57 protein-coding genes (2 of these 57 running past the window's edge) are annotated in these 54,171 nt (G+C 66.2%); 34 read left to right on the top strand and 23 right to left on the bottom strand.

Annotated features, from left to right (window positions below; genetic code table 11):
* On the top strand, positions 1-190 hold the 3' portion of the coding sequence (locus tag O0880_RS22305; RefSeq protein WP_071324241.1) for a flagellar basal body protein. The gene continues 182 nt to the left of window position 1, outside the view; only the last 190 of its 372 coding nucleotides appear in the window; its start codon lies beyond the left edge, outside the window; it ends in the stop codon at positions 188-190.
* Here O0880_RS22305 and O0880_RS22310 read toward each other — a convergent pair.
* Positions 180-815 carry a TetR/AcrR family transcriptional regulator gene (locus O0880_RS22310; protein WP_289888836.1) on the bottom strand — a complete coding sequence of 212 codons (636 nt, stop codon included), beginning with the start codon at positions 813-815 and terminating at the stop codon, positions 180-182. The two genes, O0880_RS22305 and O0880_RS22310, sit on opposite strands and share 11 nt — an antisense overlap.
* A 140-nt stretch (positions 816-955) precedes the next feature.
* Between O0880_RS22310 and O0880_RS22315 the strand changes: the two genes are divergently transcribed.
* Genes O0880_RS22315 through O0880_RS22325 form a run of 3 tightly spaced genes read left to right on the top strand, consistent with a single transcriptional unit; the run spans position 956 to position 3,837 of the window.
* Entirely contained in the window at positions 956-2,017 is a 1,062-nt protein-coding gene (locus O0880_RS22315; protein WP_071324243.1) for a sugar phosphate isomerase/epimerase, read from the top strand.
* Positions 2,018-2,044: 27 nt separating this feature from the next.
* Entirely contained in the window at positions 2,045-2,911 is an 867-nt protein-coding gene (locus O0880_RS22320) for an alpha/beta hydrolase (protein WP_071324244.1), read from the top strand.
* Positions 2,908-3,837, top strand: a complete 930-nt coding sequence (locus O0880_RS22325; RefSeq protein ID WP_289888837.1) for an alpha/beta hydrolase — start codon at positions 2,908-2,910, stop codon at positions 3,835-3,837. Before O0880_RS22320 ends, O0880_RS22325 begins: the two co-directional genes overlap by 4 nt.
* A 52-nt stretch (positions 3,838-3,889) precedes the next feature.
* Here the strand turns inward: O0880_RS22325 and O0880_RS22330 are convergent, their stop codons facing one another.
* Positions 3,890-4,426: a molybdopterin-dependent oxidoreductase gene (locus tag O0880_RS22330; RefSeq protein WP_289888838.1), complete on the bottom strand. Its 537-nt coding sequence runs from the start codon at positions 4,424-4,426 to the stop codon at positions 3,890-3,892.
* Positions 4,427-4,456: 30 nt separating this feature from the next.
* Positions 4,457-6,442 (bottom strand): TonB-dependent receptor, encoded by a 1,986-nt coding sequence (locus O0880_RS22335; RefSeq protein WP_289888839.1) that lies wholly within the window; start codon positions 6,440-6,442, stop codon positions 4,457-4,459.
* A gap of 277 nt (positions 6,443-6,719) precedes the next feature.
* Here O0880_RS22335 and O0880_RS22340 point away from each other — a divergent pair, with 277 nt between their 5' ends.
* The 8 genes from O0880_RS22340 (at position 6,720) to O0880_RS22375 (ending at position 14,945) form a co-directional block, all read left to right on the top strand.
* On the top strand, positions 6,720-7,544 hold the full coding sequence (locus O0880_RS22340) for an IclR family transcriptional regulator (RefSeq protein ID WP_289888840.1): 825 nt from the start codon (positions 6,720-6,722) through the stop codon (positions 7,542-7,544).
* 50 nt (positions 7,545-7,594) lie between these two features.
* Positions 7,595-8,749, top strand: a complete 1,155-nt coding sequence (locus tag O0880_RS22345; protein ID WP_071324247.1) for an acyl-CoA dehydrogenase family protein — start codon at positions 7,595-7,597, stop codon at positions 8,747-8,749.
* An 11-nt stretch (positions 8,750-8,760) separates the two neighbouring features.
* Entirely contained in the window at positions 8,761-10,299 is a 1,539-nt protein-coding gene (locus O0880_RS22350; RefSeq protein WP_289888841.1) for an AMP-binding protein, read from the top strand.
* A 105-nt stretch (positions 10,300-10,404) separates the two neighbouring features.
* A complete protein-coding gene (locus tag O0880_RS22355; protein ID WP_071324249.1) occupies positions 10,405-11,571 on the top strand; it encodes an ABC transporter substrate-binding protein in 1,167 nt (388 codons plus the stop codon).
* A gap of 118 nt (positions 11,572-11,689) precedes the next feature.
* Positions 11,690-12,562 (top strand): branched-chain amino acid ABC transporter permease, encoded by an 873-nt coding sequence (locus O0880_RS22360; protein ID WP_071324250.1) that lies wholly within the window; start codon positions 11,690-11,692, stop codon positions 12,560-12,562.
* Complete coding sequence (locus O0880_RS22365) at positions 12,559-13,533, top strand: branched-chain amino acid ABC transporter permease (RefSeq protein WP_289888842.1); 975 nt, start codon at positions 12,559-12,561, stop codon at positions 13,531-13,533. The genes O0880_RS22360 and O0880_RS22365 overlap by 4 nt, the downstream gene beginning before the upstream one ends.
* Entirely contained in the window at positions 13,526-14,239 is a 714-nt protein-coding gene (locus tag O0880_RS22370) for an ABC transporter ATP-binding protein (protein ID WP_071324252.1), read from the top strand. Before O0880_RS22365 ends, O0880_RS22370 begins: the two co-directional genes overlap by 8 nt.
* On the top strand, positions 14,232-14,945 hold the full coding sequence (locus O0880_RS22375) for an ABC transporter ATP-binding protein (RefSeq protein WP_289888844.1): 714 nt from the start codon (positions 14,232-14,234) through the stop codon (positions 14,943-14,945). The genes O0880_RS22370 and O0880_RS22375 overlap by 8 nt, the downstream gene beginning before the upstream one ends.
* On the opposite strand, the gene O0880_RS22380 is transcribed toward O0880_RS22375, so the two are convergent.
* Positions 14,942-16,210: an alpha/beta hydrolase gene (locus O0880_RS22380; protein ID WP_289888846.1), complete on the bottom strand. Its 1,269-nt coding sequence runs from the start codon at positions 16,208-16,210 to the stop codon at positions 14,942-14,944. The genes O0880_RS22375 and O0880_RS22380 overlap by 4 nt on opposite strands.
* Before the next feature lie 265 nt (positions 16,211-16,475).
* Positions 16,476-17,369: an HDOD domain-containing protein gene (locus tag O0880_RS22385; RefSeq protein ID WP_198043718.1), complete on the bottom strand. Its 894-nt coding sequence runs from the start codon at positions 17,367-17,369 to the stop codon at positions 16,476-16,478.
* Between the two features lie 231 nt (positions 17,370-17,600).
* Here O0880_RS22385 and O0880_RS22390 point away from each other — a divergent pair, with 231 nt between their 5' ends.
* Positions 17,601-18,185, top strand: a complete 585-nt coding sequence (locus O0880_RS22390; RefSeq protein WP_289888847.1) for a DinB family protein — start codon at positions 17,601-17,603, stop codon at positions 18,183-18,185.
* Position 18,186: 1 nt separating this feature from the next.
* On the opposite strand, the gene O0880_RS22395 is transcribed toward O0880_RS22390, so the two are convergent.
* Complete coding sequence (locus O0880_RS22395) at positions 18,187-18,579, bottom strand: VOC family protein (RefSeq protein ID WP_289888848.1); 393 nt, start codon at positions 18,577-18,579, stop codon at positions 18,187-18,189.
* Positions 18,580-18,662: 83 nt separating this feature from the next.
* On the opposite strand from O0880_RS22395, the gene O0880_RS22400 reads away from it, so the two are divergent.
* From O0880_RS22400 to fghA, 4 genes are all read left to right on the top strand, one after another.
* Positions 18,663-19,202 (top strand): GNAT family protein, encoded by a 540-nt coding sequence (locus O0880_RS22400; protein WP_289888849.1) that lies wholly within the window; start codon positions 18,663-18,665, stop codon positions 19,200-19,202.
* A 267-nt stretch (positions 19,203-19,469) separates the two neighbouring features.
* On the top strand, positions 19,470-20,141 hold the full coding sequence (gene lepB / locus O0880_RS22405) for a signal peptidase I (RefSeq protein ID WP_289888850.1): 672 nt from the start codon (positions 19,470-19,472) through the stop codon (positions 20,139-20,141).
* Positions 20,142-20,237: 96 nt separating this feature from the next.
* Positions 20,238-21,101 carry an NAD-dependent protein deacetylase gene (locus O0880_RS22410; RefSeq protein WP_289888851.1) on the top strand — a complete coding sequence of 288 codons (864 nt, stop codon included), beginning with the start codon at positions 20,238-20,240 and terminating at the stop codon, positions 21,099-21,101.
* A gap of 56 nt (positions 21,102-21,157) precedes the next feature.
* A complete protein-coding gene (fghA, locus tag O0880_RS22415) occupies positions 21,158-22,027 on the top strand; it encodes an S-formylglutathione hydrolase (protein WP_289888852.1) in 870 nt (289 codons plus the stop codon).
* A 7-nt stretch (positions 22,028-22,034) separates the two neighbouring features.
* Here fghA and O0880_RS22420 read toward each other — a convergent pair whose 3' ends face one another.
* The 4 genes from O0880_RS22420 to O0880_RS22435 form a co-directional block, all read right to left on the bottom strand.
* Positions 22,035-22,700: a hypothetical protein gene (locus O0880_RS22420; RefSeq protein ID WP_071324262.1), complete on the bottom strand. Its 666-nt coding sequence runs from the start codon at positions 22,698-22,700 to the stop codon at positions 22,035-22,037.
* 171 nt (positions 22,701-22,871) lie between these two features.
* Positions 22,872-25,205 carry a molybdopterin cofactor-binding domain-containing protein gene (locus tag O0880_RS22425; protein WP_289888853.1) on the bottom strand — a complete coding sequence of 778 codons (2,334 nt, stop codon included), beginning with the start codon at positions 25,203-25,205 and terminating at the stop codon, positions 22,872-22,874.
* Entirely contained in the window at positions 25,198-25,668 is a 471-nt protein-coding gene (locus tag O0880_RS22430) for a (2Fe-2S)-binding protein (RefSeq protein ID WP_071324264.1), read from the bottom strand. Before O0880_RS22430 ends, O0880_RS22425 begins: the two co-directional genes overlap by 8 nt.
* 39 nt (positions 25,669-25,707) lie before the next feature.
* Complete coding sequence (locus O0880_RS22435; protein WP_289888854.1) at positions 25,708-27,006, bottom strand: cytochrome c; 1,299 nt, start codon at positions 27,004-27,006, stop codon at positions 25,708-25,710.
* A gap of 217 nt (positions 27,007-27,223) precedes the next feature.
* Between O0880_RS22435 and O0880_RS22440 the strand changes: the two genes are divergently transcribed.
* From O0880_RS22440 to O0880_RS22470, 7 genes are all read left to right on the top strand, one after another.
* Complete coding sequence (locus O0880_RS22440; RefSeq protein ID WP_071324266.1) at positions 27,224-28,876, top strand: Na+/H+ antiporter; 1,653 nt, start codon at positions 27,224-27,226, stop codon at positions 28,874-28,876.
* A 194-nt stretch (positions 28,877-29,070) separates the two neighbouring features.
* Positions 29,071-29,652: a YfiR family protein gene (locus O0880_RS22445; protein ID WP_289888855.1), complete on the top strand. Its 582-nt coding sequence runs from the start codon at positions 29,071-29,073 to the stop codon at positions 29,650-29,652.
* On the top strand, positions 29,649-30,920 hold the full coding sequence (locus O0880_RS22450; protein WP_071324267.1) for a diguanylate cyclase: 1,272 nt from the start codon (positions 29,649-29,651) through the stop codon (positions 30,918-30,920). The genes O0880_RS22445 and O0880_RS22450 overlap by 4 nt, the downstream gene beginning before the upstream one ends.
* A 17-nt stretch (positions 30,921-30,937) precedes the next feature.
* Positions 30,938-31,447, top strand: coding sequence for an OmpA family protein (locus O0880_RS22455; RefSeq protein WP_071324268.1), 510 nt, complete (start codon positions 30,938-30,940; stop codon positions 31,445-31,447).
* Between the two features lie 8 nt (positions 31,448-31,455).
* Positions 31,456-31,950 carry a gluconokinase gene (locus O0880_RS22460; protein ID WP_289888856.1) on the top strand — a complete coding sequence of 165 codons (495 nt, stop codon included), beginning with the start codon at positions 31,456-31,458 and terminating at the stop codon, positions 31,948-31,950.
* A gap of 69 nt (positions 31,951-32,019) precedes the next feature.
* Positions 32,020-32,337, top strand: coding sequence for a DUF3144 domain-containing protein (locus O0880_RS22465; protein ID WP_071324269.1), 318 nt, complete (start codon positions 32,020-32,022; stop codon positions 32,335-32,337).
* Positions 32,337-33,257 (top strand): acyl-CoA desaturase, encoded by a 921-nt coding sequence (locus tag O0880_RS22470; protein ID WP_289888857.1) that lies wholly within the window; start codon positions 32,337-32,339, stop codon positions 33,255-33,257. The genes O0880_RS22465 and O0880_RS22470 overlap by 1 nt, the downstream gene beginning before the upstream one ends.
* A gap of 1 nt (position 33,258) precedes the next feature.
* Here O0880_RS22470 and O0880_RS22475 read toward each other — a convergent pair whose 3' ends face one another.
* The 5 genes from O0880_RS22475 to O0880_RS22495 form a co-directional block, all read right to left on the bottom strand.
* The gene (locus tag O0880_RS22475; protein WP_289888859.1) at positions 33,259-33,801 is read right to left on the bottom strand and encodes a gamma carbonic anhydrase family protein; all 543 of its coding nucleotides are present in this window, start codon (positions 33,799-33,801) and stop codon (positions 33,259-33,261) included.
* Between the two features lie 47 nt (positions 33,802-33,848).
* Positions 33,849-34,580 carry a CPBP family intramembrane glutamic endopeptidase gene (locus O0880_RS22480; protein WP_289888861.1) on the bottom strand — a complete coding sequence of 244 codons (732 nt, stop codon included), beginning with the start codon at positions 34,578-34,580 and terminating at the stop codon, positions 33,849-33,851.
* Positions 34,581-34,679: 99 nt separating this feature from the next.
* On the bottom strand, positions 34,680-35,900 hold the full coding sequence (locus tag O0880_RS22485; RefSeq protein ID WP_289888862.1) for a benzoate/H(+) symporter BenE family transporter: 1,221 nt from the start codon (positions 35,898-35,900) through the stop codon (positions 34,680-34,682).
* 99 nt (positions 35,901-35,999) lie between these two features.
* The gene (locus tag O0880_RS22490; RefSeq protein WP_289888863.1) at positions 36,000-37,487 is read right to left on the bottom strand and encodes a PLP-dependent aminotransferase family protein; all 1,488 of its coding nucleotides are present in this window, start codon (positions 37,485-37,487) and stop codon (positions 36,000-36,002) included.
* Positions 37,484-38,425, bottom strand: a complete 942-nt coding sequence (locus tag O0880_RS22495; protein WP_289888865.1) for a hypothetical protein — start codon at positions 38,423-38,425, stop codon at positions 37,484-37,486. The genes O0880_RS22490 and O0880_RS22495 overlap by 4 nt, the downstream gene beginning before the upstream one ends.
* Before the next feature lie 174 nt (positions 38,426-38,599).
* Here O0880_RS22495 and O0880_RS22500 point away from each other — a divergent pair, with 174 nt between their 5' ends.
* Positions 38,600-39,067 carry an META domain-containing protein gene (locus tag O0880_RS22500; RefSeq protein ID WP_289888866.1) on the top strand — a complete coding sequence of 156 codons (468 nt, stop codon included), beginning with the start codon at positions 38,600-38,602 and terminating at the stop codon, positions 39,065-39,067.
* Between the two features lie 55 nt (positions 39,068-39,122).
* Positions 39,123-39,833, top strand: a complete 711-nt coding sequence (locus O0880_RS22505; RefSeq protein ID WP_289888867.1) for an HAD-IA family hydrolase — start codon at positions 39,123-39,125, stop codon at positions 39,831-39,833.
* Here O0880_RS22505 and O0880_RS22510 read toward each other — a convergent pair.
* From O0880_RS22510 to ssuE, 5 genes are all read right to left on the bottom strand, one after another.
* Positions 39,790-40,620 (bottom strand): ATP-binding cassette domain-containing protein, encoded by an 831-nt coding sequence (locus O0880_RS22510; RefSeq protein WP_289888868.1) that lies wholly within the window; start codon positions 40,618-40,620, stop codon positions 39,790-39,792. The two genes, O0880_RS22505 and O0880_RS22510, sit on opposite strands and share 44 nt — an antisense overlap.
* A 17-nt stretch (positions 40,621-40,637) precedes the next feature.
* On the bottom strand, positions 40,638-41,429 hold the full coding sequence (ssuC, locus tag O0880_RS22515; protein WP_289888869.1) for an aliphatic sulfonate ABC transporter permease SsuC: 792 nt from the start codon (positions 41,427-41,429) through the stop codon (positions 40,638-40,640).
* A gap of 1 nt (position 41,430) precedes the next feature.
* A complete protein-coding gene (gene ssuD, locus O0880_RS22520) occupies positions 41,431-42,591 on the bottom strand; it encodes an FMNH2-dependent alkanesulfonate monooxygenase (protein ID WP_071324279.1) in 1,161 nt (386 codons plus the stop codon).
* Between the two features lie 33 nt (positions 42,592-42,624).
* Positions 42,625-43,554 carry a sulfonate ABC transporter substrate-binding protein gene (locus O0880_RS22525; protein ID WP_289889131.1) on the bottom strand — a complete coding sequence of 310 codons (930 nt, stop codon included), beginning with the start codon at positions 43,552-43,554 and terminating at the stop codon, positions 42,625-42,627.
* A 99-nt stretch (positions 43,555-43,653) separates the two neighbouring features.
* Positions 43,654-44,274 carry an NADPH-dependent FMN reductase gene (ssuE, locus tag O0880_RS22530; protein WP_289888871.1) on the bottom strand — a complete coding sequence of 207 codons (621 nt, stop codon included), beginning with the start codon at positions 44,272-44,274 and terminating at the stop codon, positions 43,654-43,656.
* Between the two features lie 262 nt (positions 44,275-44,536).
* On the opposite strand from ssuE, the gene O0880_RS22535 reads away from it, so the two are divergent.
* From O0880_RS22535 to O0880_RS22560, 6 genes are all read left to right on the top strand, one after another.
* Positions 44,537-45,751: an acyl-CoA dehydrogenase family protein gene (locus tag O0880_RS22535; RefSeq protein WP_289888872.1), complete on the top strand. Its 1,215-nt coding sequence runs from the start codon at positions 44,537-44,539 to the stop codon at positions 45,749-45,751.
* A gap of 21 nt (positions 45,752-45,772) precedes the next feature.
* Positions 45,773-46,600: a MetQ/NlpA family ABC transporter substrate-binding protein gene (locus tag O0880_RS22540; RefSeq protein WP_289888873.1), complete on the top strand. Its 828-nt coding sequence runs from the start codon at positions 45,773-45,775 to the stop codon at positions 46,598-46,600.
* A gap of 3 nt (positions 46,601-46,603) precedes the next feature.
* Positions 46,604-47,995, top strand: coding sequence for an LLM class flavin-dependent oxidoreductase (locus O0880_RS22545; protein WP_289888874.1), 1,392 nt, complete (start codon positions 46,604-46,606; stop codon positions 47,993-47,995).
* 129 nt (positions 47,996-48,124) lie between these two features.
* Complete coding sequence (locus O0880_RS22550) at positions 48,125-48,874, top strand: hypothetical protein (RefSeq protein ID WP_289888875.1); 750 nt, start codon at positions 48,125-48,127, stop codon at positions 48,872-48,874.
* 65 nt (positions 48,875-48,939) lie between these two features.
* On the top strand, positions 48,940-49,866 hold the full coding sequence (gene bla, locus O0880_RS22555) for a subclass B3 metallo-beta-lactamase (RefSeq protein ID WP_289888877.1): 927 nt from the start codon (positions 48,940-48,942) through the stop codon (positions 49,864-49,866).
* Between the two features lie 83 nt (positions 49,867-49,949).
* Positions 49,950-50,429 (top strand): META domain-containing protein, encoded by a 480-nt coding sequence (locus tag O0880_RS22560; RefSeq protein ID WP_289888878.1) that lies wholly within the window; start codon positions 49,950-49,952, stop codon positions 50,427-50,429.
* Positions 50,430-50,552: 123 nt separating this feature from the next.
* Here O0880_RS22560 and epsC read toward each other — a convergent pair whose 3' ends face one another.
* Positions 50,553-51,506, bottom strand: coding sequence for a serine O-acetyltransferase EpsC (epsC, locus tag O0880_RS22565; RefSeq protein WP_289888880.1), 954 nt, complete (start codon positions 51,504-51,506; stop codon positions 50,553-50,555).
* A 190-nt stretch (positions 51,507-51,696) separates the two neighbouring features.
* Here epsC and O0880_RS22570 point away from each other — a divergent pair, with 190 nt between their 5' ends.
* Positions 51,697-52,872, top strand: a complete 1,176-nt coding sequence (locus O0880_RS22570) for a multidrug effflux MFS transporter (RefSeq protein ID WP_071324288.1) — start codon at positions 51,697-51,699, stop codon at positions 52,870-52,872.
* A 104-nt stretch (positions 52,873-52,976) separates the two neighbouring features.
* On the opposite strand, the gene O0880_RS22575 is transcribed toward O0880_RS22570, so the two are convergent.
* Together O0880_RS22575 and O0880_RS22580 are read right to left on the bottom strand one after the other, a co-directional pair.
* The gene (locus tag O0880_RS22575) at positions 52,977-53,291 is read right to left on the bottom strand and encodes a hypothetical protein (RefSeq protein WP_289888881.1); all 315 of its coding nucleotides are present in this window, start codon (positions 53,289-53,291) and stop codon (positions 52,977-52,979) included.
* 86 nt (positions 53,292-53,377) lie between these two features.
* Positions 53,378-53,818 carry a carboxymuconolactone decarboxylase family protein gene (locus O0880_RS22580; RefSeq protein WP_071324290.1) on the bottom strand — a complete coding sequence of 147 codons (441 nt, stop codon included), beginning with the start codon at positions 53,816-53,818 and terminating at the stop codon, positions 53,378-53,380.
* Positions 53,819-53,922: 104 nt separating this feature from the next.
* On the opposite strand from O0880_RS22580, the gene O0880_RS22585 reads away from it, so the two are divergent.
* Positions 53,923-54,171: the beginning of a PLP-dependent aminotransferase family protein gene (locus O0880_RS22585; RefSeq protein WP_289888885.1), read on the top strand. Its footprint extends 1,218 nt past the window's final position; only the first 249 of its 1,467 coding nucleotides appear in the window; its start codon is at positions 53,923-53,925; the stop codon falls past the right edge of the window.

Consider the following 54,171-nt stretch of genomic DNA (forward strand, 5'->3'; position numbering starts at 1 on the left):
GGCCGCCGGCGAAAGCGTCAGCGGCGCCAATGCCAACGCGGCCAAGGCTGCGGAAAGCCGGCCGAACGGCGTCGGCCTGGCGTCCGAACTGACGGATAACCTCGTCTACAAGGCCGGTTTCAATCTATCGGCGAATGTCGTCAAGGCGGCCGACCAGGCGCTGGGCAGCCTGATCGACGTCAAGACGTAGATACTGCGACTATCGGCAAGATAGTCTGGTTTTTCATTTCCAGCGCCAGCGGCGCCATGGCCGGCGCAATCAGCGCCAGCAGGCGCTCGGCGGGAATGCCGTCGCGCGCCTGCACCGACAAGCCATGCAGCAGCGCCGCGTAATAATCGCCCAGCGCCTGCACGTCCGCCTCCTCTTTCAATTCCCCCGCCAGCTGCGCCGCGCGCAAGCGCTCGATGACGGCTTGCGTGCGCGCGCGGCGGTGCTGCGCCAGCCAGTCGGCGATGCCGGCGTTGTCCGCGCTGGTGTTGGTGGCGGCCGTCACCACCATGCAGCCTTGCGGCTGGCCGCTGCGCGTATATAGCAGCACCGCTTCTTCCAGCATGCGCGCCACCGCGTCGCGCACGTTCAGGCTGGCGGCCAGCGCATGCACGGCAAACGCGCCCTCGCCTGTTTCATACAGCTCCACGGCTTCGCGGAACAGCTGCTCCTTCGAGCCGAACGCCGCATAGATGCGCGCCGAGGCGATGCCCAGCGCCGCCACCAGGTCGGCCATCGACACGCCCTCGTAACCGCGCGTCCAGAACGCGTCGCGCGCTTTTTCCAGCGCCAGCGCGCGGTCAAATTCCCTCGGTCTTCCTGCCATCTTGATCCTCTGCTTGCGAAGTGGCGGCCAGTATAACGCCTGGGGCGCGTACCGCGTTCCCGATTTATTTTGCATCACGGCCTTGACCGCGCGGAAAATTTCGCCTATTCTTTGTCGATCGACAAACAATAGGAGCCGATATGAAAACCATCCAAGGACCAAGCCTGCACCTGGCACAATTCGCCGCCGATACGGCGCCTTTCAACACCCTGCCCGCCATCGCCGAGTGGGCGGCCGGCATGGGCTTCAAGGCCCTGCAGATTCCCGCCTGGGATGCGCGCCTGTTCGACGTGGCGCAAGCCGCCCACAGCCAGCAATACTGCGACGACCTCGTTGCCATGCTGGCCAGCCATGGCCTCGTCATCAGCGAACTGACCACGCACATCCTCGGCCAGCTGGTGGCCGTGCACCCGGCCTACGACGCGCTGTGCGACAGCTTTGCGCCGGCACACCTGCACGGCAAGCCGGCAGCGCGCACCGAGTGGGCCATCGAACAGGTCAAGCTGGCGGCCATGGCCTCGAAGCGCCTGGGCCTGACGGACATGGGCACGTTTTCCGGCTCGTTCGCCTGGCCCTACCTGTTCCCGTTCCCGCAGCGCCCGCCCGGCCTGATCGAGGCGGCCTTCGACGAGCTGGCGCGCCGCTGGCTGCCCATCCTCGACGTGTGCGAGGAACAGGGCATCAACCTGTGCTACGAAATCCACCCGAGCGAAGACCTGCATGACGGCATCAGCTTCGAGATGTTTTACGAACGCGTGGGCCGCCACCCGCGCTGCAAGATGCTGTTCGACCCGAGCCACTTCGTGCTGCAGCAGCTGAACTACCTGGAATTCATCGACATCTACAAGGACCACATCCGCATGTTCCATGTGAAGGATGCGGAATTCAATCCGACAGGACGGCAAGGCATCTACGGCGGCTACCAGTCGTGGGAAAACCGCGCCGGGCGCTTCCGTTCGCTGGGCGACGGCCAGGTCGACTTCAAGGCCATTTTCTCGAAGATGGCGCAGAACGACTACGCGGGCTGGGCCACGCTGGAATGGGAATGCTGCCTGAAGGACCAGGAAGTGGGCGCGCGTGAAGGCGTGGCCTTCATCAATGCCCACATCATTCCCGTGACCGACAAGATCTTCGACGACTTCGCCGGCGCCCCCGTCAGCGCGCAACAGATCAATACCCTGCTGGGCATCCAGCACAACTAATCAACTGAATAAATACAAGGACTTGCCATGCATCAGAATGACAACAGCTACACCCACGACTACGTGCGCATCGACGGCCAGCGCCTGCATTGCGTCATCGCCGGCGAAGGAAAACCCGTGCTGCTGATCCCCGGCTGGCCGCAGACCTGGTACGCCTGGCGCCACGTGATGGCGGCCCTGGCGGCCCAGGGCTACCAGGCGATCGCCATCGACCCGCCAGGCAGCGGCCACTCCGACCGCCCGGCCGGCGGCTACGACACGGGCGCCGTGGCGGCCACCCTGCACCGCGCCATGCTGGCCCTGGGCCATGCCCAGTACGACGTGGTCGGCCACGACATCGGCATGTGGGTCGGCTATGCGCTGGCCAGCGACTTCCCGCAGGCCGTGACGAAACTGGCGCTGACGGAAGCCGTGATTCCCGGCCTGGCGCCGGCGCCGCCCATCTTCGTGGCGCCGTCCGACAACATCTTCCTGTGGCACTTCATGTTCAACCAGGTGCTGGACTTGCCGGAGATGCTCACGGCCGGCAAGGAGCGCGAATACATCCGCTTCATCCTGGACCGCTGGTCATACCGCCGCGACAAGGTGGCCGTCGACGTGTATGCGGACGCCTACGCCACGCCAGGCGCGCTGCGCTCCGGCTTCGCCTACTACCGGGCGATCCCGGAAACCATCCGGCAAAACCTGGTCCGGGCGAAAACGAGCCTGTCCATGCCCGTGCTGGCCATCGGCGCCGACCACGCCACCAACGACGCGCCGCTGCTGACCATGCAGGGCAAGGCAAAAATTCTGCAAGGCGCCATCGTCGCCGAGTGCGGCCACTTCATCATGGAAGAACAGCCGGAAGCGTTCATCGCCCACCTGCTGCCCTTCCTGGCCGGAGAGCCTGCATGAGCCTCGATCCACGCATAGCGGCGTTCCTGGCGCAGGCGAACGGTGCGCCGCAGCCCGCCTCGCTGGCGGACCTGCGGGCGGCCACGGAAACGGGCTTGCGCCAGCTGCACGGACCGCTGGAAGAGGTGGCGTCCGTCAAGGACTACATCGTGCCCGGCGAACACGCACTGGCCGTGCGCGCCTACGTGCCTGCCGGCGCGGACACAGGCAAGCCCCTGCCGGCCATCGTCTTCGCGCATGGCGGCGGCTGGTGTCTGTGCTCGCTGGAGCTGTACGACAATCCGTGCCGCGCGCTGGCCAATGCCACCGGCTGCGTGATCTTTTCCGTCGATTACCGGCTGGCGCCCGAGCACAAGTTCCCCGTGCCGCTCGATGACTTTTACCGTGCCCTGTGCTGGGTGGCGGACAAGGCGCAGGCGCTGGGCATCGACGCGAAGCGGCTGGCCGTGGGCGGCGACAGCGCGGGCGGCAATCTGGCGGCGGCCGCCGCCCTGATGGCGCGCGACCAGGCCGGACCTGCCCTGGCGCACCAGCTGCTGCTGTACCCGGCGCTCGACTTCGCCTTCGACACGGCCTCGTACCAGCGCTATGCGGAAGGCCATTCGCTGACGCGGGACGCCATGCGCTTCTGCTGGTCGGCCTACCTGAACGACCCGGCCGATGGTGCCAACCCGTATGCGGCGCCGCTGCGGGCTGGCTCGCTGAAGGACTTGCCGCCGGCGACCGTGCTGGTATGCGAATACGATCCGCTGCATGACGAGGGCGTGGCGTATGCGCGGCGCTTGCGCGATGACGGCGTGGCAGCCGCATGCGTGCAGCTCGACGGCATGATCCATGCGTCCATCCACATGCTGGGCTTGACGCCGGCGGCGCGGGGATTGTTCGATGTAGCGGGCCCGGCCATGCGAACGGCGCTGGCGGCATAAAAAACGCGCCGTGGACAGCTCCACGGCGCGTTTTTTCTCCACCAGGTGGACATCACTCCACCAGCTTGCGCACCTCGATGCCGTTCAGCCATTTCACGTGGCGGGGCCCCGTGCGGATGTCTTGCGCCGAAATCAGGGCGATCTCGCCATCGTTGTCGTCGAGGGCCTTGCCGTTTTTCTCGTAATAGACGATGACGCCCTCGCCGGCCGGCGCGTTATACAGCTCGCCCCACGAGAACACCACCGCGTAGCCATCGGTGGCCGTGGCGATGATGGCAAGCTTCTTGACGTCGTTGTGGCCGGGCGCATCGAGCACGGCCTTGTCGAGGATATCGCGCAGGCGCACGCCACGATAGCCGGTGATGGTTTCGGCCTTCTCGCCATTGTGGCGCGTGACGGCGATTTCACCGCCATTGGCCGGCGGCAGCTGGCGCAGGTCCCCCACCTTCAGGTTCAATGGCGTTTCCACCATGCCCGTCACGGCCAGCGCGTGGCTCATATTGTCGCGCGCTGGCGCCGGGTCCGCCCACGCGGGCGCCGCCGCCAGCAGCGCCGCCGAAGTGCAGGCAGCGAGTATTTTCTTCAACATGCCGTATCCTTTCATGGAACATTCAAAACATCAGAACTGGACCTGCGCATTGGCCAGCCACGTGCGTCCCGCGCTGGGAAAACCGTCGGACAGCGCGTAATTGCGGTCGCCCAGGTTCGCCACGCCCGCTTCCAGGCTCAAGGCCGGCATGGGGCGGTACACGGCCTTCAGGTTGACGGTGGTAAAACCGCCGAGTTCGAGGGTGTTCGAGACCCAGCGGCCGCTGTTCGTCTCGGCGATCGCCACCACGTCGACCTGGCGCGCCGCGTGCAGCACGGCGTGCGCCGTCAGCTTGTGGCGCGGCACGTCCGTCAGGCGGATGGTGCGATCGCTGACGTTCTTCATGTCCGTGTACGTGTAGTTGCCGCCAAAGTCCAGCCAGGCGCCGGCGCGGCCGCGCAAGCCCAGTTCCACGCCGCTGATATGCGCCCTGCCCGCGTTCTGCATCTGCGCGCGCACGCCCGCCACATTCGCCACGCTCTGGATCTTGTCCTTCACGTCGCTGTAGAACAGGGCGGCGTCAAACGCCAACCCGCGCACGCTTGCCTGGTAGCCCAGCTCATAGTTCAGCGCTTCTTCCGCGCGCAAGGCCGGGTTTTCGATATACGTGCCCAGGCGTTGCGAGTAGCGGTCCTTCAGGGTCGGCAGGCGCGACTTGCGCGCCACCGTGGCGTACACCTTCGCCTCGGGACTCATGTTGTGGAACAGGCCCGCCTGCAGGTCGGTCGCCGCCTGATTGCCCGGCAAGGTGTAGGCATTGCCGGCGCTGTAGACCGTATCGGGGCGCAGCTCGTTGCGCGACACGCCCAGCGACAGTGACGTCGCCGCATTCAGGGCGATGCTGTCTTCCGCACCCAGGGTCCACAGGGCATCCTTGTACCAGGTGGTGCGCACGCCCTTGCCATCGCGTTCCTGGTGCTCGTCCGCCTTGTAGCTGGCGACAAAGCGCAGGCTGTGCGCGGCCAGGCGGAACGATTCGAGTTCCACCGCGCCGCCATTCGTGCGGTCGTTGTAGATGCTGCGCCCGCCGCTGACGCTGCCCTGGCCGCTGGTCTTCAGCGTCGTGTAGCTGCCGTTCGTGTACGAGGTGATCTCATTGTCGTAGCTGTCGTGGTAGAGGCGCAATTTGAGGCGTTCGGCGTCGCCCAGGCGCGTCTGCGACACGAAATACACGCTTTCCTTGTTCCAGTACGGCCATTGCCAGTAGCGCGCGCCGACGGGGTTGGTCGATGGCGGCTGGCCCTTTTCGCCATGCTGCTTGTAGTAGCTGAGCGCATATTCGTCGCCCGCCTGCGCGCCGCCCGGCGTCAGCCCCACCTTGAACGACAGTTTATGATCCTTGCGGTAGGAATTGTTGCGCGTGCCGCCGTCTTCCGTGGCCGTGGGACGGAAATCGGACGACATGGGAAAGCCGTCGCTGTCGATATACGACACGCCGGCCTGCAGATACCACAGCCCCTGGTTGGTGCCGACGTTGGCCGACATCTGGCGCTCGCTGCCCGAGCCAAAACCGATGGAGGCATCGCCCTCCATCCGGGCCGTGGGCTTGCGCGACACCAGGTTGATGGCGCCGCCCAGGGTGTTGGCGCCATACGCCACGGAGCTGTAACCCTTGGCCACCTGGATGGCGGCCAGGTCGCTGGTCGTGAAGCGGTTGAAATCGACATAGCCGTCGTACGGCACGTAGACGGGAATGCCGTCGATGTACAGCGGCACCTGGCGCGCGTCGAAACCGCGGATGGCGACGGTTTTCTCATTGCGCGAATTGGTCGACAGCGACACGCCCGACAGCAGGTTCAAGGCGTCGCCCACGTTGTCGCGGTTAAAGCGCCGCATCTCGGCGCGGCTCACCTGCGATCCCACCTGCTGTGCGCTGAGTTCATCGCGCTGGCCCACCACCGTCACCGTGCCCAGCACGAATGGCGCCGCCGCCTCGTCCTTGCCCGCCGCTTGCTGCGCCTGCGCGATCTGTGCCAGCGCCAGCGCTACGGCACCCGTCATTAGCTGTTTCAACATCGTTCATTCTTCCATCTTTTCGTTATATATCGTCTTATATAGCGATATGCAAAAAAGCAGCCGCCCACAGGCAGCCGTCATCCCACAGCGCAATATACAGACGTATATAGCGATGCTCAAGCGACAAGGCGGAAAACCCCTGCGCAGGTCAATTTTTCCCGCAATTTTCATGCAGCGCAGCATTTCGCTGTGCGAACGAATGTTTCACAAAACGATTGACACGTCCGATTCGGCTAGGCAAACTGGTTTCCAGGGAGCCTGAAAAATGACCGCAAACATGAGCAATACGCCAGCCGCAACGGATCCGGAACTCATCGTCTTCAGCGACGACGAGGAAGGCAAGGACCGCCAGTTCGTCAACGCGCTGGCGCGGGGCCTGGAAGTGCTGCGCTGCTTCCGCCCCGGCGAAGTGTTCCTGTCGAACGCGGACATGGCCAAGCGCACGGCCATCCCGAAACCGACGATCTCGCGCCTGACCTACACGCTCACCAAGCTGGGCTACCTCAATTACTCGGACAGCCTGGGCAAATACCAGCTGGGCGCCGGCGTGCTGGCCCTCGGCTACCGCATGCTGTCGAACCTCGACGTGCGCAAGATGGCGCGTCCGCTGATGGAAGAACTGGCCGAACATGCGCAAGCCTCCGTTTCGCTGGGCACGCGCGACCGCCTGAGCATGGTGTATGTGGAAACCTGCCGCAGCAGCGCCAACGTCACCCTGCGCCTCGATGTCGGTTCGCGCATTCCGCTGATGACGACCGCCATGGGCAAGGCGCTGCTGTGCATCCTGCCGCAGGCCGAACGCGACTACCTGATGGACCACGCCAGGGCGCACGAGACGGAACGCTGGCCGCGCATCAAGGCAGGCATCGAACAGGGCTTCAAGGATTACCAGGACCGGGGCTTTTGCATCTCGGCCGGCGAATGGCAGAACGACGTGCACGCCGTGGGCGTGCCCATGCTGGGCGCCGACGGCGAACAGGTGATGGCCTTCAATTGCGGCGGCCCCGCCTTCCTGCTGTCGCGCGAAAAACTCGAATCCGACCTGGGACCGCGCCTGGTGGCCCTCGTCAAAACAGTGGAAAAAAACCTGGGCCGCGGTTAGACTGCGCGCCCCTCTCAATGACAGCTCCAACAACCGCGCCGAGGACCCCGATGATACGCGACGAAGAAACCCTGAACATCCTGCTCGACAGCATCGCCCGCTTCGTGCGCGAAGTGCTGGTGCCCAACGAGGCGCTGGTGGCCGAAACGGATACGATACCGCCCGCCATCGTGGCGCAGATGCGCGAACTGGGCCTGTTCGGCCTGTCGATCCCGGAAGCCTATGGCGGCCTGGAACTGAGCATGGAAGAGGAAGTGCGCGTGGCCTTCGAGATCGCCCGCACCTCGCCGGCCTTCCGTTCGCTGATCGGCACGAACAACGGCATCGGTTCGCAAGGCATCGTGATCGACGGTACGGAAGCGCAGAAACAGCATTACCTGCCCAAGCTGGCGGCCGGCGAGATCATCGGTTCGTTCGCGCTGACGGAAGCGGGGTCCGGTTCCGATGCGGCCTCGCTGCGCACGACGGCCGTGCGCGATGGCGACCATTACATCCTCAACGGCAGCAAGCGCTACATCACCAACGCCCCCGAGGCGAGCATCTTTACCGTGATGGCGCGCACGGACCCCGTCAAGCGCGGCGCCTCGGCCATTTCCGCCTTCATCGTGGAAAAGGATACGCCGGGCCTCTCGCTGGGCAAGATCGACAGGAAAATGGGCCAGCAAGGCGCGCATACCTGCGACGTCATCTTTGAAAACTGCCGCGTGCCGGCCGCGAATCTCATCGGCGGCAAGGAAGGCGTGGGTTTCAAGACGGCCATGAAAGTGCTCGACAAGGGCCGTTTGCACATCGCCGCCGTCTGCGTGGGCGCGGCCGAACGCATGCTGGCCGACGCCCTGGCGTATGCGATGGAACGCCAGCAGTTCGGCCAGCCCATCGCCGAATTCCAGCTGATCCAGGCCATGCTGGCCGACAGCAAGGCCGAGATTTACGCAGCCCGCAGCATGGTGCTCGACGCCGCGCGCCGGCGCGACAACAGGGAAGACATCTCGACGGAAGCGTCATGCTGCAAGCTGTTCGCCTCCGAAATGTGCGGCCGCGTGGCCGACCGCTCCGTGCAGATCCACGGCGGCGCGGGCTACATCAGCGAATACGCGGCCGAGCGCTTCTACCGCGACGTGCGCCTGTTCCGCATCTACGAAGGCACGACGCAGATCCAGCAGATCGTCATCGCCCGCAACATGATCAAGGCAGCGCAAAAGTAATGGAGACCGCGATGGACATTCCCGCACTGCTGGCCGGCTTGCCGGCGCGCCTGTCGGCCATCCCCGCATATTGGGCCGACCGCACGCCCGACGCGCCGGCGCTGCACGAAGGCGGCCGGCAATGGAGCTACGCCCAGCTGCGGCACGGCGTGGACAACGCCGCGCAGCTGCTGCGCGAGCTCGGCGTGCGCCCCGGCGACCGCCTGATGGTGGTGGGCGAGAACTGCGTGCTGCAGGTGGCGCTGATCTTCGCTTGCGCCAGCATCGACGCGTGGATCGTCAACGTCAATGCCCGGCTGTCGGCGCGCGAGATCGACAGCATCGCCGGCCACTGCACGGCGCGCAGGATGCTGTTCCTGGCCGGCGCCTCGCCGGAGGCGGCCGCGCATGCGGCGCGCCACGGCGCCAGCACTGTCACGGTCGACGCCATGGGCGAGCTGCTGGCGGGCGGACTGAATGAAGCCAGCATCGCCGAAGCCTGCGTGCCCGGCAACGGGCAAGTGGCGGCGCTGATCTACACCACGGGCACGACGGGCCAGGCCAAGGGCGTGATGCTGACGCACCGCAACCTGCTGTTCATCGCCGCCGTCTCCAGCACCCTGCGCGGCCTGACCAGCTCCGACCGCGCGTATGGCGTGCTGCCCATCTCGCACGTGTATGGCCTGGCCTCGGTGGCCCTGGGCACCCTGTATGCGGGCGCCGCGCTATACCTGGTGCCGCGCTTTTCCGTCGACGGCCTGCTCTCGGCCCTGAAGGACGACGCACTGACCATCGTGCAGGGCGTGCCGGCCATGTACGCGAAACTGCTGCAAACCCTGGGTGGCCCCGACACCCCGCTGCCCACGCGGCTGCGCTTTGCCTATGCGGGCGGCTCGCCGCTGGCGCCGTCGCTCAAGCGCGACGTGGAAAAACTGCTGGGCACCGCGCTGCACAATGGCTACGGCATGACGGAAAGCTCGCCCACCATCAGCCAGACGCGCCTGGAGTCGCCGCGCCCCGACGATTCCGTCGGCACGCCGATACCGGGCGTGGAAGTGCGCGTGGTCAGCTTCGAGGGCGTCGACGTGGCGCCGGGCGAGGCAGGCGAACTGTGGATGCGCGGACCGAACGTCATGGCCGGCTACTACCGCGAGCCGGCCATGACGGCGGCCGCCATGCGCGACGGCGGCTGGCTTAATACGGGCGACATGGCGCGCCAGGAAGCGGACGGCGCGCTGTTCATCGTCGGGCGCACCAAGGAGCTGATCATCCGCTCCGGCTTCAATGTCTATCCGCTGGAAGTGGAAACGGCCCTGAACGCCCATCCGTCCGTGATCCAGTCGGCCGTGGTGGGACGCACCCTGGACGACGGCAACGAGGACGTCGTCGCCTATGTCGAGCTGGACCCGCGCCAGAGCACCACGGCGGCCGAGCTGCAGGCCTGGCTGGCGCAGACGCTGTCGCCGTACAAGTGCCCGTCCGCCATCATCGTCATGGAAGCCTTGCCGGCCGCCGCCACGGGCAAGATTTTGAAGGGCCAGTTGCGGCAGATGGCGCAAGATAGGCAGTGAGTTCGAGTTGTTAGCAAGAAACCCGACAATAAAACCCAGGCGGGTAGTGTTGCCGGCGCCGATCCTGGCGCCGGCAAGCCAAGTCACATCACCGGAGGAGACACGATGAAACGCACGTACACACGCATCGCCATGGCAGCGCTGGTTGCCAGCGCCTGGCTGTCGCAGGCCAGCGCCGACGAATTCCTGGTCGGCGCGGAAATTCCCCTGACGGGCAACCTGGCGCGCGTCGGCGCCGGCATGCAGGAAGGCATCATGGTCGCGGCCGAAGTATTCAACAAGACCAACGGCAAGCACAAGGTCAAGATCGTCACCGTCGACGACGAATCGGCGCCGGCCAAGGCCATCGCCGCCGTGGAAAAGCTGGCCAGCCAGGGCGTCGTGGCCATCACGGGCGGCTACGGCTCGAACAATATCTCGCCCGCCTCGGATACGGCCAACAAGCTGGGGCTCGTCTACATCACCTCGGGCGGCGTCGACGACAGCCTGGTGGCCAGCGGACGCAAGAATTTTTTCCGCATCAATAACACGGCCGGCTACGAAAAAGCCATGCTGGGCATGCTTGCCGACGTGGGCGCGAAATCCGTCTCCATCGTGTATTCGACCAAGGACGCCACCACGGGCCTGGCGAAGGACGTGGAAAAGGCGCTGGCCGCCAGGGGCGTGAAAGTGACGACGCACTCGTTCGATCCGGCCATCACGGACTTCAAGCCCATCATCAACAAGATCAAGCTGCAGGACAAATCGGAAGTGGTGGCCATGGTCGGCTATGAAAACGACTATGTGGGCATCATCCGCGCCGCGCGCGTGCTGAAACCGAAGATCAAGGCCATGGTGGGCGTGTGGTCGCTGGCCACGCCGAAGATGGCGGCCGACTTCCCCGACCTGATGCCGAACGTCTTCGGCACGGCCCTGCTGCCCTTCCCCACGGAATTCAAGACGGCCGACGGCAAGGCGTTCAGCGACGCCTACAAGCAGCTGTACAAGAAGGAACCGGACTACCTGGGCCAGTTCGGCTACGTGCAGTCGATGCTGCTGTTCGAAGCGATCGCGCGCGCGGCCGACAAGGGCACCATCAAGAAAGGCGGCGTGGCCGAGGAAATGCGCAAGACGGACCGCGAAACCCTGATCGGCCGGGTGCAGTTCGCCGCCAACGGCGACAACCAGAACTTCGTGCACCGCATGGCGCAGCACCAGGACAAGAAAGTGGTGATCGTCTGGCCGAAGGAGCACGCCACGGGCAAGCTGGCCTACCCGGCCGTGCCCTGGTAAGCGGCAGCCTCCCGCTGCACACGCGCGTGCCCTTCCGGGCGCGCACCGATGAACGGCGGTCCTGCACTGCATGCACGCTGCGTACATGCCGCGCCAGGCCGCCTGACGGGATGACGACATGACTGAATTAATCTTGCAAGCCCTGTATTCGGGCTTGCTGCAGGGCGGCTCCTACGCCCTGATCGCACTGGGACTGGCGCTGGTCTTCGGCACCATGAAAGTGATCAACCTGGCACACGGCGAACTGGTGCTGCTGGCCGCCTACATCGCCTACAGCGTGGAATCGGGCCTGGGCCTGGGTCCCATGTTCGCCATTCCCATCGCGCTGGTGATCGTCAGCCTGACGTCCGTCGGCGTCTACCTGATCGTCAGCCGCATCAAGAAGGACCGCGAAATCAATTCGCTGATCCTGACCTACGGCATCGGCGTCATCCTCACCAATTTCATCCTGCTGGTATGGAAGGCCGACATCCGCTCCACCTCGTCGAGCTGGCTGCAGGAAGGCATCGAGATCGGCCCCTTCTTCAGCATGCGCAGCGAAGTGATTTTCTTCGGCGTCAGCCTGGTGCTGATGGCGGCCCTGTGGCGCTGGCTGGCCACCAGCTGGTATGGCCGCGCCGTGCGCGCCGTCTCCAGCAACCGCGACGCGGCCAAGCTGATGGGCATCGACCCGGGCCGCACGGAGCTGGTCTCTTTTCTGGTCGCAGGCATCCTGGCCGCCTTCGCGGGCGTGGCCCTGTTCAGCTATGGCGTGATCCAGCCGGCATACGGCGGCGCGCTGACGGTGAAAGCCTTCATCATCACGGTACTGGCCGGCATCGGCTCGATACCGGGCGTGCTGATCGCCGCCGTGCTGCTGGGCGTGGCCGAGGCGCTGACCGTCACCCTGGCCAGCTCCGCGCTGCAGGAATTGTCGGGCATGGTGCTGTTCCTGCTGGTGCTGTTCATCATGCCGAACGGCCTGTTCGGCGCACAACGGAGGCGCGGATGAAGCGTTCAACACTGATGGCCACGGCGGCCCTGCTGCTGGCCGCCTACGTCGCCGTGCCGCTGCTCCTGGGCGCCAACCAGTATGTGATGAGCATGGTGGTGGCGGCCCTGATCATCGGCGGCGTGGCGATGTCCTGGGCCCTGCTGGGCAACCTGGGTGGCATGGTCAGCTTCGGCCACGCGGCATTCTTCGGCGTGGGCGCGTATGTCTCCGCGCTGGTCACCGTGAAACTGGGCTTGCCCGTGTTTGCCGCCATGCTGCTGGGCGGCGCGGGCGCGGCCATCGCCGCCATCATCATGCTGCCCGTGCTGCGCCTGCGCGGGCCGTATTTTGCGCTGGCCATCCTCGCCTACGCCCACATCTTCCGCATCCTGGCCACGGAATGGAGTTCCGTCACGGGCGGCGCCGGCGGCATCAACAACATTCCTACCCTGCCCACCGTCTTCGGCTTCGACCTGGCCAGCAAGACGGGCGCCTACCTGGTGGTGCTGACCCTGGTCGTGTGCTGCGCCATCGCCTACAGCCGCATCCGCGCCAGCCACTACGGCATCGCCCTGCGCGCCATGCACGACAGCGAAGACGCCACGCGCGTCGTCGGCGTCAACAGCACCCTGTTGAAAGGCATGATGCTGCTGGTATCGGCCTTCATGGCGGGCCTGTTCGGCGCCTTCAACGCCCACTACATCAACTTCCTCGAGCCCGACTACGCCTTCAACAGCCTGTGGGTCACCCTGCCCATCGTGGCGGCCATCTTCGGCGGCTACCGCACCATCCTCGGTCCCGTGCTGGGCGCCGTCGTCGTGTACCTGGTGGACCAGCTCATTTTCAAATCGCTGATCCCCACCGGGCACCAGCTGGTGCTCGGCGTGCTGCTGGTGGCGATGATCGTCTTCAGCCCGAACGGCCTGCTGCCGCTGCTGCAAAAATGGCTGAAAAACGCGTTCAAAACGAAGGAGAAAACGCATGCTTGAACTCGATAATGTGTCCGTGCGCTTCGGCGGCCTGACGGCCGTCGACAGCGTCACGCTCAAGGTGGGCAGCCACGACGTGATCGGCCTGGTCGGCGCCAACGGCGCCGGCAAGACCACCCTGTTCAATGCCATTTCCGGCCTCGTGCGCCCCACCAGCGGCCATATCCGCTTCGAGGGGCGCGACATCATGGCCACGCCCATGTACCAGCGCGCGCGCCTGGGGCTGGGCCGTACCTTCCAGATCCCGCAACCGATGCATGAACTGACGGTGCGCGAAAACCTCATCGTGGCGCAGCGCTTCGGCACGGGCAAGGTGGACATGCGCCAGATCGACGAAATCCTCGACTTTACTAGCCTGGCGGGCAAGGCCGGTCGCGACGCGGCCAGCGAACTGGCGCTGACGGAGCTCAAGGCGCTGGAAGTGGCCAAGGCGCTGGCGACGAATCCGAAGCTGCTGCTGCTCGACGAAGTGCTGGCCGGGCTGGAAACGAACGGCAAGCGCCGCTTCATGGGCATGCTGAAGGACTTGCACGCGCAGTTTGGCGTCGGCATCGTCATGATCGAGCACGATATCGAAACCATCAGCAATCTGTGCCAGCGCGTGGCCGTGCTCAATTTCGGCCAGCTGATCGCCGACGGCACGCCGGACGCCGTCTTCCGCGACCCCGCCGTCATCGAAAGCTACACGGGAGCAGTTCATGCTTGAAACGACGCTGAAGATAGAGAACCTGCGCGCCGGCTATGGCGCCATCAATGTGCTGTGGGATGTCTCCCTGAACATTCAGAAGGGCAAGCTGACCACCATCATCGGCCCGAACGGGGCCGGCAAGACCACCCTGCTGCGCGCCATCATGGGCCTGCTGCCGCTGGGCGCCGGCCGCATCGCGCTCGACGGCGTGGCCATCAACGGCACGCCGACGTGGAAGATGAGCGATGCCAGGGTCACCATGATCCCCGAGGGGCGCATGACGTTTCGCGACATGAGCGTGGAAGAAAACCTGATCATGGGCGCCTTCCCGAAGGAGCACCGCAGCCACATGCCGGCACGCCTGGCCGAAGCCTACGCCATGTTTCCGCGCCTGCACGAGCGGCGCCGGCAGCTGGCAGGCTCGCTGTCGGGCGGCGAGGCGCAGATGCTGGCGATGGCGCGCGGGCTGATGTCGGACCCGTCGCTGCTGATCATCGACGAGCCGTCGCTGGGCCTGGCGCCGCTGGTGGTCAACGAACTGTTCGAGATCCTCGCGCGCCTGAACGACGGCCGTCGCACCATCATCCTCGTCGAGCAGAATACGGCGCGCGCCGTGGGCGTGGCCGACCACGTCTACCTGATGCAAAGCGGGAAAGTGGCGCTGTCGCAGGCGGCGTCCGAGGTCGATCTCGAGCACCTGCATGCGCTCTACTTTGCGCGCTAGTCGCCGGAAAACACCAGCCCCTGCATCCTGGCCACGCAGTCTAGGTTCAGGGGCGCGCGCGGGTCGCGCAGGAAGGCCAGCGTCAGCTGCCCGCCGCAGCGGTTGAACATGGCGCCATGCGCCTGTCCCGGAATCTGCACGAAGCGCGCATTGGGCATCGTGCGCAGCAGGCGCCGTCCCCACGCGGGCGGCGTCACTGGATCGAATTCGCCGGCCAGGATCAGCACCGGCACCTCGCTTTTCACGGCATCGTTTGCCTGCGCCGCGGCCGCTGCGACGCGCCAGGCGCCGCACATGTCGGGCGTCGCCGTGCGGCTATCCACACCGCCCAGCCCCAAGGCCGGCGATACCTGCGCGGCCATGCGCCCGGGCTGTTCAAACGGCATTTCCTCGCCACACCAGATCGACAGGCGCAGCCCCCAGTTGAAGCTGGAAGGCGCGCTGCGCAGCAATGGCAGCAGGCCTTGCGGGCGGCCTTGCGCCGCTTCGCCGATCAGGCGGGGCAAGGTGGGAATCAGCGCCGGCTGCTGCAATCCCTCGGCCAGGGCATGGACGATGTCGCGCCGGCGCAGCACGCGCCCCGGCGCCGCGATGCCGTCGCGGTCGGCGCGCGCAAGCAGCGCCACCAGGCGTCCGCGCAGGTCCGGGTAGCGCGCGTCGCACGCGGGCTCCGTCGCGCAGCCGTCGAGGACCAGGTCGATGGCGCGCTGCAGCGGCGCCGCGGCCATTTCATCGTAGTTGATGTCGGCCGGCAGCACGGAGTCGAGCACCACGCTGCGCACGCCCTCGGGATGGCGCGCCAGCACCGCCTGGGCCAGGCGGGTGCCGTACGAAAAGCCGATCACATTCCACTGTGCGATGCCGAGCAGGCGGCGCAGGTCGTCGAGGTCGTCCGCCGATTCCGCCGACGTGTAGCCATCGAGGTCGATGCCGGAGGCCGCCAGGACGGCGCGGCAGCGCTCGACCGCCTGCGTCTGCGCGGCAGGCGCCGCATCCGCCGCCCGTAGCACGTTCAATTCGGGACAGGCCAATGAAGGCTGGGCGAACTTGTTGCCGCGTCCTTCGAGCAGTATCTGGTCGCGTTCCAGCAAAAACGGATTGCCCTTGCCGCTGGTGCGCCCGTCGATGCTGCTCAGGCCTGGCCCGCCGGGCAGATACACGACGGGATCGGCTGCGGGCGCGGCCGCACTGCTACGGAAAATCATGACGGGCAAGGCGATGGCGCGGCTATCGGCCTTGCCCCGGTGCTCGGGCACGCTCAGCATGCCGCACTCTATCTTCTCGCCCGGCAGCACCGGCACCGCGCAGGCGGAGGGCGTAAAGGCCGGTTTGACGGGCAGTGTATCCGGCGCGGCGGCGCAGAGCTGTGTCGCAGTCAAAAAACACGCGGCAGCCAGCATGGCATGGCGAGATTGGAGCAAGGAACCTCCTCGGTAGCATGAGCATACGGTCGGCGTCAATAGCGGCTTGCGGACGCTTGAAGCCATTCAATTAGTTGCTACATTACTACACAATCCCGCCCTGCGGCCATCAATCCTCGTCGTCGGCCAGTTTGTCGAACACCTGCAGGTCACTCTTGCCGAGTCCGGCCGTCACGAAAGGATCGTCGGCAGGAAAGCGGCCGGTATCGACCAGCATGCGCAGCTTGCTCAAGCGGTCGCCCCGCGCCAGCGCCTGCGCCTGCGGATCGGCATCGGCCTGCCCGATCGCGCGGGTCACGGACTCCGGAAACTCCCATAATTCGGCGATCCGCACCGACAAGATACGCGCTTGCGCAAATACCTGGGCAATGAAGGCATCCGATTGCGGGAAGGCATCGGGCGCATGCATCTGGTCGATCAGCCGGAACGCCACCACCAAGCCGACATTCGACATCAGTCCCGCGAGATAGGCATCGAAGGCGTTTGCCTGCAGTGCCGGCGCGACCAGGTTGGCCGCCAGCGCGCATTTCTCGGACTGGCGCCAGATCAGCGGCGCCGTGCGTATGGTCAGCCCGCCGCTTTGCATGCTGACGATGGGACGGAAGGCGACGCGGGCGAGCAGCATGCGCATGCCGTTTTGCCCCAGCAGCATGATGGCGCCCTCCATATTGTTGATCGACGGGCTGGCGTTGTAGCGCGAGTGGTAGCAGGGCCGGTTCGCTTCGCGGTAGACCTCGGCAACGAGCACCACGTCCTGGGCCAGCTGGCGCGACAGCTGGGCCGCGCTCATGTTCTCCTCTTGCAAGGTACGCATCAACTGCGGAATGATGGCAGGAATGCGCGGCACCAGCGCAGCGCCCGCGATCGGTTCACGGGCCAGGCGCGTCAATTCGTCCAGAATCTGTTGTTCAGCCTGCTTTGGCGCCTGCGCCGAACCCGCGGCCGCCAGCCAGCGGTAGTAGATGGCATCGATTTCGCTGATGCTGGCTGGCTGCCGTGCCATCTCGGGCGCCGCCGCTGCCGCGACTGGCGCAGGCTTGTTTTTTTCGTCGCCGCCGTTCAGTAATTTTCCTATCCAACCCATTTTGCTGTCCACACCCTATATGCATCACTATCGCGACATCCGCGCCGCGATTTTACTTGATGACAGACGTGCCGGTGCGGCAGGCGTTGTCACCTGCGGCAAGCTGCTACAGTAGCGCTCTCGCCACTCCCCTGCTTTGCAAGGCACATCATGAGCAACATACTGGCCCGCTACGTCACCAGCCAGGCGTACAACAACGCCTGGGCCAACCACCGCCTGCTGAGGGTGTGCGGACAACTGACCGGCGCCGAGTTCCAGGCCACGCGCGTCAGTTTCTTCCCCACCATCCAGCTCACCCTGAATCACATCCTCACGTGCGACTGGTTTTATCTTGATGCGCTCGAACGCGAGCTGCGCGCCGAATCACCGCATCCGGATTGCCATGTCTTCTTTGAAAAGGACGAACCATTTACGCACTGCGCCGCGCTGCAGGCGGCGCAGCGGGCGTCCGATGCGCGCCTGGTCGCCCATTGCCGCAGCCTGTGCGATGCGGACCTGGCGCGGCCCGTGACCATCCTGCGCGACACGCCGCAAGTCGATACGCGCCTGCGCCTGCTGGCACACCTGTTCCAGCACCAGATCCACCACCGGGGGCAGGTGCATGCCATGCTGGCCGGCACGCGCATCGCGCCGCCGCAGCTCGACGAGTTCTTCTGTGCCGGCGAGGCGGACGAGCGGGCGCAGGATTTTCTGGAACTGGGCTGGACGGAAGACGAGGTCTGGGGAGCGCGCTGAATTATTCTTCGGCGTGGCAGCAGACGCACAGCTTGTTGCCATCGAGGTCGCGGAAGTAGGCGCCATAGTAATGGGCGTAGTAATGGGGCCGCAAGCCGGGAGGCCCTTCGCACACGGCGCCCAGCGCCAGCACGGCCTGGTGGCAGCGGTCCACCTGCGCGCGGCTGGCCGCCAGCAGGGCCGTCATCTGCCCATTGCCGGGCGCGGCCGGCAAGCCGTCATGCGGCGCGCCCAGCACGAACAGGGGGCGCGGCGCATCGCGCGCCATCCAGCCCGCCCACGGCTTGGCCGCATCATGGAATTTCTCGAGCAAGCCCAGCTCCCCCAGCAGCACTGCATAGAAGGCATGGGCGCGGGGAAAATCATTGGTGCCAAGGCAAATATGGGACAGCATGCTGCTCCTTCACAAAATCCTGCACGTATGCGGCGAATTGCGCCTATTGATTATAATGGCGCATCGCCTTTCGACCCGATCCCATGCCAGTCCCCGACCGCCTGCAGCTGCTCCCGCCCACCAGTGCCGACCTTGCCGGCTTGCTGGATTTCGAACTGGAAAACCGCGCCTATTTTGAAAGCTGGGTCACGGCCCGCGCGCCGGGCTATTACAGCCAGGAAGCCGTCGCCGCCGCCATCGAGCAGGCGCAGCACGAACGCCAGCAAGACCGCGCGCACCAGTACCTGGCCAAGCTGGACGGACAGATCGTCGGCCGGGTCAACCTGACTGGCGTCACGCGCCCCTATTTCAACAAGGCGCAGCTCGGCTACCGCATCGGCGAACGGCTCGGCGGACGCGGCTACGCCACGCGCATCGTGGCCCTGTTGCTGGAAGAAGCATTCGGCGAGCTGGAACTGTGGCGCCTGGAAGCGACGGCGCGGCCGCAAAACCTCGGCTCGATCGCCGTCATGCGGCGCAATGGCTTTCACCAGTACGGCAAGTCGGAACAGGCCATGTTCTTCCAGAATGCCTGGTCGGACTTGCTGTATTTCGAACGGCGCAAGGAGCACGCCGCCGGCTGACAGTTCCTGGTGGAAATGTGCACGTCCCCGTATCGGCCACGACTTTGTCACAGCGCAAAGCACGGCGATACTGGACGGATAGCGTCAAGGTTCGTCAATCTGCCATCGCTTGCAAAGTCCGGCATGGCACTGCGTGGCCGGCATTGCGCACCCTGCCGTGCGCGTCATTTAAGACTGGCTTCAGCTACGCCGTGCATCGTACAGATGACGCCAGCAGCAATGGCGCCCTCCCCAACGATCACCGGCACAGGCCGAAAGCGAGACACGATGAAAACATGGATGCGCGCCAACAAAGGTTTTTTGATGTTTATCCTGCTGTTCGGCGTCTTCCGCACGGCCGTGGCCGACTGGAACCCGATACCGTCGGCGTCCATGCGCCCCAACCTGCTCGAAGGCGACGTGGTCTTCGTCAACCGCCTGGCCTTCAATTTGAAAGTACCGCTGACCGATATCGTGCTGCAGCGCCTGGGCGAACCGCGGCGCGGCGATATCGTCACCTTTTCCTCGCCACGGGACGGCACGCGGCTGATCAAGCGCATCATCGCCCTGCCCGGCGACACCGTGGAAATGCGCGATGAACAGCTGATCATCAATGGCCGCGCGGCCCGCTACACGGCGCTCGACACGGCGCCTGAAACCATCGCCCACGTGGGCCAGCTGACGGCGCAGCGCATCAGCGAACGCAGCGATACCGAACAGCACCGCATCCAGGTCTTGCCGCAAATCGCGGGGGCGGCGCGCAGTTTCGCGGCCGTCACGGTGCCGGCCGAGCATTTCATGATGCTGGGCGATAACCGCGACAATAGCGCCGATTCGCGCTATTTCGGCTTCGTGCCGCGGAAATTACTGATCGGCAAGGCCGAGCGCATCCTCGTCTCGGCCGATATCGAGGATCACTGGCAACCGCGCCTGCAGCGTTTCGGCATGAAGCTGGAATAAACTGCGTGAAATAAACGGCGGCGCACGCGATGGCCGGCATGCGCGAGCGGCGCGGCCCCGCTACGGCGCCGCGCTTTTCGGGTAGCATGGCGCATCATGCACATTTTCCCCCTCGCCAGCCAGCGGCCCGCCAGCGACGATCCCGCCCTCGACCAGCTGGCGCAGTTCCTGCAGCGCCATCCGGACGCGCTGCTGCTGACGGGCGCCGGCATCAGCACGGCGTCCGGCATTCCCGATTACCGCGACACGGACGGCGTGCGGCGCGGCAACGCGCCCGTGCAAGGCCCCGACTTTCGCCGCCAGGAAGCCGTGCGCCGCCGCTACTGGGCGCGCAGCATGGTGGGCTGGCCCACCCTGGCGCGCGCCGCGCCAAATGCGGGCCACCTGGCCATCGCGCAACTGGCGCAGCGCCAGCGGATAGGCGGCCTGGTGACGCAAAACGTGGATGGCCTGCACCAGCAGGCAGGCAGCGCCGCCGTCACGGAATTGCACGGCAGCATACATGGCGTGGTGTGCCTCGATTGCCGCGCCCGCCACACGCGCCGCCTGATCCAGGAAGTGCTGGAGCGCGACAATCCGCAGATGCTCGGTGCCACGGCCACGCCGGCGCCCGACGGCGACGCCCTGCTGGAACCGTCGCAACTGGCCACTTTTCACCTCCCCTGCTGTCCGCATTGCGGCGGCACCCTGCAGCCGGACGTGGTGTTTTTCGGCGATGGCGTGCCGCCCGCCTGCGCGGCCGAGGCCGGACGCAAGATGGGCGACGCCAGCGCGCTGCTGGTGGTGGGTTCGTCCGTCATGGTGTATTCGAGCTTTCGCCTGTGCCGCATGGCGGCCGAAACGGGCAAGCCCGTGGCCGCCATCAACCTGGGCAAGACGCGCGCCGACCATTTGCTGGCGTTCAAGACCGAAGCGCCGGCACAGGACATCTTGCCTGCGTTAGCGGCCATGCTGGGCTGATCCCGGCTCAGCCGCATGCCACTCTCGTTATACTGTGGGATTGACGAGGAGAATTCATGCTGGAACTGCTGAGTGAACACGCCTGTTTTGGCGGCGTACAACGTTTTTATCGCCACGACGCGCAAGCCATCGGCTTGCCCATGCGTTTTTCGGCCTTCATTCCGGACACGGCGCCCGGCGCCACGAGTCACGCCAGGCGACCCGCCCTGTTCTACCTGGCGGGCCTGACCTGCACGGAAGAAACGTTCATGACCAAGGGCGGCGCGCAGCGCGTGGCCGCCGAGGAAGGCCTGATCCTGATCGCGCCCGACACCAGCCCCCGTGGCGCCGGCATCGCGGGCGAGAGCGAGAGCTGGGATTTCGGCGTGGGCGCCGGTTTTTATGTCGACGCCACCGAGGCGCCATGGAGCGGCCACTATCGCATGTATAGCTACATTCTCGAATTGCGCGCACTGCTGGAGCAGGAACTGGCCATCGATGCGCAGCGCACGGGCATTTTCGGCCATTCCATGGGCGGCCACGGCGCGCTGGTGCTGGCCTTGCGCAATCCTGAACTGTTCCGTTCCGTCTCCGCCTTCGCCCCCATCGCCGCGCCCAGCCAGTGTCCATGGGGCAAGAAGGCGTTTTCGGGCTACCTGGGCAGCGACGCGGCCAGCTGGCAGCAGTATGACGCCAGCGCACTGATGCGTGGTCTGCAGGGCAAGACGGCGCCGTTTCCTGACGGCATACTGATCGACCAGGGCTTGGCCGACAAATTCCTGCCCGAGCAACTGTTCCCCGACGTCTTCGAAGCGGCGTGCCAGGACGCGGTCCAGCCCCTGCAGCTACGCCGCCATGCCGGCTACGACCACGGCTATTACTTCATCGCCACCTTCATGGAAGAGCACCTGCGCTTCCATGCGCGCCAGCTGCGCGCCATCGCCTGAGTCCCCGCTACTGGGCCGTGCTGGTGTGCCCGTTGAAATGGCGCGTGTACCAGTCCGTGGCCAGCAAGGCGGCCTGGTGGCGCGTGTCGGGGCCGCCCGGTGAAGCGATCTGTTCCAGTTGTTTGTCGCAGCGCAAGGTGGCGAAGGCCATGCGGTTCAGGCCGGCCACGTCGGGATCGCGGCCGCCCACGATGAGCAGCGACGGCACGCGCACGTTTTCCAGCGCCGCCTTGCCCGCCATTTCCACCTGGCCATCGCAGACGGCCAGCGCGGCGATCTCGCTGCTGCGCCAGGCCGCCAGCTGCATCACCACGGCCGCGCTCGTGCCATAGCCATACAGGCCGCACGGCAGGCGCCGCGTGGATGGATCGACTTGCAGCCAGCCCAGCGCTTTTTCCAGCTGGCGCGCCAGCAGCACGATATCGCTGCGCACGAAATACGCATGGCCATTGCTGCCGCCGGCCGGCGCGATGCCGCCCTGGTCGAAGCGCAGGGTGGCGATGCCCGCTCGCAGGAAGTCTTGTGACGTGGCATGGCTGGAGGCGCCCAGATAGTCGCTGTCGGCGCCGGCGCCGTGGGCAAACAGGACGATGCCGACCGGGCGCTCGGGCATGTCGAGCACGCCATCCATTTGAAGTTCATCGGCCGTGATGCTGACAAATTGTTCTTGCATGGTTGCCTCCGCTATCGAGCTGGAATCAAGCTGCTATGAAGCTGATTTTGCCGGGCCGGGCGCAGCCTGCACGCCTTGAGCGGCAACCTTCAGTGTACCAGTCTGCGCCCGTTTCTGCGCGCCCGTTCTCGCCTGGACTGCGCGGCAGGCAACAATTGCAAAACAGCAATTTTAAACGGCTCCATGCCGGTCCAACCCCTTCAGCACGGCTTCCGGACGGATCGGCAAATGCCGCACGCGCGCAGCCACTGCCGCAAAGATGGCGTTGCCGATGGCGGGCGCCACGGCCGTGGTGGGCGGCTCGCCCATGCCCGTCGCCGCCTGCGTGCTGCTGACGAATTCGATGTCGAGCTCCGGCACGTCGGCCATGCGCAGCGGCGTGTAGGTATTCAGGTTGGTATCCTTCACTTCGCCATTCAGGAACGCCGTGCCTTCATGCAAGGCCATGCTCACGCCCCACAGCGCCCCGCCTTCCGCCTGCGCCAGCGCGCCATCGGGATCGACGATGGTGCCGGCGTCGATCACCATGGTCAGTTTCTCGACTTTCACCATGCACGTGCCGCGGTCCACCCTGACGCGGGCCACGCACGCCGTCCAGGTCGGCATGTCGCGCTCCTGGCCGAACGTGGCGGCGATGCCCAGGCCCGTGTCGGGCGGCATGGCCGTGCCCCAGCCCGCCTTTTCCGCCGCCCGGCGCAGCACGTGGGCCAGGCGCGCGGCGCCGCCGACGGCGTTCGGCGCGCTGCCGCCGTTGCGCCCCGTCGCCTGCAGCAGCGACAGGCGGAACGCCAGCGGGTCGACCTTGGCCGCCTGCGCCGCCTCGTCCATGAAGCTTTCCACGGCCCAGTTCGTCCAGCCCGGCCCCACGGAGCGCAGCCAGCCGGGCCGGAAACTGCTGTTGGCCAGGTCGTTCGACACGGCCCGCACGCGCTGCGCGCCCACCGTGTACCAGTGGTCGGCGCCGGCGATGGCGAACGGGTCATACGGATGGCCCTGCTTATCCTTGGCCAGCAAGGCCGGTATCATGGCTTGCGTGGGCCAGCCCGCGCTCGCCTCGTGCACCATGGCCGCCACCTTGCCGTCGCCATCGAATGCCATGCGCAGGTGCTGCACGGAAGGCGAACGGGGCGAATCGAAGCGCGCATCGTCGGCGCGCGTGCAGATCATCTTGACGGGGCGCCCGACGGCTTGCGCCGCCAGCGCGGCCGGCACGCAATAATCGCCGTTCAGGCGCCGCCCGAAGCCGCCACCGAGCAGATAGGTATGCAGCATCACCTGGCTTTCCGGCACCTTCAGGGCCTGCGCGAGGACAGGCAATATCAGCGATTGCCACTGGTTGCCCGCATGAATATGCCAGACGCCGTCGATTTCCTGCGCCACGGCATTCACCGGTTCCAGCTGGAAATGCAGCACCGTGCCCGTCGTGTAGTGGCGTTCCAGTTTCAGGCTGGCATCCTTGAACGCCTGCTCCACGCCGTCATCATCGACCACGCGCGCGCCCAAGGTGGCATCGGCCAGCTGCTTGGTGGCGTAGTTGACGATATCCTGCTCCGACACGTGGGCAGCCGCGCCGGCCCGCCATTTCACCTGCACCAGCTCGGCCGCGCGCACGGCGGCCGCATACGTTTCGGCAATCACCATGACCCAGCCGGGCACCGTGCCGCTGGGGTCTTGCAGGGCCACGCTGCGCAGGTAGCCCCTCACTTTTTTGGCCGCCGCATCGTCGATGGACACCACCTTCGCGCCATAGCGCGTGGGCGGTATCTTCGGGCGTGCATACAGCATGCCCTCGATGTGCGCATCGATGCCGTACACGGCCGTGCCATCCGTTTTCGAGGGGATGTCCAGTGCCTGCACGGGCTGGCCGACCAGGCTGCGCTGCTGCGGCGTCTTCAGCACGATGGCTTGCAGCTGCTCGGGCGTATAGTGGCGCGCCAGCTTGCCACGGCGCACGATGTCGCCATAGGCAATCGACCGCCCCCGTCCATGCACCATGCCCAGTTTCGCATGGCAGGCGGAGACGGGCACGCGCAGCAGGCGCGCGCCCTCCTCGACCAGCGCGAGGCGGCCGGCCGCGCCGGCACGGCTGAGCGGGTCGAAATTCTGCCAGACGGACCAGCTGCCGCCCGTCACCATCAAGCCCCATTTCGGGTCCGTGTCGACGTAATGCAGGCGTACCTTGCTCCAGTCCGCTTCCAGCTCGTCGGCGACGATGCGCGCCAGGGCCGTGCCGATATGCTGGCCCATTTCCGCCTTGGCGATATTGACCGTGATCACGCCGTCGACATCGATGCCAAACCAGATGCTGGGATCGAACACGGGCGCGGCCGGCATTGCGGCCGGCGCCGGCGCCGCGCGCGTCTTTGCCGCGGCCAACGACGTATCGGCGCGCAGGAAAGCCAGGGTAAAGCCCGTGCCGGCGGCGGCGATGAGGAAACCGCGCCGGCCCGGCGAAGGAGGACGGCCGGTGCCTTCTTTTGGCAACTTGCCTGGAAATTCAAGCATGCGGCGCCTCCTGCGGCATGCCCGCGGCCAGCTTGATGGCCTTGCGGATGCGCACATACGCCATGCAGCGGCACAGGTTGCCGCTCATGACGGCATCGATATTCGCGTCCGTCGGCTGCGGATAGTCTTTCAGCAAGGTGGCCGCCTGCATGATCTGGCCCGACTGGCAATAGCCGCACTGCGGCGCCTGCGTGGCGATCCACGCCTGCTGCAGCGGGTGCGTGCCATCGGGCGACAGGCCTTCGATGGTGGTGATGGCGCAGCCGGTCACGGCCGCAATCGGCGTGATGCACGAACGCATGGCGCGCCCATCGACGTGCACGGTGCAGGCGCCGCACATGCCGATGCCGCAGCCAAACTTGGTGCCCTTCAGATGGGCCTCGTCGCGCAGCACCCACAGCAAGGGGGTGTCGGCATCGACGTCGGTGCTGAAGGGCTGGCCATTGACGGTAATATTATGCATAAAGTCTTTCAATTTCAATCACTTGGCGGCGCGCGTGCATCACTTGGCGGCGCGCGTGCGCGCCACGGCCGCTTCCAGATTCGTCCAGGCCGGCTGGTGGCTGCGGCTGCGGCGCAGGTAGGCGGCCAGCTGGGCCACGTCGTTGTCCGTCAGCGACTGGGCAAAGCCCGGCATCAGCACGCCAGGCATGGCTTCATCCTTGCTGATGCCGCGCAGGATCACCTGGATCAGGTTGGCGGGATCGGGCGCGCTGACGGCGCTGTTCAGGCTCAGTTCCGGGCGCAGGACCACGGGCCGGCCATCGCTGTTCGAGTGGCACGCGGCGCAGGTCGCCACGTACAGGCTGGCGCCGCGGTCGTTGTCGACCAGGCTGACGCGCTGCGAGCGGGCGATGCCGGCCTGCACCACGGCGTCCACGTCCACCTGGCGCTGCTCGGCGCCGGCCACGCCGGCAAAATACACGGACAGCGCGCGGATATCGCTGTCCGGCGAGGCGCCCATGCCTTCGTGCACGACTGCCGACATGGGACCGGCCGCCACGCCATGCAGGGCCGTGGCGCCCGTGCGCAGATAGGTGTACAGCTCATCCTGCGTCCACGGCAATGGCGCCGTGTTGGCGCTGTTCAAGGCCGGCGCATACCAGTGGTCGATGGCCGCGCCCAGGTAGGGCGAGCCGGCGATCTCGGCGCCCAGCGCATTGCGCGGCGTGTGGCAGGCGGCGCAGTGGGCCAGGCCCTCGGCCAGGTAGCGGCCCCGGTTCCAGTCCAGGCCTTGCGCAGGATCAAGCTGATAGCTGGCCGGCTTGAAGTACAGCAATTTCCAGCCGGCCTGCAAGGCGCGCAGATTGAGCGGGAACGGCACCGTATTGGCGGGCGCGGCCGCATACACGGGCGGGCGCGTCATGAAATACGCATACAGGGCCGTCAAGTCCGCGTCCGAGACGAGCGTGAAGTGCGTGTAGGGAAAGACGGGGAACAGGTGCGCGCCGTCGCGGCCCACGCCTTCGCGCATGGCCCGCTGGAAGGCCGCCAGCGACCAGCGGCCGATGCCCGTCTGCGTGTCGGGCGTGATGTTCGTGGCGTGTATCGTGCCGAACGGCGTGGCCAGGCCGCGCCCGCCCGCGTAGTCGGCGCCCCCCTTGGCCGTATGGCAGGCGGCGCAATTGCCCATGCCGGCCAGGATGCGGCCTTGCTCGACCACCTGCGGGGAAAACGCCGTGGCGGCGGGCGGATTGCCGGGCGCCAGCGCGGGGCGCCAGTAATACAGATAGGCGGCCAGCGCCGCCACGGTGAGCAGTGCCAGCAATAGCAGCAGGCCGGTGAAGATCTTTTTGAGCAAAACAGGAATCCGGTAAGTGTCCAGGCACGCGCGCCGGCCGCACGCGCATGGCAGCGGCGGCAGGGCCGATTGTTACAATCTTACCGCGATTGTGACTTGTTGTATGTACGCAATGACACCTGGTCCGCCCCGCCTTCCCGCCGCAGCGCGCACAGCCCGCTTGCGCGGCCAGCCGCCGCCACACCTTATAATCACCGTTTCAGCACCTGTTCCAACCATGCATACCGTCACCATCATCCTCATCCTCGTCCTGACCGTCGTCCTGTGCGGCTTCATCGCCCGTTCGCGCTGGGTCAGGCTGCCGCTGCCCCTGATCCAGATCGCCGGCGGCACGGGATTGGCCGTGTTTGGCGTGCAAGTGCCGCTCGATCCCGACATTTTCTTCCTGCTCTTCATCCCGCCGCTGCTGTTTCTCGATGGCTGGCGCATCCCGAAGGGCGCCTTCTTTTCCGATGCGCGCTCGATCCTGATGCTGGCCATCGGCCTCGTGCTGTTTACCGTGCTGGGCATGGGCTTTTTCATCGACTGGCTGATCCCCAGCGTGCCGCTGGCCGTCGCCTTCGCGCTGGGCGCCATCCTGTCGCCGACCGACCCCGTGGCCGTGTCGGCGATTGCGGCCGGCAACCCGATCCCGCCGCGCCTGATGCACATCCTCGAAGGCGAATCGCTGCTGAACGACGCTTCCGGCCTCGTCTGTTTCACGTTTGCCGTGGGCGCCATGATGACGGGCGGCTTTTCCATCGGCGCCGCCTCGCTGAGCTTTCTGCAGGAAGCGGGCGGAGGCATCGTCATCGGCCTGGCCATCTCATGGGGCGTGGGCCTGGCGAATAAATGGCTGGTGAGCAAGGTCGGCGAGGAACCGGGTCTGCAGATCCTGATCAGCATCCTGATCCCGTTCGCCGCCTACCTGGGCGCCGAGCAGATCCACGGCTCGGGCATCCTGGCCGCCGCCACGGCCGGCGTCTCCATGCATTACGCCGACCTGATCGGCCGCCCCCTGGCCGCCACGCGCACGCAGCGCAAGGCCGTGTGGGATACCGTGCAACTGGTCTTGAACGGCGTGATCTTCGTCATGCTGGGCGCGCAACTGCCCACCACCGTCGCCGGCTTGCCGGCCGCGTCCGCCGAAGTGGGCGCCGGCAGCGCCTGGAAGCTGCCCCTGTTCGTCGTCGCCATCACGGTGGGGCTGACCTTCATGCGCTTCATCTGGGTCTTCATCTCGATGAAGCTGACCCTGTTCAAGCACCACAAGAAAATGGCGGGCGAACCGAAGGACGCAGCGCTGCTGGCGCGCCCCAGCCTGCGCCTGCTGCTGGTGGCCTCGTTTGCGGGCGTGCGCGGCGCGCTGACCTTGGCCGGCATCCTGACCCTGCCGTTGTTTTTGCCTGACGGCAATCGTTTCCCTGCGCGCGACCTCGTCATCTTCCTGGCCATGGGCGTGATCCTGCTGTCGCTGCTGCTGGCCAGCGTGACCCTGCCCCTGCTGACCAAGGGCCTCGTCTTCGCCCCGCCCGCGCGCCGCTCGACGGAAGAGCGCAACGCGCGCGCCGCCGCCGCCGAGGCCGCCATCGCGCGGCTGGAAAAAATCTGCGCCGGCATCGACAAGGATGACAAGCAGCAAGTCGTCACCGAGGCCTCCAACCGTCTGATCGAAGCCTACCGCCGGCGCCTCGCGTATGGCGAAAGCAGCAACGACGAAGCGACACGCATGCAGGAGCTGGCCAGGGCCGAGCGGGCGCTGCGCCTGGAAGCGCTGAACGCGGAACGCGACGAGCTGTTCCGCCGACGCATCTCGGGCGAGCTGGACGACACCATCCACCTGCGCCTGCTGCGCGAGATCGACTTGCTGGAAGCGACATTGGAGGAATAGCCACAGTCCGGCCCGGCTACAGCCATGTTGACGTGCAATTCTCATGGTAAAGAATGCAAGTTTTCACATTAGTGTTTATAATGCAAGGTTATATCGCACAATTGATTTACTTTCAGCACGCAGTTCCGTACAGTCTGTGTTGATGAGTAGCAGTTTGAGTAGCCATCCCGACCTGAATAAAGACACTCAAAGCCGTGCCTTCCTCTCACTGCCACCGGCAGCGCACCGCGCCGCCCGCACTGCTCGCCGCCCTGCTGCTGGCCTCGCTGTTCGCCTGCGGCATGCTGGCGCCCGCCACGGCGTGGGCGCAGGGTGGCGCCGCAGCGGACGCCAGGCGCCAGGCCGACGTGGCGCAAGTGTTGTTCGGCATCATCAGCTATGTGCGCTGGCCCGTGGCGCGCCCCGAAGTGCGCGTCTGCATGGTCGGCACGACCCGCCATGGCGCGGCCATCGTCGACACGCCCGCCTCGAGCATGGGACAACGCATCCGCGTGAAAGTGCAGCCGGTAGCGGGCGCCGTGCATGAATGCGACGTCGTCTACATGGGCAGCCTGCCGGAAAACGAACGCGAACTACTGCTGACGCAGATCATCGGCAAGCCTATCCTGTCGGTCAGCGAACCGGGCACGGCCTGCCCCGTGGGCACCATGTTCTGCCTGCGCCTGCTCGATGCGCAGCTCGGCTTTGACGTCAACCTCGACGCCATCGCCCGCAGCGGCCTGCGCGTGCATCCGAACGCCTTGCAAATTGCACGTCGCAAGGGACCCCAGCCATGAACCTCCGACTACGCGGCAAGCTGGCCGGAAAACCGCGTCCCACGCTCGACAGCGTGCTGCGGCGCGCCCACCTGAGCGTGTCGCTGATCGCCGTGCTGGCGGCCGGCCTGACCCTGACGGCCGTGGCGCTGCTGGCCCTGCGCGTGTATTCGGACCAGAACCTGCGCCTGGTGGCGCGCTCGATGAGCTACACGGTGGAAGCGGCCGTCGTCTTTGGCGACCCCATGGCCGCCAAGGAAGCGCTGGCCTTGATCGGCGTCAATGAAGACATTGACCGGGCGCAAGTGAGCGGCAAGGATGGCAAGGTACTGGCCCGCTGGGAACGGGGCGAGCACGGCACCCGCTACTACATCGAACGGGCGCTGACGGGCTGGATGCTGCCCGATTCGCTGACCTTCCCCATCACGCACGACGACAATGTGATCGGCAGCATCAAGCTGGTGCCGCACAGCCGCAGCCTGCTGCCCTTCCTGTTGAGTGGTCTCAGCTGTTTGCTGGCGTGCCTGGCCCTGAGCCTGATCGTCGCCGTGCGCCTGTCGCGCCGCATGGAAACGGAAATCACGGCGCCGCTGCGCCACCTGGCCGAGACGGCGCACCGCGTGCGGCGCGACCGCTCGTTCGAGCTGCGCGTGCCGGCCGCCAATATTGCCGAACTGAACCAGATCAATGACGACTTCAACGCCCTGCTCGACGAGCTCGAGGCGTGGCAAAGCCATTTGCAAAAGGAAAATGCCTCGCTGTCGCACCGCGCCAACCACGACAGCCTGACGGGTTTGTCGAACCGCGCCTTCATGGAAGCGGAACTGGAGCGCGCCATCATCGACGCGCGGGTCGGCAACGGCAAGGTGGCCGTGCTGTTCCTCGACAGCGACCGCTTCAAGTACATCAACGATACCTTCGGCCATGCCTCGGGCGACCGCGTGCTGGTGACGATCGCCGCGCGCATCAAGCAGCAGTTGCGCGAAGGCGACCTGGTGGCGCGCCTGGGCGGCGACGAATTCGCCATCGTGCTCAAGCCGCTGCGCAGCAGCGCCGACGCCATGCATATCGCCGACAACATCATCGCCGCCATGTCGCACGCCATTGAATTACCAACAGGAAACAGCATCGTCACCTCGCTGACCATCGGCGTGGCCGTCTTCCCCGATCACGCCATCGACGCCGTGTCGCTGGTGGGCGCGGCGGACGAGGCCATGTACCGCGCCAAGCAGGCCCAGCGCGGTACGCGCCAGGTGGCACGCCTGCCGCACACCCACACCCACCCCTGACCACAAGGAGCATCACCATGCAATGCATCTACAAGCAGTTACGCCTGGGCTTACTCGCCCCCTTCCTCCTGATGCTGGGCCTGCTGACGGCCTGCCAGAGCGCGCCCGAGAAAAAGCCGCTGTTCAACGCCGAGCAAGTCGCCGTCCTGAAGGAGCAGGGTTTCAACCAGACGGACGAGGGCTGGGAACTGAGCTTCACAGACAAGCTGCTGTTCGAATTCGACGCCGCCAAGCTGACGCCGCCCAGCCGCAGCGCCATCCAGAAGATCAGCGCCGCCCTGCTGAAAGTGGGCATCACGCACATGCGCGTGGAAGGCCATACGGACAATGAAGGCACGGAAGCGTACAACAACAAGCTGTCGCTGGCGCGCGCCAACGTGGTGGCCGACGCCATGAGCGCGACGGGCGTGCCGCGCGACAACATCACCGTGAAAGGCCTGGGCATGAGCAAGCCCGTGGCCTCGAACGCCAGCAAGACGGGCAAGGCGGAAAACCGCCGCGTGACCATCATCGTCTCGGCGCCGTGAGTGCCGGCATGCCCGCCGTGCGCTGGGTCGTGATGGGCGTGTCCGGCTGCGGCAAGAGCGCCGTCGGCAGCCTGCTGGCCGGCGCGCTGGGCGTGCCGTATGTGGAAGGCGACGAGCTGCACCCGCCCGGGAACGTGGCCAAGATGAGCGCCGGCGTGCCGCTCGACGATGGCGACCGGGCCGGCTGGCTGGCCGCCTTGCGCGAACACATCGCCACGGCCAGGGCCCAGGGCAGCGGCCTGGTGGTCTCGTGCTCGGCCCTGAAGCGCGCCTACCGCGACCTGCTGCGCGAAGGCGATCCCGCCCTGCGCTTTGCCCACCTCGACGGTCCGCGCGACGTGCTGGAACGCCGCGTGCAGCGGCCCGGCCATTTCATGCCGCCCAGCCTGCTCGACAGCCAGCTGCGCACCCTGCAGCCGCTGCAGCCAGACGAGTCCGGCATCGTGCTCGACATCCGCCAGCCCCTGGCCGTGCTCGTGGAACAGATCCTGCAAGCGCCCTGAAGCATTGCGCGCGGCTGGACAGCGCGCAGCCCGCTGTGTAGACTGACGCGCACTTTCATGAGGGATTTTATGAGCACACCAAGCACCAAACCAGCGCCGGGCCCGGAATTCTGGGAGCGCGCCGACCAGGTCATCGCCCTGGCCAATGAACAATGCATGCACAGCGGCGGCAATGAAGTGGCCACTTCGCTGCTGTACGCGGCCGCCCGTTTCAACGCCTTCCTCGTCGCCAGCAAGAGCAATGACGTGGCCAAGATGCAGCAGGAAAAGGAAGGCGCCGTCGCCTTCTTCACGGAACAGTACAAGCGCATGCTGACCGACAACTTCAACGACTACATCACCAATTTCGACAAGTACACGCAACCGTCGTCGGCCCCCAAGGGCTGATGTCCGCAGCCAGCCTGGCCGGCCACCGCGCCCGCGCCACGCACGCCGACAGCGTGCTCAATGGTTCAGTACGCTATGCGCCGCTGCAATCGCTGTGGCTGATCGCCATGCTGGCCGGCACGCTGTGCGGCGCCCTCCTCGCCTTCAGCTGGACCGGTCTGGCGCTTTTTCTCATCAGCACGGCCATCGTTCTGCTCTTCGGCCATTCCCTCGGCAGCCATAGAAAACTGATACACGACAGCTACCGCTGCCCCCGATGGCTGGCATACCTGTTCGTGTATCTGGGCGTGCTGGTAGGGCTCAGCGGACCGCTGGGCCTGCTGCGCCAGCATGAACTGCGCGACTATGCGCAGCGCCTGCCCGATTGCCACCCGTATCTGCGCCATGGCGGCGGCTTCTGGCGCGATGCCTGGTGGCAACTGCATTGCCGCCTGGACCTCGACCATCCGCCGCAGATCGCCATCGAGCCGCGCATCGCGCACGACCGTTTCTATCGCTTCCTGGAAGCGACGTGGATGTGGCAGCAGCTGCCATGGGCCATCCTGTTCTTCCTGTGGGGCGGCTGGGGCCTGGTCTGCTGGGGCGTGTGTGCGCGGGTCAGCGCGGGCGTGCTGGGCCACTGGCTGATCGGCTACTTCGCCCACAACCATGGCCAGATGCATTTTCATGTCGATGGCGCCGCCGTGCAGGGCAGGAATATCCGCCTGACGTCGCTGCTGACCATGGGCGAATGCTGGCACAACAACCATCACGCCTATCCGGGCTCAGCCAGGCTGGGCCTGCTGCCGGGCGAATGGGACCCGGGCTGGTGGGCGCTGCTGTTGCTGCGACGCATGGGCCTCGTATCCGGCCTGCGCCTGCCGCAAGACCTGGCGCCGCGGGCGGAACTGCGCCGCCTCGACGACGCCAGCGCGAATTGAATCAGGCGTCGTCCCGGCCTGCCAGGTAGTTGTTCTTCACGCGCACATAATGTTCGGCCGAATAGCGCAGGTAGGCGATCTCGGCCTCGGTCAGCGCGCGCACCTTGGCGGCGGGCCGGCCCACATACAAATGCCCGCTTTCCAGCACCTTGCCCGGCGACACCAGGCTGCCCGCGCCCAGCATCACATGCTTTTCCACCACCACGTCATCCATGACGATGCTGCCCATGCCGATCAGGCACTCGTCGCCAATCGTGCAACCGTGCAAGATCACGGAATGGCCGATGGTCACGTACTTGCCGATGGTCAAGGGCGAACCATCGGGCTTGGCCGCATTCTTGTGTGACACATGCCCCATGGAAAAGTCCTGGATATTGCTGCCCTCGCCGATGACGATGCGGTTGACGTCGCCGCGCAGCACGCTGTTGCACCAGATGGAACAGTCGTCGCCGATCTGCACATCGCCGATCACTTGCGCCGTGTCATGCAGGTACACGCGTTCGCCCAGCACGGGACGGGTATTCAGGTAGGAACTGACAGGCATCGCATTTTCACTTTCATTCACTCTTGATTAATGGTCAACAACAAACATCATACCCAGCCGGCCGCCAGCGCAAAAATCGCCAGGCCATGGGCCAGGGAAGCCCCCAACAAACCGGCACGGCAATATACCAGCCCCGCCACCACGCCTTCGATCACGGTAAACACGAGGATGGGCGCGCCCACCTGCGTGACGGTGGTGGCGAGGAAAGCATGGCACAGGCCAAACAGCAGGCCCGACACCAGAGCCGCGCGCCAGGCCGGCAGCCAGGCGCGCAATTGCTGCTGCAGCAAGCCGCGAAACAGCAATTCTTCATACCAGTTGGCCGCCAGCGCAAAGCCCAGCAGCAAAGGCAGCATGGAAGGCGCCACGGGCGCCAGCGACGGCAAGCCAGCCAGCGTCTTCAGGACCATGGCCAGCCCGACGATGAGCATGGCGCCGGCCGCGCCCAGCAGCACGGACAGCAGCGGCCGCCTGCCCATCCAGCTGATCTGGCGGCGCGCCTCGCTTTCCAGCCAGCACGTACTGGCCACCAGCCCCAGCGACATGGCCGCCAGCACCAGCAAGACCAGCGGCGGCGCCGTGAAGCGCAAGCCGCCTGCCGCCACCTGCCAGTAGCCGTGCGCCGTCATCGCGTCGCGCGCCAGCACGAAGAACAGGATATGCACGAGCACGCGCAGCAGCAGCACAGTACCTTGCGTTGCCAGCAGCAAGGCGGCGCAGACGAGGAAGGCGGGCGTGATCGCCAGCAGGTACTGCGCCAGGGAAGTGATCTCGGGCATCGTTCAATTCAAGTCGACAGCAAGGTGCCAATGGGCACGGACGACTGCAATTGTATGCGGCGGCCGGGGCCTTGGGCGAAAAATCGCCCAGGGCCCCGCTCAATGCGCCACCGCCTTGCGCCAGCCATGCATCAGGCCATGCGCCGCCAGCCCGGCCGCCAGCCCCCACAGGGCGCCCCCCACGCCCAGCACGGTGACGTTCGCGGCCGTGGCCAGGAAAGTGATCAGCGCCGTCTCGCGCGTGCGCGCGTCCGCCATGGCCTGCGCCAGGCTGTTGCCGATGGCGCCCAGCAGGGCCAGGCCCGCCAGGGTCGTGATGAAGGTGCGCGGCAAGACCATGAACAGGCTGGCCAGGGTGACGCCGAAAATGCCCACCGCGATGTACAGCACGCCGCACGCCAGGCCGGCGATATAGCGCTTCGACGGCTCCGGATGCGCATCCCTGCCCGTGCAGATGGCGGCCGTGATGGCGGCCACGTTGAACGCATGCGCGCCGAACGGCGCCATCAGCAGCGAACCGAGTCCCGTCACCGTCAAAATGGGATTGGCGCTGACGCGGTAACCATCGTTGCGCAGCACCAGCATGCCGGGCATGTACTGGCCCGTCAAGGTGATCAGGAACAGCGGCAGCGCCACGCCCAGCAGCGACGCCACGGAAAAGCGCGGCATCTCGAACACGGGCGCGGCCAGGGTCAGGGTTATGCCCTGCGCGTCGATGCGCCCCTGCGCCAGCAGCAAGGCCACGCCGATCAGCATGATGCCGACCACGGCGTAGCGCGCCGTGAAGCGGCGCAGCACGGCATACGACAGCAGCAAGACCGCCACCAGCAGCGGATCGGCGCTGGCGCCGCCAAACGCGTTCACGCCGAACTGCAGCAGGATGCCAGCAAGCAAGCCGGCCGCGATGCCGCCCGGGATCAGCCGCACCAGGCGCTCGAACGCGCCCGACATGCCCAGCGCGATGAAACCGATGGCGGAAAGCAGGTAGGCGCCGATCACCTCGGCATACGGCGTGTGCGGCATGACGGTGGCCAGGAAGGCCACGCCCGGCGTGGACCAGGCCGTGATGACGGGCGCGCGGTAGCGGTAGCTGAGCCAGATGCCCGTCACGCCCACGCCGATGCTCAGCGACCAGACCCAGGACGCCGTCTGCGCCGCGCTGAGCTGCGCCAGCTGGGCCGCCTGGAACACCAGCACGAAAGTGCCGCCATAGTTGACGAGGACGGAAATGCAGGCCGCCATGGTCGGCGACACCAGATCCTGCCAGCGCAGCCGTCCTGCCGTCGCTGCCGTTTTTTCGATTGTTGCGCTTGTCGTCATGCGGAATGCTCCCTTGCCTGTGAAAGAGGGCATCTTAATGCCGGCATGGACTGCCCAGACAGGCCAATTTCCCGACATAAAGCAGACCACTTTCGCGTTTCAGCCCAGTGCGCGCGCCAGGCGGGCGATGCCGCTGTCGATCTCGTGCGGGGTCAACGCCGCAAAACCCAGCAGCCAGCCACCGCGCGTCGGCGGCCGCGCATACAGGCGGCTCAGGCCCGGCAGCACGATGCCGGCCCGCGCCGCCAGGCGTATCGTTTCCAGCTCCGCCCTGCCCTCGTGCAGCAGGCAAGGCATCTGCAAGCCGCCCGGTGGCAGCTGTGCCGCGACGACGTGCGGCAGATGCCGCTGCACGGCCCGCGCCATCGCATCGCGGCGCACGGCATAGAGCTTGCGCATGGCGCGCAGATGGGCCGCGAAATGGCCATCGGCGATGAAACGGGCCAGCGTCAGCTGGTCCAGCTGCGGCGTATGGCCGTCGAGGATGCTGCGCGCGGCCGTCATCGGCGCGACGAGGACCGGCGGCAGCACCATGTAGCCGATGCGCAGCCCCGGATACAGCGACTTGGCGAAGGTGCCCAGATAAATCGTGCGCTGCTGCCGGTCCAGTCCCTGCACGCAAGCCGTCGGCAAGCCCGCGTAGTGAAACTGGCTGTCGTAATCGTCTTCGATGATCCAGCCCTGCCGCTCGGCGGCCCAGGCGGTCAGCGCGAGGCGGCGCTCGAGCGCCAGGGTGACGCCCGTCGGATACTGGTGCGACGGCGTCACATACACCGTGTTGGCGCCGCTGCGGTCGGCGCGCAGGCTGTCCATGCACAGGCCGTGCGCATCGACAGGCACGGGAACGACCGTCAATTGCGCCATCTCGAAGGCCTTGCGCGCGCCGAAATAGCCGGGATCTTCCATCAGGATCGGAGCATGCGCGTCGGCCAGCACCTGCGCGCACAGGTACAGGGCCTGGCGCGTGCTGCTCAGCACCAGCACCTGGCCGGCCGTGGCCCGCGCGCCCCGCTCCAGGTTGACATAGTCGGCGATGGCCTGGCGCAGCGGCTGCGCGCCTTGCGGGTCGCCGTGCAGCAGCACGCTGGCACGGTGTTCGCCCGCGGCCTGGCGCCGCAGCCGCTCCCACACATCGACGGGAAAGGCGCGCGTTTCCGGCAAGCCCGTGGCAAACGCCTTCACGCTTTGCTGGTCGGCCACGCCGCCGCTGGCGAGGATTTGCGCGCCCCTGGCGCTGAGCGCCACCGGCGGCGCAGGCAGGGCTGGCCGCGCCGCCGACGGTGCGTGCCTGCCCGCGCCCAGCAAGCTGGCGCCTATCGATTCCGAGACAAAACTGCCCGCTCCCGCCTGGCGCCGCACATAGCCGTCCAGGCGCAGCTGCGCATACGCCATTTCCAGCGTGTCGCGCGACACGCCCAGCGATTGCGCCAGCACCCGCGTGGCAGGCAGGCGCAGGCCGGGCGCCAGCACGCCATCGAGTATCAGCTGGCGCAAGGCGCGCTGCACGCGCACGCGCAAGTCGAGCGCCGCCAGTTCGGGAGCGGCGAGACGGATTTTCAGGGTGTCGAGCTCGAACCGCGCCGTCATGTCGCCTTCGGCCCGGCGCCGGCGGCCGTCACGGCGGCCACGCTGCTGGCGTGCGAAAAGCCATGCTGCTGCAGCACGGCCACCAGCTGCTCGCTGGCGCAGCCCAGGCGCAGGTTTTCCGCCACCCAGTCCTGCCACTCGCGGCTGACGTCCGGCATGGGCTCGGGCGCCAGAGCGAGGCCGAGTATGCATTGGGCCAGCAAGCCGTTGATGCGCTTCGTGTCGATCAGATGCTGCACCACCGCGTGGCCCGAATGGGGAAACGGATGCAGGGTGCAGTTGCCAAAGGCGGCCAGGCGCTGCGCGTGCATGGCGTCAAGGTTCACCGATTCGCTGGCACTGGCGCCCGCATTGGCGACGTCGGGCCGCGTGCCGAACACCAGGTGCAGCTGCGTATCGGCCGTCGCCCTGGCGCGGCACAGGGCGGCCAGGTCGTAGTAGCCCGAGCGTGGCGGGTCCTGCGCCAGCGACTCCATCACGGACAGCCAGCGCAGCTCGTGATACAGGCGCGCCTGCTCCACGTCAAGGAAAGACAACGGGCCGAAGGCGACGATCTGCTGCGCCTCGAGCAGCAAGCCATACATGACGGCCGCGTACGCGCCCATGGACTGGCCGAGGGTGGTGACCTGACTCGGCGCGATGCTGCGCACGAGGTCGCGCAAGGCTTGCGCCGTCTCGTCCACATGGCTGCCCAGGCCGGCGATGCGGCGGTGATACCAGGCGTTGCCCGAATCGCGCACGAGTATCTTGTTCAGATGCTGCCCGCTGGCCTGCTCCAGCTTTTTCAGCCTGCCGTAAAAGTCGAAGGCCGGACGCGTCGTCCACGAAACGAAGCCGAAGGCGATGACCAGCGGCGCGCCGGGCACGATGCGGTCCACCAGCACATCGTCGCCAGTGGTGGCGACCAGTCGGTTATCCAGCGCTTGCGCTTGCAGCATCGGCCCCGCTCCCCGATAAAAGTGAAAACAGCAGAAAGCATGAGTTTAATGCCAGGACTGGCAAAATGGAAACATTTGCCGCAGCGGTACGCAGGCCGGCGCGGGAAAACTGCTAGTCTTGCGAACATTTCCCTTGAATAGCCTTTTAAATACCCTTTTACACAGGAGACTTCCATGCTGCATCGCCTCACGCATCGCCTCAAATACCTGCCCCTCGCGGCCGCCATCGCCATGGCCGGCGGCTGCGCCGTGACGAACGACGGCGCCGCGCCGGGCACCGACCTGACGCCCAGCTACAGCCTGACGAACACCTACTGGAAGCTGACGGAGCTCGATGGCGCCCCGGTGGTCATGGCGCCGGAGCAGGAACGCGAAGTGCGCATCACCCTCACCGACGAGGGCAGGGTCCACGGATTCACGGGCTGCAACCAGGTCATGGGCGGCTACACGTTGGCCGGCACGGCCCTGCGCTTCACGCAACTGGCCGGCACCCGCATGGCGTGCCCGCCGTCTTTGATGCAGCTGGAAAACGCCGTGCTGGCCAAACTGAACAGCGTGACCGGCTACCGCTTCGATGGTGAATTCCTGGTCCTGCTCAAGGATGGCGCGCCCGTGGCCAGGTTTGAATCGGTCTACCTGTGAAATAAAAATCGACTGCCGTTACAATGGCTTCCAGCCCATCTTTTGGAAGGAAGCCATGTCCGCCCTGCCCTCGCCGTCGTCTCCATCACTGCCATCGGCCGCCGGCCGCTACCGGGCTTTTCTGTTCGACATGGACGGCACCGTCATCAATTCCATCGCCGCCGCCGAACGCATCTGGGGCACGTGGGCGCAGCGCCAGGGACTCGACGTGGCGGCCTTCCTGCCCACCATCCATGGCGCGCGCTCGGTCGACACCATTTCCAGGCTGCGCCTGCCCGGCATCGACGCGCAGCGCGAGTCGCAGGGCATCACGGATGCGGAAATCATCGATGTGGACGGGATTATTGAAGTGGCGGGCGCCGGGCGTTTTTTGCAGTCGCTGCCGCCGGCGCAATGGGCCATCGTCACCTCGGCGCCCAGGGCGCTGGCCACGGCGCGGCTGAAGGCGGCCGGCATGCCGATACCGGCCATCATGGTGACGGCCGAAGACGTCAAGGCGGGCAAGCCGAAACCCGATTGCTACCTGCTGGCGGCTGAAAAGCTGGGCGTGGCGCCCTCTGACTGCCTGGTGTTCGAAGATGCCTCGGTCGGCATCGAGGCGGGCGAAGCGGCTGGCGCGAAAGTCGTCGTCGTCACCGCCACGCATGCGCACCCGCTGGCCACGCGCCACCCGGCCATCGCCAGCTACGAGGGCATCGTGGCGACGGTCGATGCCGACGGTTTCATCGTGCTGGCGGAGTCGGTTGCAGCACCTGCGACAAGATAGCCTGCTCCAGCGCGGCGAAGGCCGCATGGCCGCGCTGGCGCGGGCGCGGCAAGTCCACCTGCACATCCAGCGTGATCTGCCCCTCCTCGATCAGCAGCACGCGGTCGGCCAGGGCCACCGCTTCGGCCACGTCGTGCGTCACCAGCACGGCCGTAAAGCCGCGCGCCAGCCACAGCGACTCGATCAGCTGCTGCATCTCGATGCGCGTGAGGGCGTCGAGCGCGCCAAGCGGCTCGTCGAGCAGCAGCAATTGCGGCTCGTGCACGAGGGCGCGCGCCAGCGCCACCCGCTGCTTCTGCCCGCCCGACAGGGCCGCCGGCCAGTCGTCCGCGCGCTCGGCCAGGCCCACCGTCCATAGCGAGGCGGCCGCCGCGCCGATGGAACGGGGCAAGCCCAGGGCCACGTTGTCGAGCACCGTCTTCCACGGCAGCAGCCGCGATTCCTGGAACATGATGCGGATATCGGGGGCGCCGACGCCGCTGCCGATGTCGACCGTCCCTTCATCGATGCTTTCCAGGCCCGCGATCGAACGCAGCAAGGTGCTCTTGCCGCAGCCGCTGCGCCCCACGATGGCGACAAACTCGCCCGCTTCCAGCTGCAGGTCGACGTTTTTCAGCACGGGACGGCTGATATAGGACTTGCTCAGCTTTGTCAACGCCAACGGCACGCCGCGGCGCTGCAGGGGCGCGGACGGCGCGGTTTTCGCCTGCGGCGGCGCGCCGGCGGGGTCGTACTGCACGAAATGGGACAGGAAATCCGTTTCGATCTGGATGGGGGCGAGCAGCATGGTGTCCTCTTCAATCATTATCGGTAGGCGGGGTTCCAGCGCAGGCAGTGGCGTTCCAGCCGGCGCGAAAACAGGTCGGCCAGTTTGCCCAGCAAGGCATACAGCAAAATCCCCACCAGCACCACGTCCGTCTGCAGGAATTCGCGCGCATTCATGGTCATGTAGCCGATGCCGGCCTGCGCCGAGATGGTTTCGGCGACGATCAGCAGCACCCACACGAGACCCAGAGAAAAGCGCACGCCGACCAGGATGGACGGCATGGCGGCCGGCAGGATCACGTCGCGGTACAGGGGCCAGCCGGACAGGCCGTAGCTTTTCGCCATTTCGATCAGGCCCTGGTCGGCCGAGCGGATGCCGTGGAAGGTGTTCAGGTAGACGGGAAAGAACACGCCGACGGCCAGCAGGAACAATTTGGCCGTCTCGTCGATGCCGAACCACAGGATCACCAGCGGGATCAGGGCCAGGGCCGGGATGTTGCGCACCATTTGCAGGGTGGTGTCGAGCAGGGTTTCCGCATGGCGGAAGCTGCCCGTCAAGAGCCCGAGCAGCAAGCCCAGCCCCGCGCCGATGACGAAACCCAGCGTCGCCCGCCACAAGCTCGTTTTCAGGTGCAGCCACAGCTCGCCCGACGCGGCCAGGCTCCAGAAGGCTTTCGCCACGGCCCACGGCTCGGGCAGGATGCGGCTCGACAGCCAGCCCCATTGCGACGCCAGCTGCCAGGCCAGCAGCAGCGCCACGGGCAGGGCCCACGGCGCCAAGCCATCGCGCCACGGCGTGCCGGGCGCGCGTTTGGCGATGCCGGCCGCCATCTCAAGCCGCCTTTTTCTGCGGCGCGGCCGGCACGATGTTGCTGGCCATGACTTCGCCGAAGGGGCCGCTCAAGGATTGCTCGCCCACGGCCTTGCCCTTGCCCAGCAGCGGGAATACCAGCTCGGCGAAGCGGTACGACTCTTCCAGGTGCGGATAGCCCGAGAAGATGAAGGTGTCGATGCCCAGGTCCGCGTACTCCTGCATGCGCGCCACCACGGTCGGGCCGTCGCCGACGAGGGCCGTGCCGGCGCCGCCGCGCACCAGCCCCACGCCGGCCCACAGGTTGGGCGACACTTCGAGCTTGTCGCGCCGCCCGCCATGCAGGGCCGCCATGCGCTGCTGGCCCACGGAATCCATCTTGCCGAAGGCCGCCTGCGCCTTGGCGATGATGTCGTCGTCGAGATGGCTGATCAGTTCATCGGCCGCGCGCCAGGCCGCCTCGTTGGTGTCGCGCACGATCACGTGCAGGCGGATGCCGAAGCGCACCGTGCGGCCTTTTTTCGCGGCGCGCGCGCGGATGTCGGCGATCTTTTCCGCCACGGCGGCCGGCGGCTCGCCCCACGTCAGGTAGACGTCCATCTGCTCGGCCGCCAGTTCGTGTGCCGGCTCCGACGAGCCGCCGAAGTACAGGGGCGGATACGGTTTCTGCACGGGCGGATACAGGGTTTTCGCTCCCTTCACCTGGATATGCTTGCCCTCGAAGTCGTAGCCGGCCGCGCCGCCCTCGCCTGCCAGCGTGGCGCGCCACACCTTGATGAATTCATCGGAAATTTCATAGCGCTTGGCGTGGTCGGCAAACAGGCCGTCCGCTTCCAGTTCGCCCTGGTCCCCGCCCGTGACGACATTGATCAAGAGGCGCCCGTTCGACAGGCGGTCGAAGGTGGACGCCATGCGCACGGCCAGGCCGGGCGTGGACAGGCCGGGGCGGATGGCCACCAGGAATTTGAGCTTTTGCGTCACGCTGATCAGCGACGAAGCCACCACCCACGCGTCTTCGCAGGAGCGGCCCGTCGGCAGCAGCACGCCGTCGTAGCCCAGGGTATCGGCGGCGACGGCCACCTGGCGCAAGTAATCGGCATCGACGGGGCGCGCGCCCTGCGACGTGCCCAGGTAGCGGCTGTCGCCGTGGGTGGGGATAAACCAGAAGACATTCAATGACATGGTGCGCTTTCCTTTGCTTGTTTCTTTGCTTGTTTATTTGGTGCTGGTGGCCAGCTGGCGCGCCGGCAGCAGCGCGTCCTTGACGACGATGGGTTTCGGGATCAGCTTCAGGCTGGCAAAAGAGTCGGCCACCCGTTGCTGCGAAGCGATGACGTCGACCGACACGGGTTTCACGCCGTAGGCATAGCGCGAGGCGGCCAGCGCCACGACATCCTTGCTCAAGCCCGTCTGCGCCGACAGAATCGTCGCCACTTCGTCAGGGTTGTTGCGGCCCCAGTCATCGACCTTGGCCACTTCGTCGAGCACGATGCGCAGGATCTCGGGATTTTTTTCCGCATAGGTGCGCGACGCCAGGTAGAACTGGTAGTTCGCCACCAGCCCCTTGCCATCGGCCAGCACGCGGGCGCCCAGCTGCTTTTCGGCGGCCGCCAGGAACGGGTCCCAGATGGCCCAGGCATCCACGCTGCCGCGCTCGAAGGCGGCGCGCGCATCGGCCGGCGGCAGGAACACGGGCTGGATGTCGGCATACGCGACACCGGCCTTTTCCAGCGCTTTCAACAGCAGGTAATGCACGTTCGACCCCTTGTTCAGGGCGATCTTCTTGCCCTTCAAGTCGGCCAGCGTGCGCAGGCCAGAACCCTTGGGCACGACGATGGCTTCGCTGGCCGGCGACGCCGGCTCATTGCCGACGTACACCAGGTTGGCGCCGGCCGCCTGCGCAAAGATCGGCGGTGCTTCGCCGACCGTGCCGAAGTCGATGCTGCCCACGTTCAAGCCTTCCAGCAGCACGGGGCCGGCCGGGAATTCCGTCCATTTCACGTTCACGCCCTGCTCGGCCAGGCGTTTTTCCAGGGTGCCGCGCCCCTTCAACAACGTCAGGGTGCCGTATTTCTGGTAGCCAATACGCACCTGCACCTCCCCCCTGGCTTGGGCCTGCGCCGTCACCGGCATGCCGGCCGCCATCACGCCGGCAGCGGCGGCGAACAGCAGGCCCAGGGTGGTACGGCGCGAGAGGCGTTGTGCGTGGCGGTGTGTCATGGCGTTTCCTTGGTCGGTGAATAGTCAGGCGGCTTGAAACCGGGGAGCGTAAGGCTGGTCCTGCAGCGAACGGACGGGCGCCGCAATATCGGCTGGCGCGGAAGGACGCCGGCCCTGCAGCACGAACAGGCCGGCCGACAGTTCCTCGATGCCGGCCTGCACGCGCGCGGCGATCGGCGCATCCAGGCTCAGGCCCCGTTCTTCATGCCAGTCCAGCTGTTGCGAATTGGCGTAAATGCTGGTGAAGACCTGCTTGGCGCCCAGCGCATGGAGCACGGGACGCAACGCATAGTCGAGCGCCAGGGTGTGGGCGTGGCCGCCGCCCGTGGCCAGCGGCAGCACCAGCTTGCCGGCCAGGCCATCTTGCGGCAGCAGGTCGAGGAAGGCTTTCAGCAAGCCTGTATAGGAGGCCTTGTAGATGGGCGTGGCGATGACGATGGCATCGGCGTCGGCCACGGCGCGCACGGCGCGGGCGATCGTCACGTCGTCATAGTCGGCCAGCAGCAAGGCGCGCGCCGGCAAGTCGCGTACATGCAGCTTGGCGTAGCTGTGGCCCTGCAGCGCCAGCTGGTCGCCGATATGCAGCAGCAAGCGGCTGGAACTCGATGGTAGCTGGGGGCTACCGCCCAATAACAAGATGCTCATGTAATGCCCGTCCCTGTGCGTTGTCGAAAGTGCGAAAGTGGATCTGCCCGGATGCTTGCAGCCTATCGCCATCAGGACTCCGGCAAAACGAATGCTTTCGCGCTTCGATATGCGTTTTCCGACTATCCGCGCCTGACGCCCCGCAAGACATGCCGCAGGCGTCCGCACGGCTTTTTCCGCATATGCATGCGCGGTTTTCTTCGTGTACGGCGCGCGCCTGGCGGTGCAATATCGGCTGCATCGTCTTTCTGGAATTGTCCCCATGTCTAGCGCCTTCCTCCACGCCACCCGCCCCGCCTTCCCCACGCCGGAACCACTGCAGGACGCCATCGGCATCGCCACCTCGCTCGCTGCGCGCCTGGCCGAAACGGCGAATGCCCGCGACCAGGCCGGCGGCCATGCGGCGCAGGAGCGCGAATGGCTGCGCGATTCGGGCTTGCTGACGTTATCGGTCCCCGTGGAATTCGGCGGCCAGGGCGCGTCCTGGCCCCTCGTGTACCAGGTGATCCGCATCCTGGCGCGCGCCGACAGCGCGCTGGCGCACGTCTTCGGCTTCCACCATTTGCAGCTGGCCGGCCTGCAGCTGTACGGCAGCGCGCAGCAGCAGCGCCGCCTGCTCACGCTCACCGTCGACGAACGCCTGTTCTGGGGCAATGCCTTGAATCCCCTCGACAAGCGCGTCACCGCGCAGGACAGCGAAGACGGCTACCTCCTCGATGGCGTCAAGAGCTTTTCCTCCGGCTCGGTCGGTTCCGACTGGCTGACCGTCTCCGCCTGGCACGCGCCCACGCAGACGGCGCTGATCGCCGCCCTGCCCACGCGCCAGGACGGCGTGACCGTGCAGGCGGACTGGGACGCCTTCGGCCAGCGCCAGACGGACAGCGGCAACGTGCATTTCCAGGGCGTCGCCCTGCCACGGGAGCTGGTGCTGCAGGCGCCCGCGCAGGCGGCCACGCCGCAAGCCACCGTGCGCTCGCAGATCGCGCAGCTGATCATGGCCAATCTGTACCTGGGCATCGCCGAAGGCGCGTTCGAGGCGGCGCGCCGCTATACGGGCGAGCAGGCGAAGGCCTGGTTCGCCTCCGGCGTGGCGCAAGCCGCGGACGATCCCCTGGTGCAGCACCGCTACGGCCAGCTATGGCTGCTGCTGCGTCCCGCGCAGGTGCTGGCCGACGCGGCGGCGCAGGAGCTGGAAAGCGTATTTCGCAAGGGACCGCTGGTGACGGCGCGCGAACGGGGCTTGCTGGCCGTGGCCGTGGCCGAAGCCAAGTGCCTGGCGCACAAGGCGGGACTGGAGATCAGCAGCCAGATGTTCGAACTGACGGGCGCCCGCTCCACCTCGGCCCGGTATGGCTACGACCGCTACTGGCGCAACGTGCGCGTGCATACCCTGCACGACCCCATCGACTACAAGCTGCGCGACCTGGGACGCTTTGCCCTGAACGGCACCGTGCCCGAGCCGACGGCTTATTCCTGATTCACCCACCAAGGAGCCACCATGACCATCGCCCGCCGCAGCATCGTTCTCACCGCCCTGGCACTCGCCCTGTCCAGCGGTTTCGTCCACGCCAAGGATCCCAAGGACATCACCATCGGCACCAGCGCCGGGCCGTATGCGGACCAGATCAAGCTGGGCATCAAGCCTATCCTGGAAAAACAGGGCTACAAGGTCAAGCTGGTCGAATTCAACGACTACATCCAGCCCAATTTCGCGCTGGCCGAGGGCTCGCTGGACGCCAACGTCTTCCAGCACATCGTCTACCTGAAGAAATTCGCGCAAGAGCACAAGCTGGCCCTGACGGACCTGATCACGATACCCACGGCGCCGATCGCCATCTACAGCAAGAAGCACAAGACGCTCGACGACGTGAAGGAAGGCACGACGGTAGGCTTGCCGAACGACCCGACCAACCAGGCGCGCGCGCTGGTGCTGCTCGACCAATTGAAATGGATCAAGCTGCGCGACAATTTCGACCCCGTGCGCGCGTCGGAAAAGGATATCGCCGTCAACACGAAGAAAATCAAGCTGCTGCCGCTGGAAGCGGCGCAGCTGCCACGTTCGCTGGGCGACACCGATTACTCTTTCATCAACGGCAATTACGCGCTGGCGTCCGGGCTGAAACTGACGGACGCGCTGGTGGCCGAGAAAATCTCGCCCAACTACATCAACCTCGTGGCCGTGCGCACGGCCGACAAGGACAAGCAGTTCGCGAAAGACCTGGCAGCCGCCTACCGCTCGCGCGAATTCCTCGACATCACCAACAAGCACTTCGCCGGCTATTCGAAACCCGACTACCAGCAAGCCTTGCAGACGGCGGCGAAATAAGCCATGAGCAAGACGATACGCTTCAACGCCTTCCAGATGAATACCGTCGGCCACCAGTCGCCGGGACTGTGGACGCATGCGCGCGACCGCAGCCACCGCTACACCGATCCCGGGCACTGGACGGAACTGGCGCGGCTGCTGGAAGCGGGCCTGTTCGACGCGGTGTTCCTGGCCGACGTGCTGGGCGTGTATAACGTGTACCGGGGCAGCCTCGATGCGGCCCTGGAACACGGCGTGCAGGTGCCGCTGAACGACCCGCTGGCGCTCGTGCCCATCATGGCGCAAGCCACCACGCACCTGGGCTTCGGCGTCACCTGCGCCCTCACCTACGAACACCCGTACACGTTCGCGCGCCGCATCTCCACGCTCGATCACCTGACGGGCGGGCGCATCGGCTGGAATATCGTCACCGGCTACCTCGACAGCGCGGCGCGCAACCTGGGCTTGCAGCAGCAGCTGGGCCACGACGAGCGCTACGACCTGGCCGACGAATACCTCGACGTCGTCTACAAGCTGTGGGAAAAAAGCTGGGACGACGACGCCGTCGTCAACGACAAGGCGCGCGGCATCTATGCCGATCCGGCCCGCGTCCATCCGATCAACCATGCCGGGCGCCACTACCAGGTGCCCGGCATCCATTTGTGCGAACCGTCGCCGCAGCGCACGCCGCTGCTGTACCAGGCGGGCACCTCGCCGCGCGGCACGCGCTTTGCGGCGCGCCATGCGGAAGCGACCTTCGTCAGTGGCCCCAGCAAGACGGTGGTGAAACGCTACGCCGACGAGCTGCGCGCCGCCGTGCGCCTGGCCGGCCGCGACGGCGATGCGCTGCTGATCTACGCGCAGGCGCTGGTCATCACGGGCGCCACCGAAGCCGAGGCGCGCGCCAAGCACGCCGACTACCTGCGCCACGTGAACATCGAAGCGGCGCTGGTGCTGCTGTCCGGCTGGACGGGCGTCGATTTCAGCCGCTATCCGCTCGACGCCACCATCGAATACATCGACTCCGAGGCGGGCCGCTCGGCGCTGGCCTCGTTCAGCCAGGCCGACCCCGATCGCCGCTGGACGGTGCGCGAAGCAGCCGAATACATCGGCCTGGGAGGGCGCGGCCCCGTCATCGTCGGCGATGCGCGCCAGGTGGCCGACCAGCTGGAGGCCTGGACAGATGAAACGGGCATCGACGGCTTCAATCTCGCCTTCGCCGTGGCGCACGACAGCATGGCCGACGTGGTCGCCCACATCGTGCCCGAACTGCAGCGGCGCGGGCGCTACCGCACCAGCTACGACGACGGCACCTTGCGCCACAAGGTGTTTGGCCACGGCCCGCGCCTGCCGGCCGGCCACGCGGGGCGCCAGGTCAGCATCGCGCCGGACAACGCCACCCTGGCCGCCGCCTGAACGCCAGGTGGCGGGGCAGTGACAAGCCCTGCCATTCATGTTAGCTTGCCGTGTTAATAATACATGGGCAAGTGCGTGCATTCCTTTTCTTCTCCAGGCAAACCAGCGCCCCTCCTCGCCTGCGGCGTCATGGCCGCCAGCCTGCTGTGCGGTGGCCAGGCCGCCGCGCAAAACGACGAGCGGGCCGCGCCGGCCGACACCAGCCAGTCCGTCCACGTCAGCAGCATACGCGACCCGGAAATCAAATCCTACCGCGCGATGGCGGCCGGCCTCGATGCCTTTGACGACCACCATGCAATGGCGTCCAGGGCACGCGAAGTGCGCTTCCGGCTGATTCCCGGTCCCGGTATCGCGACCGATGCCCTGCGGGACGCAACCTTGCGCATCGTCGGCAACGAGACGGCGATCAGCGTGCCCCTGTCTGCCGATGGCAGCTTTGCGCTGCCCCGCAGCGCGCAAGCCGACAGCGACGACGCGGACCTGGTCACCAACCAGAAAAAAGACCGGTTCCGCTGGCAGGCCAGCGTGCGCAGCGACGGCGTACCGCCCGGCATGCGCCGTCTGGGCGACCTGCGCCTGCAATGCCAGGTAAGCAGCGCGATTGCCAGGAAAGAAATGCCGTTCTGGCTACGCACCCTTGTCGCCGCCAAGCTGCGCGGCACCGACTGGTGCGCCGCCGGCAAGCTCAAGATGGGCACGTACAGCGATCCGGCCATCGCCAGCGCCACCCTGCTCGATGGCGTGCGCCGCATCGCGCTGCCGGTGAACGATACGGGCACGTCCTTCCAGGCCCCCCTGGGCGACAGCCGCTATGCGGACGATACCCTGATCGAACTGGTGTACCTCGATGCCGCCGGTGCGCCGCCCGCATCCTTGTGACCATTTGCGTCGCGCCCTGTTCCGTGTCAGCATACGCCACCTTGGCAACACGGATAAGGACTGCAATGCCCCTCACATCTCCACGCGCGCTGGCCGGCCACGGCGCTCTCGCCCTGGCCCTGCTGCTTGCCAGCCAGGCCTCCGTGGCGCTGGCGCAGGTTCCCGCCACGGCGGCCACGCCCGGCTGCGAAGTCTGCGCCGCCTGGAACGCCGACCAGGCGCCGTTCCGCATCTTCGGCAATACCTATTATGTGGGCGTCAAGGGCCTCAGCTCCGTGCTCGTCACGTCGCCGCAAGGCCATGTGCTGATCGACGGCGGCTTGCCGGAATCGGCGCAAAAGATCATCGCCAACATCGCCGCGCTGGGCTTTCGCATCGAGGACGTCAAGCTGATACTCAATTCGCACGGCCATATCGACCATGCGGGGGGCCTGGCCGAGCTGCAGCGGCGCAGCAATGCGCTGGTGGCCGCCAGCCCGTCGGCGGCGCTGGACCTGGCATCGGGAGAAGTGGGACCGGACGACCCGCAATACCATGCGCTGCCCAAGTACCCGCCCGTGAAGGACATGCGCCTGGCGCGCGACGGCAGCCATTTCGACGTCGGCCCCGTCAACCTGACGGCGCACGCCACGCCGGGCCACACGCCCGGAGGCCTGAGCTGGACGTGGCAATCGTGCGACGGTCCGCGCTGCCTGAACATGGTGTACGCGGACAGCCTCAACGCCGTCTCGCGCCCCGGCTTCAAGTTCAGCGCCAGCAGCGAGTATCCGCAGGCGCTGGCCGACCTGCGCCACAGCTTCGAGACGCTGGAAAAGCTGCCGTGCGACGTGCTGATCTCGGCCCACCCGGAAGCGTCGCAATTGTGGCAGCGGCTGGAGGCCAGTGCGACGGCAGGCAGCGAAGCCTTCGTCGACCTGCAGGCCTGCCGCGCCTACGTGGCGGCCGCGCGCACCCTGCTCGAGGCGCGCCTGGAGCAGGAAAAACAGCAATGAGCTTGTCAACCGTGCACGCTGGCGCGGCGCCTATCTGCTAATCTGGCGCCATTCTGCTCCCCCTGATTTCATAAGGAATTGCCATGTTCAAGATCGCCACCCTGATTCCCCTGGCCGCCATCGTCGCCTTCACGGCCGGCTGCGCGCAAACCCCGGTACGCAGCGATGCCGCCGCCGCGGCGCCCGGCGCCACCTCGCCCGCCAAGCCGGCGCCGAAACTGACGGACACGCAGTGGAAGCTGAAGGAATTGAAGGGCAAGAAAATCGTGCGCAAGGCGCCCGAACAGCGCGACGTGACCCTGCTGCTGGCCGAAGGCCGCGCCGGTGGCCACAGCGGCTGCAACCAGATGATGGGCGGCTACACCAGCGATGGCGTCAGCACCCTGAGCTTTGGCCAGATGGCCGGCACCATGATGATGTGCCAGCCGCAGGACATGGAGCTCGAGCGCGAACTGCTGACCACCCTGGGCGAAGTCAATGGCTACCGCTATGCCGACCAGGAATTGCTGCTGCTGAAGGATGGCGTTCCCGTGGCGCGCTATGAAGCGCTGACGGTGAAGTAAAACCCGCACTCCCGCATGTGAAGAGTGCCCGAAAAACGTTCAGGGCAAGGCGCAGCGCCGCAGGCAGTACGCTAGTACGCCAAGGCGCTGCAACGCTGTCATGGACGTTTTCTCGGCCACTCTTCAGTCATTGCGCATCTGCGCCTGCGATACATTGCTCTCCGGCGGCACGCTCTGCGTCAGCCACACATTCCCCCCGATGGTCGACCCCGCGCCGATGGTGATGCGCCCCAGCACCGTCGCGCCCGCGTATATCACCACGTCGTCCTCGACGATGGGATGGCGCGGCGTGCCCTTGATCAGCGCACCGCTGGCATCTGCCGGGAAGCGCTTGGCGCCCAGGGTGACGGCCTGGTACAGGCGCACCCGCTGGCCGATGATGGCCGTCTCGCCGATCACCACGCCCGTGCCATGGTCGATGAAGAACGACGCGCCGATATGCGCGCCCGGGTGGATGTCGATGCCGGTCAGGGTATGCGCGATGTCGGCGATCAGGCGTGCGAGGAACGGTGCACCCAGCGCATGCAGGCGGTGCGCCAGGCGGTGGTACAGGATGGCGATGGTGCCCGGATAGCACAGCATGATCTCGGCCACCGAGGTGGCGGCCGGATCGCCCGCGTAGGCGGCCTGCACGTCCGACACCAGCAGCGCGCGGATGTCGGGCAGGCTGGCGGCGAACGCGCGCGTGATGTCGCGCGCCTGCTGCGCCAGCGCCGCGTCGTCGCTGGCGGCATCGTCCTCGTCGCCGGCGGGCACGGCGTGAGCCGGGGCAGAAAACAGCAGGCCGCGCCGCACCTGCTCGCTGAGGCGGTTCAGGGTGGTGTTCAGGGTATCGCCGACAAAGTAGTCGATGCTTTCATCGGTCAGGTTGGGTCGCCCGTAATGGGTGGGAAACAGGGCCGCCGACAAGCCGTTGACGATGGTGGTCAGGGCTTCGCGCGACGGCAGTTCGCGCACCCTGCCGTTATGGCGGATCTTGTGCTTTTCCTCGCGCGAGGTGCGCAGCGCCTGGATCACGGGACCCAGGTTCCACTGGACCGTGTCGTCGGCGGGTGCTGCGGGATAGATGCTGTGCATGGGGACTCACTTCCGGAAAAACGGCGCACAGGCCGGGTTGCCCCAGCTTAGCGGCCGGCGCCGGCGACACCAACGAAGAATTTCACGCTTGCATATGCGAAAAACGCATATGTCAGGCCAGCAAGGGCGTCGGCAAACCCGATTGCCTCCACTAGCGTAAAATGACGGACTAACAAAAACACTCTTCAACATGACTAAATTATTAACATGGATCCTGGCGGGCCTGGCGATGGTCGGACCGCTTGCAATCGACACCTATCTGCCGTCTTTCCCCGCCATCGCGCAAGATTTCAATGCCAGCCCCCTGCTGGTACAGCAAACCCTGAGCTTTTTCCTGTTCACGTTTGCGTTCATGATGCTGTTCTACGGCACCTTGTCCGACTCGTTCGGCCGCCGTCCCGTGATTCTCGTCTCGCTGGTGCTGTACGTGATCGCCTCCGTGGGCGCGGCGCTGGCGCCGTCGCTGGGCTGGCTGCTGGCCTGGCGCGTGCTGCAGGGACTGTCGGCGGGCGCCGGCTCCGTGATCGGCCGCGCCATCGTGCAGGACCGCTATTCGGGCGCCGCCGCGCAAAAAATCCTCTCGCACATCATGATGGTCTTCGCGCTGGCGCCGGCCATCGCGCCCGTGCTGGGCGGCTGGCTGCAGGTGGGCCTGGGCTGGCGCTGGATCTTCTGGTTCCTCACGGCCTTCGGCGTGCTGATGTTCGTCATCGTCTGGCGCGCCTTGCCGGAAAGCTTGCCGAAGGAGCAGCGCCACGCCTTCCACCTGGGCGACATCGCCGTCAATTACTGGAAAGTGCTGTGCCACCGCCAGTTCCTGCTGCTGTCGACGGCCATCGGCGCGGCCTTTGGCGGCTTCGCCCTGTACATCGGTTCGGCCGCCTATTTCATCATCAACATCCTGCACCTGCCGGAAACGGCGTTCGCCTGGCTGTTCATTCCCCTGATCAGCGGCATGGTGATCGGTTCGGCCCTGTCGGCGAAAATCGCCCACCGCTACAGCCAGCGCCAGATGATCTGGGCCGGATTTATTTTGATGCTGGTGGCCGCGCTGGCCAACATCGGCTACAACTATTTCTTTGCCGCCGAAGTGCCATGGGCCGTGCTGCCCCTGTTCTTCTATTCGTTCGCCCTGTCCATCGCCATGCCGCCGATGACCCTGATGGCCCTGAACCACTTCCCCAACAACAGCGGCCTGGCCTCGTCGATGCAGTCGTTCATCCAGATGCTGCTGTTCGCGCTCGTTTCGGGACTGGTGGCGCCGCTGCTGTTCGACAGCGCCTTGAACCTGGCGTATGGCGTGATGGCGGGATTGGTGGTGAGCTTGCTGTGCTGGGTGTTTGCCCAGGGTAAGGCAGACGCGTAGCTCGGATTAGGCCTGACGGGCCGTAATCCGAAACATGGTTCGCGGGTGAGGTCCGATGACGCAATTGCGCGCCAATCCGACCTGCGACTTCGTTGAGGATTGCGTCAAGGCCAGGGCGCGGGGGTGACGTCGACATACTGCGCCCCGCCCTGCTCCGGCTCCGGTTCGGCCGCATCGCGCGTGGCCGGCTGGTTCAATGAGCCGGCCGGCGAGCGCAAACTCAGAATTTCCTTGCGCGCCTCGACGAAGTCGGCCGAACTGAGGGGATTTTGCTGGTCCGGCCAATGGCTGACGGCCCATTCCTGCAAGGCTTCAAAGCGCCGCCACAGTTCGGCGATAAAGGCGCGGCGCGCCTCTTCCTGCGATCCTTCAAGTTGCTGCGGCGTCTTGTCGACGGCGTCACCGGTATGTATGTCCATGGCGGCTCCCTGGCTGATAAGTCAAAGTCATCGTGCCAGATTACATGGGGACCAGCCAGCTGTCTGTTCGAGAACGAACACAGGATTTACTCGGGCATCTTGCGGAAACCCACGGCCAGCCGGTTCCAGGTATTGATGGTGCCGATGGCCAGGGTCACGTTGACCATCTCCGCCGGCGTCAATTGCTCGGCCAGCGCCGCGTACACGTCGTCCGGCGCCTGGCTTTGCGGCAGCAGGGTCAGCGCTTCCGTCCAGGCCAGCACGGCCCGCTCGCGCGGCGTGAAGAACGGCGTTTCGCGCCAGACGGAGACGGCGTACAGGCGGCGCTCCGTTTCGCCGGCCTTGCGCGCGTCGCTCGTGTGCAAGTCCACGCAAAAGGCGCAGCCGTTGATTTGCGACGCGCGCAGGCGGATCAGCTCGAGCAGCGAGTGTTCCACGCCCAGCCTGGCAATCGCCGCTTCCAGCGCGTACATGGCCTTGACGGCGTCCGGCGAAGCTTGTGTGAAGTCGAGTCTTGGCTGTGTCATGATGCATTCCTTGATAGAGTAAAGATGCACTATTGTAGAAGCGCGAGCAGCGCGCGCGGCAGGCCAATCCCGCCGAAAAATGGCAGACCACCAGCAGACATCCCATGGAATTACATATCCTGATCGACGGCACGCGCGACCTGGGCGGCCAGCTGTATCGCCAGCTCAGCGAAGCGATCCGCTCCGGCCGCCTGAGCGACGGCCAGCAACTGCCCCCCTCGCGCCTGCTGGCCAGCCAGCTGGGCCTGTCGCGCAAGACGGTGTCGGACGTGTACGACAAGCTCGCCTATGAAAAACTGCTGGTAGGCAAGGTCGGTGTGGGCAGTTTCGTGCAGACGCCGCATGCCTCGCCG

It is taken from the genome of Janthinobacterium sp. SUN118 (genome assembly GCF_030397695.1).
Taxonomy (GTDB): Bacteria; Pseudomonadota; Gammaproteobacteria; order Burkholderiales; family Burkholderiaceae_D; genus Janthinobacterium.

What these genes read in the sequence shown, in the direction of transcription:
- O0880_RS22545 (WP_289888874.1), top strand. Translation starts at nt 46,604, where the DNA reads ATGAGCAAGACGATACGCTTCAACGCCTTCCAGATGAATACCGTCGGC.
- O0880_RS22535 (WP_289888872.1), top strand. Translation starts at nt 44,537, where the DNA reads ATGTCTAGCGCCTTCCTCCACGCCACCCGCCCCGCCTTCCCCACGCCG.
- O0880_RS22550 (WP_289888875.1), top strand. Translation starts at nt 48,125, where the DNA reads ATGGCCGCCAGCCTGCTGTGCGGTGGCCAGGCCGCCGCGCAAAACGAC.
- O0880_RS22465 (WP_071324269.1), top strand. Translation starts at nt 32,020, where the DNA reads ATGAGCACACCAAGCACCAAACCAGCGCCGGGCCCGGAATTCTGGGAG.
- O0880_RS22450 (WP_071324267.1), top strand. Translation starts at nt 29,649, where the DNA reads ATGAACCTCCGACTACGCGGCAAGCTGGCCGGAAAACCGCGTCCCACG.
- O0880_RS22385 (WP_198043718.1), bottom strand. Translation starts at nt 17,369, where the DNA reads ATGGCACGGCAGCCAGCCAGCATCAGCGAAATCGATGCCATCTACTAC.
- O0880_RS22315 (WP_071324243.1), top strand. Translation starts at nt 956, where the DNA reads ATGAAAACCATCCAAGGACCAAGCCTGCACCTGGCACAATTCGCCGCC.
- O0880_RS22485 (WP_289888862.1), bottom strand. Translation starts at nt 35,900, where the DNA reads ATGACGACAAGCGCAACAATCGAAAAAACGGCAGCGACGGCAGGACGG.
- O0880_RS22335 (WP_289888839.1), bottom strand. Translation starts at nt 6,442, where the DNA reads ATGTTGAAACAGCTAATGACGGGTGCCGTAGCGCTGGCGCTGGCACAG.
- O0880_RS22345 (WP_071324247.1), top strand. Translation starts at nt 7,595, where the DNA reads ATGATACGCGACGAAGAAACCCTGAACATCCTGCTCGACAGCATCGCC.
- O0880_RS22525 (WP_289889131.1), bottom strand. Translation starts at nt 43,554, where the DNA reads ATGGCGGCCGGCATGCCGGTGACGGCGCAGGCCCAAGCCAGGGGGGAG.
- O0880_RS22460 (WP_289888856.1), top strand. Translation starts at nt 31,456, where the DNA reads ATGCCCGCCGTGCGCTGGGTCGTGATGGGCGTGTCCGGCTGCGGCAAG.
- O0880_RS22355 (WP_071324249.1), top strand. Translation starts at nt 10,405, where the DNA reads ATGAAACGCACGTACACACGCATCGCCATGGCAGCGCTGGTTGCCAGC.
- O0880_RS22570 (WP_071324288.1), top strand. Translation starts at nt 51,697, where the DNA reads ATGACTAAATTATTAACATGGATCCTGGCGGGCCTGGCGATGGTCGGA.
- O0880_RS22470 (WP_289888857.1), top strand. Translation starts at nt 32,337, where the DNA reads ATGTCCGCAGCCAGCCTGGCCGGCCACCGCGCCCGCGCCACGCACGCC.
- O0880_RS22350 (WP_289888841.1), top strand. Translation starts at nt 8,761, where the DNA reads ATGGACATTCCCGCACTGCTGGCCGGCTTGCCGGCGCGCCTGTCGGCC.
- O0880_RS22375 (WP_289888844.1), top strand. Translation starts at nt 14,232, where the DNA reads ATGCTTGAAACGACGCTGAAGATAGAGAACCTGCGCGCCGGCTATGGC.
- ssuD (WP_071324279.1), bottom strand. Translation starts at nt 42,591, where the DNA reads ATGTCATTGAATGTCTTCTGGTTTATCCCCACCCACGGCGACAGCCGC.
- O0880_RS22510 (WP_289888868.1), bottom strand. Translation starts at nt 40,620, where the DNA reads ATGCTGCTCGCCCCCATCCAGATCGAAACGGATTTCCTGTCCCATTTC.
- O0880_RS22420 (WP_071324262.1), bottom strand. Translation starts at nt 22,700, where the DNA reads ATGCAAGAACAATTTGTCAGCATCACGGCCGATGAACTTCAAATGGAT.
- O0880_RS22395 (WP_289888848.1), bottom strand. Translation starts at nt 18,579, where the DNA reads ATGCTGTCCCATATTTGCCTTGGCACCAATGATTTTCCCCGCGCCCAT.
- fghA (WP_289888852.1), top strand. Translation starts at nt 21,158, where the DNA reads ATGCTGGAACTGCTGAGTGAACACGCCTGTTTTGGCGGCGTACAACGT.
- O0880_RS22370 (WP_071324252.1), top strand. Translation starts at nt 13,526, where the DNA reads ATGCTTGAACTCGATAATGTGTCCGTGCGCTTCGGCGGCCTGACGGCC.
- O0880_RS22575 (WP_289888881.1), bottom strand. Translation starts at nt 53,291, where the DNA reads ATGGACATACATACCGGTGACGCCGTCGACAAGACGCCGCAGCAACTT.
- ssuE (WP_289888871.1), bottom strand. Translation starts at nt 44,274, where the DNA reads ATGAGCATCTTGTTATTGGGCGGTAGCCCCCAGCTACCATCGAGTTCC.
- epsC (WP_289888880.1), bottom strand. Translation starts at nt 51,506, where the DNA reads ATGCACAGCATCTATCCCGCAGCACCCGCCGACGACACGGTCCAGTGG.
- O0880_RS22320 (WP_071324244.1), top strand. Translation starts at nt 2,045, where the DNA reads ATGCATCAGAATGACAACAGCTACACCCACGACTACGTGCGCATCGAC.
- O0880_RS22490 (WP_289888863.1), bottom strand. Translation starts at nt 37,487, where the DNA reads ATGACGGCGCGGTTCGAGCTCGACACCCTGAAAATCCGTCTCGCCGCT.
- O0880_RS22430 (WP_071324264.1), bottom strand. Translation starts at nt 25,668, where the DNA reads ATGCATAATATTACCGTCAATGGCCAGCCCTTCAGCACCGACGTCGAT.
- O0880_RS22425 (WP_289888853.1), bottom strand. Translation starts at nt 25,205, where the DNA reads ATGCTTGAATTTCCAGGCAAGTTGCCAAAAGAAGGCACCGGCCGTCCT.
- O0880_RS22380 (WP_289888846.1), bottom strand. Translation starts at nt 16,210, where the DNA reads ATGCTGAGCGTGCCCGAGCACCGGGGCAAGGCCGATAGCCGCGCCATC.
- O0880_RS22360 (WP_071324250.1), top strand. Translation starts at nt 11,690, where the DNA reads ATGACTGAATTAATCTTGCAAGCCCTGTATTCGGGCTTGCTGCAGGGC.
- O0880_RS22480 (WP_289888861.1), bottom strand. Translation starts at nt 34,580, where the DNA reads ATGCCCGAGATCACTTCCCTGGCGCAGTACCTGCTGGCGATCACGCCC.
- O0880_RS22505 (WP_289888867.1), top strand. Translation starts at nt 39,123, where the DNA reads ATGTCCGCCCTGCCCTCGCCGTCGTCTCCATCACTGCCATCGGCCGCC.
- O0880_RS22410 (WP_289888851.1), top strand. Translation starts at nt 20,238, where the DNA reads ATGCACATTTTCCCCCTCGCCAGCCAGCGGCCCGCCAGCGACGATCCC.
- O0880_RS22330 (WP_289888838.1), bottom strand. Translation starts at nt 4,426, where the DNA reads ATGTTGAAGAAAATACTCGCTGCCTGCACTTCGGCGGCGCTGCTGGCG.
- ssuC (WP_289888869.1), bottom strand. Translation starts at nt 41,429, where the DNA reads ATGGCGGCCGGCATCGCCAAACGCGCGCCCGGCACGCCGTGGCGCGAT.
- O0880_RS22540 (WP_289888873.1), top strand. Translation starts at nt 45,773, where the DNA reads ATGACCATCGCCCGCCGCAGCATCGTTCTCACCGCCCTGGCACTCGCC.
- O0880_RS22340 (WP_289888840.1), top strand. Translation starts at nt 6,720, where the DNA reads ATGAGCAATACGCCAGCCGCAACGGATCCGGAACTCATCGTCTTCAGC.
- O0880_RS22390 (WP_289888847.1), top strand. Translation starts at nt 17,601, where the DNA reads ATGAGCAACATACTGGCCCGCTACGTCACCAGCCAGGCGTACAACAAC.
- O0880_RS22325 (WP_289888837.1), top strand. Translation starts at nt 2,908, where the DNA reads ATGAGCCTCGATCCACGCATAGCGGCGTTCCTGGCGCAGGCGAACGGT.
- O0880_RS22400 (WP_289888849.1), top strand. Translation starts at nt 18,663, where the DNA reads ATGCCAGTCCCCGACCGCCTGCAGCTGCTCCCGCCCACCAGTGCCGAC.
- O0880_RS22560 (WP_289888878.1), top strand. Translation starts at nt 49,950, where the DNA reads ATGTTCAAGATCGCCACCCTGATTCCCCTGGCCGCCATCGTCGCCTTC.
- O0880_RS22475 (WP_289888859.1), bottom strand. Translation starts at nt 33,801, where the DNA reads ATGCCTGTCAGTTCCTACCTGAATACCCGTCCCGTGCTGGGCGAACGC.
- O0880_RS22365 (WP_289888842.1), top strand. Translation starts at nt 12,559, where the DNA reads ATGAAGCGTTCAACACTGATGGCCACGGCGGCCCTGCTGCTGGCCGCC.
- O0880_RS22455 (WP_071324268.1), top strand. Translation starts at nt 30,938, where the DNA reads ATGCAATGCATCTACAAGCAGTTACGCCTGGGCTTACTCGCCCCCTTC.
- lepB (WP_289888850.1), top strand. Translation starts at nt 19,470, where the DNA reads ATGAAAACATGGATGCGCGCCAACAAAGGTTTTTTGATGTTTATCCTG.
- bla (WP_289888877.1), top strand. Translation starts at nt 48,940, where the DNA reads ATGCCCCTCACATCTCCACGCGCGCTGGCCGGCCACGGCGCTCTCGCC.
- O0880_RS22500 (WP_289888866.1), top strand. Translation starts at nt 38,600, where the DNA reads ATGCTGCATCGCCTCACGCATCGCCTCAAATACCTGCCCCTCGCGGCC.
- O0880_RS22495 (WP_289888865.1), bottom strand. Translation starts at nt 38,425, where the DNA reads ATGCTGCAAGCGCAAGCGCTGGATAACCGACTGGTCGCCACCACTGGC.
- O0880_RS22580 (WP_071324290.1), bottom strand. Translation starts at nt 53,818, where the DNA reads ATGACACAGCCAAGACTCGACTTCACACAAGCTTCGCCGGACGCCGTC.
- O0880_RS22310 (WP_289888836.1), bottom strand. Translation starts at nt 815, where the DNA reads ATGGCAGGAAGACCGAGGGAATTTGACCGCGCGCTGGCGCTGGAAAAA.
- O0880_RS22440 (WP_071324266.1), top strand. Translation starts at nt 27,224, where the DNA reads ATGCATACCGTCACCATCATCCTCATCCTCGTCCTGACCGTCGTCCTG.